Origin of the sequence: Anabaena azotica FACHB-119 (assembly GCF_014697625.1) — a bacterium.
In the GTDB taxonomy this organism is placed as follows: domain Bacteria; phylum Cyanobacteriota; class Cyanobacteriia; order Cyanobacteriales; family Nostocaceae; genus Trichormus; species Trichormus azoticus_A.
The window spans coordinates 1-49,817 of record NZ_JACJSG010000054.1 but is presented as its reverse complement, the minus strand read 5'-3'; the positions used below and the strand labels follow the sequence as shown (position 1 = coordinate 49,817).

General features: G+C 40.1%; 36 protein-coding genes. 17 read left to right on the top strand and 19 right to left on the bottom strand.

The window, feature by feature from the left end:
• From H6G83_RS28865 to H6G83_RS28855, 3 genes are all read right to left on the bottom strand, one after another.
• The coding region (locus H6G83_RS28865; protein WP_190478499.1) for a hypothetical protein at positions 1-2,277 on the bottom strand (2,277 nt) is incomplete at its 3' end.
• Between the two features lie 24 nt (positions 2,278-2,301).
• Positions 2,302-2,814 (bottom strand): phage tail protein, encoded by a 513-nt coding sequence (locus tag H6G83_RS28860; RefSeq protein WP_190478497.1) that lies wholly within the window; start codon positions 2,812-2,814, stop codon positions 2,302-2,304.
• A 2-nt stretch (positions 2,815-2,816) separates the two neighbouring features.
• Entirely contained in the window at positions 2,817-3,050 is a 234-nt protein-coding gene (locus H6G83_RS28855; protein ID WP_190478495.1) for a hypothetical protein, read from the bottom strand.
• Positions 3,051-3,242: 192 nt separating this feature from the next.
• Here H6G83_RS28855 and H6G83_RS28850 point away from each other — a divergent pair, with 192 nt between their 5' ends.
• Positions 3,243-5,153 carry an eCIS core domain-containing protein gene (locus tag H6G83_RS28850; RefSeq protein ID WP_199328633.1) on the top strand — a complete coding sequence of 637 codons (1,911 nt, stop codon included), beginning with the start codon at positions 3,243-3,245 and terminating at the stop codon, positions 5,151-5,153.
• 119 nt (positions 5,154-5,272) lie between these two features.
• Here H6G83_RS28850 and H6G83_RS28845 read toward each other — a convergent pair whose 3' ends face one another.
• Complete coding sequence (locus H6G83_RS28845; protein WP_242044894.1) at positions 5,273-5,440, bottom strand: hypothetical protein; 168 nt, start codon at positions 5,438-5,440, stop codon at positions 5,273-5,275.
• Between the two features lie 158 nt (positions 5,441-5,598).
• A complete protein-coding gene (locus H6G83_RS28840) occupies positions 5,599-5,880 on the bottom strand; it encodes a hypothetical protein (RefSeq protein WP_190478494.1) in 282 nt (93 codons plus the stop codon).
• On the opposite strand from H6G83_RS28840, the gene H6G83_RS28835 reads away from it, so the two are divergent.
• The 14 genes from H6G83_RS28835 (at position 5,879) to H6G83_RS28770 (ending at position 21,234) form a co-directional block, all read left to right on the top strand.
• The gene (locus H6G83_RS28835; protein ID WP_199328632.1) at positions 5,879-10,615 is read left to right on the top strand and encodes an eCIS core domain-containing protein; all 4,737 of its coding nucleotides are present in this window, start codon (positions 5,879-5,881) and stop codon (positions 10,613-10,615) included. The genes H6G83_RS28840 and H6G83_RS28835 overlap by 2 nt on opposite strands.
• A 34-nt stretch (positions 10,616-10,649) precedes the next feature.
• The gene (locus H6G83_RS28830; protein ID WP_190478492.1) at positions 10,650-11,162 is read left to right on the top strand and encodes a hypothetical protein; all 513 of its coding nucleotides are present in this window, start codon (positions 10,650-10,652) and stop codon (positions 11,160-11,162) included.
• A gap of 246 nt (positions 11,163-11,408) precedes the next feature.
• Positions 11,409-11,756: a hypothetical protein gene (locus H6G83_RS28825; protein ID WP_190478490.1), complete on the top strand. Its 348-nt coding sequence runs from the start codon at positions 11,409-11,411 to the stop codon at positions 11,754-11,756.
• Positions 11,757-11,946: 190 nt separating this feature from the next.
• Positions 11,947-12,369, top strand: a complete 423-nt coding sequence (locus tag H6G83_RS28820) for a CDI toxin immunity protein (protein WP_190478488.1) — start codon at positions 11,947-11,949, stop codon at positions 12,367-12,369.
• A 137-nt stretch (positions 12,370-12,506) separates the two neighbouring features.
• Entirely contained in the window at positions 12,507-13,055 is a 549-nt protein-coding gene (locus H6G83_RS28815) for a hypothetical protein (RefSeq protein ID WP_190478487.1), read from the top strand.
• Between the two features lie 115 nt (positions 13,056-13,170).
• Positions 13,171-13,395, top strand: coding sequence for a hypothetical protein (locus H6G83_RS28810; RefSeq protein WP_190478485.1), 225 nt, complete (start codon positions 13,171-13,173; stop codon positions 13,393-13,395).
• Between the two features lie 50 nt (positions 13,396-13,445).
• Positions 13,446-14,408 (top strand): hypothetical protein, encoded by a 963-nt coding sequence (locus H6G83_RS28805; protein ID WP_190478483.1) that lies wholly within the window; start codon positions 13,446-13,448, stop codon positions 14,406-14,408.
• Between the two features lie 29 nt (positions 14,409-14,437).
• Positions 14,438-15,625 (top strand): type III secretion system chaperone family protein, encoded by a 1,188-nt coding sequence (locus tag H6G83_RS28800; RefSeq protein WP_190478481.1) that lies wholly within the window; start codon positions 14,438-14,440, stop codon positions 15,623-15,625.
• Between the two features lie 218 nt (positions 15,626-15,843).
• A complete protein-coding gene (locus H6G83_RS28795) occupies positions 15,844-17,982 on the top strand; it encodes an eCIS core domain-containing protein (RefSeq protein ID WP_190478479.1) in 2,139 nt (712 codons plus the stop codon).
• Positions 17,934-18,515: an ankyrin repeat domain-containing protein gene (locus H6G83_RS28790; RefSeq protein WP_190478501.1), complete on the top strand. Its 582-nt coding sequence runs from the start codon at positions 17,934-17,936 to the stop codon at positions 18,513-18,515. Before H6G83_RS28795 ends, H6G83_RS28790 begins: the two co-directional genes overlap by 49 nt.
• Before the next feature lie 36 nt (positions 18,516-18,551).
• Positions 18,552-18,692, top strand: coding sequence for a hypothetical protein (locus H6G83_RS28785; protein WP_190478477.1), 141 nt, complete (start codon positions 18,552-18,554; stop codon positions 18,690-18,692).
• Positions 18,673-19,737, top strand: coding sequence for a WG repeat-containing protein (locus tag H6G83_RS28780; protein ID WP_190478475.1), 1,065 nt, complete (start codon positions 18,673-18,675; stop codon positions 19,735-19,737). The genes H6G83_RS28785 and H6G83_RS28780 overlap by 20 nt, the downstream gene beginning before the upstream one ends.
• A gap of 92 nt (positions 19,738-19,829) precedes the next feature.
• Positions 19,830-20,102: a DUF6939 family protein gene (locus tag H6G83_RS28775; RefSeq protein ID WP_199328631.1), complete on the top strand. Its 273-nt coding sequence runs from the start codon at positions 19,830-19,832 to the stop codon at positions 20,100-20,102.
• Between the two features lie 13 nt (positions 20,103-20,115).
• Positions 20,116-21,234: a type III secretion system chaperone family protein gene (locus H6G83_RS28770; RefSeq protein WP_190478473.1), complete on the top strand. Its 1,119-nt coding sequence runs from the start codon at positions 20,116-20,118 to the stop codon at positions 21,232-21,234.
• A gap of 88 nt (positions 21,235-21,322) precedes the next feature.
• On the opposite strand, the gene H6G83_RS28765 is transcribed toward H6G83_RS28770, so the two are convergent.
• Positions 21,323-26,245: a CHAT domain-containing protein gene (locus H6G83_RS28765; RefSeq protein WP_190478471.1), complete on the bottom strand. Its 4,923-nt coding sequence runs from the start codon at positions 26,243-26,245 to the stop codon at positions 21,323-21,325.
• 151 nt (positions 26,246-26,396) lie between these two features.
• Here H6G83_RS28765 and H6G83_RS28760 point away from each other — a divergent pair, with 151 nt between their 5' ends.
• Positions 26,397-28,238 (top strand): ShlB/FhaC/HecB family hemolysin secretion/activation protein, encoded by a 1,842-nt coding sequence (locus tag H6G83_RS28760; protein WP_190478468.1) that lies wholly within the window; start codon positions 26,397-26,399, stop codon positions 28,236-28,238.
• 122 nt (positions 28,239-28,360) lie between these two features.
• Here the strand turns inward: H6G83_RS28760 and H6G83_RS28755 are convergent, their stop codons facing one another.
• The 9 genes from H6G83_RS28755 to H6G83_RS28715 form a co-directional block, all read right to left on the bottom strand.
• Entirely contained in the window at positions 28,361-29,776 is a 1,416-nt protein-coding gene (locus tag H6G83_RS28755; protein ID WP_190478466.1) for a 2-succinylbenzoate--CoA ligase, read from the bottom strand.
• Positions 29,777-30,151: 375 nt separating this feature from the next.
• Positions 30,152-30,757, bottom strand: coding sequence for a glutathione S-transferase family protein (locus tag H6G83_RS28750; protein ID WP_190478464.1), 606 nt, complete (start codon positions 30,755-30,757; stop codon positions 30,152-30,154).
• 55 nt (positions 30,758-30,812) lie between these two features.
• On the bottom strand, positions 30,813-31,826 hold the full coding sequence (locus H6G83_RS28745) for an amidohydrolase family protein (RefSeq protein ID WP_190478463.1): 1,014 nt from the start codon (positions 31,824-31,826) through the stop codon (positions 30,813-30,815).
• A gap of 205 nt (positions 31,827-32,031) precedes the next feature.
• Positions 32,032-32,832, bottom strand: a complete 801-nt coding sequence (locus tag H6G83_RS28740) for a class I SAM-dependent methyltransferase (protein ID WP_190478461.1) — start codon at positions 32,830-32,832, stop codon at positions 32,032-32,034.
• Positions 32,833-32,931: 99 nt separating this feature from the next.
• Positions 32,932-33,783, bottom strand: coding sequence for a 1,4-dihydroxy-2-naphthoyl-CoA synthase (gene menB, locus H6G83_RS28735; protein ID WP_190478459.1), 852 nt, complete (start codon positions 33,781-33,783; stop codon positions 32,932-32,934).
• A gap of 507 nt (positions 33,784-34,290) precedes the next feature.
• Positions 34,291-35,709: an isochorismate synthase gene (locus tag H6G83_RS28730; RefSeq protein ID WP_190478457.1), complete on the bottom strand. Its 1,419-nt coding sequence runs from the start codon at positions 35,707-35,709 to the stop codon at positions 34,291-34,293.
• 868 nt (positions 35,710-36,577) lie between these two features.
• Positions 36,578-37,615 (bottom strand): methyltransferase, encoded by a 1,038-nt coding sequence (locus tag H6G83_RS28725; protein WP_190478455.1) that lies wholly within the window; start codon positions 37,613-37,615, stop codon positions 36,578-36,580.
• Positions 37,616-37,919: 304 nt separating this feature from the next.
• On the bottom strand, positions 37,920-39,500 hold the full coding sequence (locus tag H6G83_RS28720) for an HlyD family efflux transporter periplasmic adaptor subunit (RefSeq protein ID WP_190478453.1): 1,581 nt from the start codon (positions 39,498-39,500) through the stop codon (positions 37,920-37,922).
• A 154-nt stretch (positions 39,501-39,654) separates the two neighbouring features.
• Entirely contained in the window at positions 39,655-42,666 is a 3,012-nt protein-coding gene (locus tag H6G83_RS28715) for a peptidase domain-containing ABC transporter (protein ID WP_190478451.1), read from the bottom strand.
• A gap of 814 nt (positions 42,667-43,480) precedes the next feature.
• On the opposite strand from H6G83_RS28715, the gene H6G83_RS28710 reads away from it, so the two are divergent.
• A complete protein-coding gene (locus H6G83_RS28710; RefSeq protein ID WP_190478448.1) occupies positions 43,481-43,975 on the top strand; it encodes a DUF427 domain-containing protein in 495 nt (164 codons plus the stop codon).
• Positions 43,976-44,015: 40 nt separating this feature from the next.
• Here H6G83_RS28710 and H6G83_RS28705 read toward each other — a convergent pair whose 3' ends face one another.
• The 4 genes from H6G83_RS28705 to csaB form a co-directional block, all read right to left on the bottom strand.
• Positions 44,016-45,485 (bottom strand): DUF1802 family protein, encoded by a 1,470-nt coding sequence (locus tag H6G83_RS28705; RefSeq protein WP_190478445.1) that lies wholly within the window; start codon positions 45,483-45,485, stop codon positions 44,016-44,018.
• A 10-nt stretch (positions 45,486-45,495) separates the two neighbouring features.
• Positions 45,496-47,358, bottom strand: a complete 1,863-nt coding sequence (locus H6G83_RS28700; protein ID WP_190478443.1) for a hypothetical protein — start codon at positions 47,356-47,358, stop codon at positions 45,496-45,498.
• Between the two features lie 44 nt (positions 47,359-47,402).
• The gene (locus tag H6G83_RS28695) at positions 47,403-48,062 is read right to left on the bottom strand and encodes a hypothetical protein (protein WP_190478441.1); all 660 of its coding nucleotides are present in this window, start codon (positions 48,060-48,062) and stop codon (positions 47,403-47,405) included.
• A gap of 432 nt (positions 48,063-48,494) precedes the next feature.
• Positions 48,495-49,535, bottom strand: coding sequence for a polysaccharide pyruvyl transferase CsaB (gene csaB / locus H6G83_RS28690; protein ID WP_190478439.1), 1,041 nt, complete (start codon positions 49,533-49,535; stop codon positions 48,495-48,497).
• Between the last annotated feature and the right edge of the window lie 282 nt (positions 49,536-49,817).

Genomic DNA, 49,817 nt, shown 5'->3' with positions numbered 1-49,817 from the left:
AATATTCGTTAACTCTGGTGTGAATGCTTCCTCAGATTGTGGTGATAAAGTTGATGTAGCCACAGGCGGAATTTCTGCCAATTCTGTTGGCTGAGTCTCTTCAATTTCTGGTGTTGTATTTGAGGTTATTTTAGGTTGAATATTGGTTAATTCTGATGTGGTGTCCTCCTCAGATTGTGGTGATAAGGTTGATGTAGTCACAGGCTGAATTTCTGCCAATTCTGTTGGCTGAGTTTCTTCAACTTCTGGTGCTGTATTTGATGTGCTGTCAGGTTGAATATTCGTTAAATCTGGTGTAGCTACTTCCTCAGATTGGGGTGATATAGGTGATGTAGTTATAGGTGTAATTGTTGCTAATTCTGTCGGCGGAATCTCTTCAATTTCTGGTGCTGTATTTGAGGTTATTTTAGGTTGAATATTGGTTAATTCTGATGTGGTGTCCTCCTCAGATTGTGGTGATAAGGTTGATGTAGCCACAGGCTGAATTTCTGCCAATTCTGTGGGCTGAGTCTCTTCAATTTCTGGTGCTGTATTTGAGGTTATTTTAGGTTGAATATTGATTAACTCTGGTGTAGCTACTTCCGCAGATTGTGGTGATGTATCCACAGGCGTAATTGCTGTTAAATCTGTTAGCTGAGTCTCTTCAATTTCTGATGCTGTGGTTGAGGTGCTGTCAGGTTGAATAGTTGCATCTTTAGCTATAGGATATTTCTGATTTACTGCTGAATTTATTGATGTGATATCAGAGGTGTTTATTCCTTGCTTTGATTCAGTGACTTCTTCAGGCGTTCCAAATAAATTGGTTTGACTATCAATAATAGGAGATGTTGAAGTTAATTCAACAGCTTCAGTATTTACAGGTTCTGTAGTTAGGTTATCTAGATCAAATCTTTGTGGCTTGTTAATAGTATTTTCTGTATCTTCTCTAGCTATAACTTCGTTTACGGCTTCAGTCTCTGTTGCAAAAAAACTGTCATCAGCAACTATCGGCTGATCTTGATTACTAGCTAATTGAATAAATGAATCTGTTTTATTTTCCAACTTGGGTGATATAGTTTCTCCGCTATTACTGGCGTTCACATCACTTAACGATGAAGCATTTTGAGTTGTTTCCAATACTGTGTTTGATGGTTCTTCAATAATCTCATCTGGAATATTCTGATGATGTAATAGGCTTTCTGCTATTTTGGGAGAAACTGACGCTGGTAGAACCTCATTGATTTTTATTCCAGTATTCGGTTGTAGAATATTTGGAGAGTCTGTTTCTGTTGATGAATAATTTGGAGAGTCGGAAATATCTAAACTGTCAATGTTCGGTGCTGTTTCATTAGCTAAATGTGGTAGCTGATTAGTAAATGTGTTTGCTTTATTAATATTAGCAATACTATTAGTTGATTCAGCTTCTACTGTTGAATCTCCTATTAAGTTACTAGTATCAATATCAATTTCACTATTTTGGTTTAATAGTTCCTCATTTTCACCATTCGCAGCAGCAGAAAACACATCAGTTGAATTAGATGGTTCAGGAATTACTTGTGATTCATTGTTAGTATGTTTTATTGACAAAATTAAGTCATCTTCCAAACTTACATTTGCAATCTCAGTTTCACCAAGATTTATTGCAGGATTGCGGAGATTTATATGTTGTATTGCTGAATTATTATCTGTTACGGCTGGTAAGTTATCTGTAGTTAATAAAGTTTCTGTAGTTTTAGGAATAGTGGAAGCTTGATCAATAATCGGTGTTTTCCGTTTGGGAGTATATGACTTGCTTGATTTTTGGGCTTTGGATTTATTAGCCGATTTTGATTGTAGTGTTTTTTTAGTTTGTGCTTTCGGTGTTTTATTTGTTGGTGCTTTCTGTTGAATGGATGTTTCTGTTAATATTTCGTTGCTTATATCATCAGCAATTTGAGTTTGTAAACTAGTCGAAACTTTACTGATATCAAACATATCTATTAATTTATCCGAGGTGTTTACTTCAGAATTAAAATTTTCTAATTCTATTCCTGAAGAATCGGTATCCATATCTAGAATATCTAAGTCATATCCATCTGCAATTAATGTATCTATGAATGGTTGACGTTTACGTGCTAATAAAAATTTAGATGGTGTAAATATTGGTTTTGATAGGACTAGAGGTTTAATAAAATTGTTATTACGGTAACGTGGAACATTGTTATTCTCTTGTGAAGATATCTTGTGCAGATATCCAAGGTAGGATTTTTGCCCAAGAGGATTAACTTGACTTCCCAATAATGATTGAATAATTTGCATATTTATATATCAACTAGGTTGAACCTAATGCGAAGAGAAAAATCCTGTTTGCATACGTGATGTAGGATTACCGCCACCCTTATCTTTGCCTACTTTTAAACCTTCATACGCCAAAGTTAATTCTTCAATAGCAACTGCATTACCATCAGCTTGCAGTCCAGGGGTTTTCCAGGCTATGGGAACAGCACCAATTAAAGTCCAACTCATCATGGTTTCCCCGGCTTGATTGAATACTAAAATATTCACATTACGCCGAGTAGATTTTTCCGTAAAAACTGAACTAATCCATTTCCAAAAACCTTGGTTATCGGTAATTCCTCGTTTAAGAGTTACGTCGGCAAATTCTGTTTGACCTAAATAAATTCTCTGCTGGTCATTGACTCCGCCTTCGTAAAATACATTTTTCTTGACTTGTACACTTAAGCCAGAACATTCACTAAAAGATGCAGCGATCGATTTGTCAATTTCTACATAAAAACGATTGCTGGTGACATAGTTTAGTTCATGAGTGACGTTACTGTTGTTATTTCCAGCCATAGCTACCACCTGGGATGACCATAATTGTTAACTCTTTCGCGTTGGAGGCGCATATCTTCCAGTAAAAGTTGATATACACGTTCAGTTAGCTGGTTTAATAGCAGCGAGTCATTAAGATATTTCTCGGCTGCTTTTTCAACTCCTTTGGTATGGGATGCGATCGCAGAACCAGCATATCCAGCCGTACCGCCAATATCACCACTAGGTGTGAAATGTTGCTTTTCGGTTGAGTCCATAAACTAAAACTCAAAATCAGTCCTCTGATCAAGGCTAAACTTACTCCATGAGAATCAAAATTAGCCAAAAGTCGAACTTAATTTTTGCTGTTGCTAAATTTTAAGCGAATAGTCTTGTAGGTGGTGATTGCTGTATTCTGGTCTATATACTGGTAAAATACCTATCCACTGCTGGAGTATCAGGAGCATAATATGAGGGAACGTATACACAAAGGTGAAAAAACCACCTCCTCTGTCTCCATACCGAGTCTCAAACACCCAACACGCGGCTTTGGGTTAGAGTCGTTAAACGCTTCACCGCCAGCAGTGACAGAGGTACAACCGATGAATAAGCCTCCCAGTCACGATATTAGCCGCATTGCATTCCATCGTCCCCAAGCAAAACTGACAATTAGCCAGCCTGGAGATGTTTACGAACAACAAGCTGATACTGTAGCGCAGCAGGTAATCCAAAGAATAGCGCAATCAGGAAATCGCCAATCTATTCAACGTCAGCAAGCACCCCAAGAAGAAGAACAATTGCAGATGAAGCCTCTGGACATTAGCGTCCTGCAACGTCAGCAAGCGCCCCAAGAAGAGGAACAATTGCAAATGAAGCCTCTGGACATTAGCATCCTGCAACGTCAGCAAGCACCAGAGGAAGAAGAACAATTGCAAATGAAGCCTCTGGACATTAGCGTCCTGCAACGCCAGCAAGCACCCCAAGAAGAGGAACAATTGCAGATGAAGCCTCTGGACATTAGCGTCCTGCAACGTCAGCAAGCACCAGAGGAAGAAGAACAATTGCAAATGAAGCCTCTGGACATTAGCGTCCTGCAACGTCAGCAAGCGCCCCAAGAAGAAGAACAATTGCAAATGAAGCCTCTGGACATTAGCAGCCTGCAACGTCAGCAAGCGCCCCAAGAAGAAGAACAATTGCAGATGAAGCCTTTGGACATTAGCAGCCTGCAACGCCAGCAAGCGCCCCAAGAAGAAGAACAATTGCAAATGAAGCCGATGATCGCACAGCGTCAAGGTGGAGGTGGGATGGCGGCTACATCTGATTTGGAAACCTCCATCAATCAAGCCAGGGGTGGTGGACAGCCATTAGGTGACGATATCAGAGAACCGATGGAACAAGCATTTGGTGCTGATTTTAGTGGTGTAAAGATTCATACCGATACTCAATCCGACCAGTTAAATCGTTCAATTCAGGCGCGGGCTTTCACGACGGGACAGGATGTGTTCTTTCGGCAGGGGGAATATAGTCCTGGGAGTCGGGGGGGTCAGGAGTTGTTAGCACATGAGTTGACCCATGTTGTGCAGCAGAGTGGGGGGATGGTGCAGCGATCATCTCAGTTACAAGTACAGTTGGGGCAGCATATAGCAACAGAAACCCCATCTGCATCAATGAGTGATTATATAATTCAAAAAAAATTTGAGGGAGCGCTTGAAGGAATCACGATAGCAAAACTGAAGGAAATTTTACCAAGCTACGGGATTACAGATGAACATGATGTCCAAGAAATAGAGAAGAATTTTGAGGTTTTAAAAAACCATCCTCTTCCCATAGTGTCAGTTCCTCAATTAGTAGGACGTGTATTAAAGCATAAGAAAAATTTGACAAAAGAGATAGCGACCCAAGTAAAAGAAGAACTAATTACTAATGCTGGTAAGGGGCTAGGGGAGGAGGCAGAAACTGTTACATTGTACAGGGGGGACACAAGAAACCTTGAACAGATAAAACAGGCAGGTGGTTTTTTTGGAAGAGATCATGCGCCTATTACGATTGAACATGCCAGGCAGATTTTGCAGGATTGGCAGTCTTTTACACCCAAACAAAAGCTCGATCAGGCTCAAGCATGGAAGGCACAAACCAAAGGTAAGACCGATATCGTACCTTATGTAGCTACAGGGGAAGAGTCACAGAAAGGTGGGAATGATTACAAAATTCAAGTACCAATGACGTTTAGAGGTAATGAAGGTGATAGTGAGTTTACCCCAAAACTTGGATGTGACCAATGGCCTATACAATCAGCTACTATTCTGGCAATCAAAATGCACGGAGGGGAAGTTATATTTTTGACAGGTATTCCCTTTAAATTTATTAAACATGCTAGCTAGTGGTATGGCCAGACTAACTGTAGTATGATCGCCTGCTTTCGTCAGGTGCATTAACGAAGTATAGACTTTAGGAGAATTGTTTGGTGGGAGCGCTCGCCTGCTCTTTGTATTAGCCACCCTTAAAAATCGATGCGACGATAGATTTCAGCCAGAGGAATTTCTACGTTTAAACTGTGCAGTGCGATCGCTTGCTGGATATCAGAATAAACTTGCCATAACCAGCGATCGTTAAGGTGACGAGCCTGGTTAGAAAATTGCTCAATGTCAGGTTCACAAAACTTACGCAACTGGCAAACTAAACAGGGGTAGGCGTTGCTGAATCAGAGTATGAAATATTAAATTAACTCTTATTTTTCTTTGTAACCTTGCGCCTTTGCGCCTTTGCGTGAGGTAAATTCATACTTTCAATCAGCAACGCCCAGGGGTAAGTAATGGCATGGCTACTTCAAATGGAAAATAGTTTAAAGGAATTAAGCCTAAAAATGGAACATTGATATTCAATGCGATCGCCTACCTTGTAGCCTAAGTTCACAAAGTATAGACGGAGAATTGTTTGGTGGGAGCGATCGCCATATCCTGGTTGATACTGGCAAGGTATTAGTTTAACTGTCGGTGGGAAAATATAGACTTTAGGAGAATTGTGTGGTGGGAGCGATCGCACTATCCTAGTCGTAATATACTGGCAAAATATTGAGTCTAACTGCTGCTTGGGTATCAGGAGAATCATGAAGAGAGAACAAGTAGGTCAGGGCAACAAAACCACCAATGTCTCAATACCCACACTCAAACAACCGACGCGGGGTTTCGGTATAGAGTCGCTTGAAGCTTCAAACCCAGCAGTTAGAGAAAGCGAACTCAAGGACAAGCCACCAAGTCACGACATCAGTAAAATTTCCCTACGCCCCCAAGCAAAACTCTCCATCAGTCAGCCTGGAGACTTTTACGAACAGCAAGCTGATGGTATAGCCCAGCAGGTGATGCGTAGAATGGCTCAACCTCAACGCCAATATGTGCAACCTCAGCCAATGCTAGAGGAAGAACAATTACAGACGAAACCTCCGGCTCATTTCATCTCACCTTTGCTGCAACGCCAAGCTGCATCCCAGGACGAGAAATTGCAGACGAAACCTCCGGCTCATTTCATCTCACCTTTACTGCAACGACAAGGAGCATCCCAGGACGGGGAATTGCAGACGAAACCTCCGGCTCATTTCATCTCACCTTTGCTGCAACGCCAAGGAGCATCCCAACAAGAGGAATTGCAGACGAAACCTCCGGCTCATTTCATCTCACCTTTGCTGCAACGCCAAGGAGCATCCCAACAAGAGGAATTGCCAATGAAGCCGATGGTGCAGCTTCGTTTAAGTGCCAGAGGAATAACTGCCACATCAGATTTAGAAACTTCTATTCAAAAGTCACGAGGTAGTGGACAACCGCTTGCAGATGAGATCAAGCAACCAATGGAGCAAGCATTTGGGGCTGATTTCAATGCAGTGCGTATTCATACTGATGCTAAATCAGATAAATTAAATAAATCTATACAAGCTCGTGCCTTTACCACAGGGCAGGATGTTTTCTTCCGTCAGGGAGAATATTCACCCGGAAGTAATTCAGGTAAGGAATTATTAGCCCATGAATTGACTCATGTTATTCAACAAAATGGCGGTGCTGTACAGCCTAAATCATTTCCTAACCAAGCGATTAAAAAAAACAAGATACAGGCTAAAGCCCTTGTGACCTCGCCTCCTAGCCAGCAGCCCCAGCAGCAAGATATTCCTCAACCGCAACCTGAGCAAGATAACCAAGGTGAGCCAGAACAAGCAGCCTTAAAACCTGATACACAAAACCAGCAAGAGCAGGGACAGGCTCAGGGGAACCAAAGCATAGCAGCTACACCTCCAGCAGATGAGGGTGGTTCAGTAAATCCGCCTCCAGCAGAGGGAGGTAGCCCTATTGCTGGTGAAAATCAAGGTGGGCAAGTGAACGCACCAGTTAATCAACAGGCTATTCCTATTAGTGCTGAAGACCCTGGACAGATTCTTGAACAGCTAAAAAATACACCGCCTACCCAAGCCTTTCCTACTTACACAGAAGCTGAAACCGCTTCAGCCCAAGCATTAGAAAATCAAAGGCAACAACTGCAAGCCAGCATACCAGAAATTCCAGCCCCCACAGGTTTATCACCTCAAACCAATGTAGATATTGCGAATAATTCAGCACAAGTAAGCGCACCATCGACAAAGCAACCCCAAGCACAAGGACAACCCAATCCTGTGGCTGATAGTGTAGGCGCACAGGTCAGTGGTTTTAGTGGCTTATTTTCTGCGATATCACAACCTCATCAAAACCAAGATAGCAATCAAGTTAACACCAGTGCCGGAGAGCGACCAAAATTAAATCTGACAGGAGAAGCCGACCCATCACAAATGAATGCAGAGCAGACAACATCTTCTGTACAAGTACAAGAGGCTAAGACTCAGGCGACTAGTAGCATTTCTCGTGATTTTGGTGAAAATAATATCTTTCCTCAAGCCAGCAATGAAACAATAAAGGCGAATAAAGAAATTTCTAAACTTGCTCCTCCTTCGAGCAAAGGTGGTGAAGTTCCTACAATCCCATCGGAAATTGTAGATGGTTTAAATCAAGGTTTAACTCCCTATTATCAGTCCAAAATTGCTCCAGAGCAAGAGAAATATATTGCAGGTAAACAGAAGTTTGATATAGATTCAACCGATGCCAAACAAAGTGCAAAAGACGAGATTAAAAATTTAAATCAAGAAACTACAAATAAACAAATAGACGCGAAAAAACTAGCTCAACAAGAAGTTACCCAAGCTAAACAAGATTGGAAAAAAGAATTAGATACTACTGAAAAAGACTATCAACAAAAAGCAGGTAAAGCCACTAAAGAACAGCGAAAAAAAGTAGAAGATGAAAAAGCCAAAGGAGAGGCACAAGCTGACCAGCACTTAAAACAGGCAGAGCAGAAAGCAGAAGCTGAGAAGAAAAAAGCTGAACAAGAAGAAGCTAAGAAAAAAGAAGAAGCAGAGAAAGAAAAAGAGAAAGAATCAAACAAGAGCGGTTGGGATAAATTTTGGGGAGGAGTTAAATCCTTCTTCAGTAGCATTGTTGAAGGACTCAAAAAAGCTATTAACTTTATCTATGACAATTTACGCAAAGCAGTAAAATTTATTTTTGAGGCAGCTAAAAAATTGGCAATGGCAGCCATTGATCTAGCTCGCAATGTCATTGTAGGTATAATTAAAGGCTTAGGAGAAATTCTCAAAGGACTAGTGCAGGTAGTCTTTGCCGCTTTCCCAGAAATATCTAAAAAATTCACCAATGCCATAGATAAGGCAGTTAACAAAGCTACAGAGGTAGTTAATGCTGCTGCTGACTTGTTGAAAAAAGCCGTTTCTGGCGTTCTGGATTTCTTAGCGAAAACTTTAGATACATTGCTAGGATTAGTTCAAAGCCTGTATAACGGCGCTCTCACCGTGATTGGTATGCTCATCCGGGGAGAATTTGCAGAATTAGCCAAACGCTTCGGTAACTTGATAGAAGGGGCTAAAGCAATGCCTCCTCAGTTTGAGATAGCAGGAATAGAAGAACTGATGGGAGGTGATGTTGACTTAGATAAGTCCTTAAAACCAGAAGAACTCGCCCAAGCCCAAGCCGCCGGAGTCAGTATCCCTGGTATGGCAGGTGAAAATACCCCACAGACTGGTGAAGCCTCAAAAATGCCCAGCGCACCTTGGACAGAGGAAAATGTGGGAGTTGATGCAGTTGAAGACAACATGGAGCTTTCGCCAGAACTAACTGAGGAACTAATGCAGCAAACCCAGGGTGAAGGGGAGATGATTCTGGCCGAGTCTCAAGACGAAAGTCGCTCAATGAATGCAATTATGTCTGAAGCGACTGGAGGACAGCAAGTAGGAGCAGAGCAAGAACCACAAGAAATTCCTGATGGGTTAACGCCAAAACAGCGAGCCAGTATTAAATGGGAATTGATGAAGCAAGGAATCAAGCAGTGGTTTGCTGATAACTGGCCGAAATTACTTGCTGGATTGATAGCGGCTGCTGCTGTCATCATCGCTGCGATCGTTGCTTCTGGTGGTGCAGTTTTGGCAGCACTACCAATAATTATGGAGATTTTGACTGTAGTATTTGCCGCAGAAGCCATAGCAAAAATTGGTGGATATGTGCGAGATTACCTCTCTAAATCTTGGGACGGCGACATCCCAGGCGGTGGTAAGAGTTTGGCGAAAGCACTAGCGGCTGGAGCCATTGAACTCATTATGTTGTTAACTTTCGAGGCTGGGAAACTAGCTGCTAAAGGAGCTAAAGCAGCAGCCAAGGGTGCTAAAGCGGCGGCTAAGGGTGCTGCTAATCTGGCGAGAAAAGCCTTTAGAGGGGTGATTAAGGGTATTAAATATGTTATCGAGAAGGGTAAGGTTCTCTTCAAAGGTATCGCTGGTTCAGGAGTTGGTAAACAATTCAAACGCCTTAAGGATTTGGGCAAGGGATTGTTGGAGCGGATGCGGTTTAAAGCATTCCGTATTCGAGTTGCAAATGGGCGCTTCCGCCTCGAAGGTTTAATTAATCCTTGGATACTTTTAGCCAGTGGAGAACTTAGACATATTGATCAGGCTGGTTTGCAGGCTTCTACAACAGGAAGCCGTAACCCAGGTGATGCAGTCACTACCCTAGCAGGCGACGCTGGAACTGTTGTTAGTAACGTGAATAACTTAACTCCTGCTGAAATCACAACATTGGTCAATCAAGGAGGGAATCAAGTTGCAACACTTTCTGGTCAACTAGCTGGTGATAACACGCTGCTTCTGGATCTTCTAAACAGAACAAGAAGTACCGGAGAACTATCGAATTTTTTAAATCTAGCAGGTGGTGCAGGTCAAGCAAACAGACTTCTTAATGTCCTAAACATTGTTACAAGCGGTGATCATACAAGGTTAAACCGATTACTTCAGCTTGCTAATGGGAGTCCTGTGGAGTTCCGAAGATTGGCAAATCGAACTCTTGCTCTTAATGGAAGGACACCCGCTCCAACTATACCCGCACCTCCAGCAGTAACCATACCAGGGGGTGGTAATGGGGCGAACATGATACACTTTATCGATGGACATACATTACAACACTTAAATATACCTGCTCGGATTCCAAAACCGTCAACTACTCTCTGGCCTAGGGGTACAACTCCTACGAATATCAGCAATTATTTGGATGAAGCAATACGGGAATTAGATAGAGTTGGGAGACTGCCGAGTCCAGGAACGCCAGAAGTTGTGAGGATTCCTTCTGGAGTAGAAGTTCAAGTTGGAGTAAGACTCGATCCCTCTGGTTCTGGAATCGTCTATGGTCAGTTTTTCCCAACAGCAAATAATGGTTTTGAAACAATTAGCAGACAGGAAATGCGTGCTATTTGGGATATTTTCAGACCTTAACCTTGAAGAAATTGTAATTAATAGAGTAATTATTATGGCAATCGAAGTAAAATTTTGGATTTATTTAGTTGATAATGATTTAATTGAGTTGAGCGAACAAGATATCGAATCTCATTTCGAGCAATATAGCTCATGCCTCCATGAAACAGAAACTATTGAGGGAGCAGTTGCAATAATATTACCGAACAATAAGGAAGTAATTATTAGAGATGAGCTATGGGTGATTGTCCAAAATTTTTGCTTCAATTCTATTCTGAGTTTGCTTAGAGAAAAAAAAGAATGCTTTATTTATCATTACTTTAGTAGCTATGGTCAGATTGTTTTGATTCCATCAACCGATTTTGTCCGCATAATGGGAGACGAAGTGCCGACAGAGAGTTTTACAACAAGTGAGCTTTTACCTGCTTTATATTATTGTGGAGAAAGGTTTATTAATTTACTACGTAAACTACAGGCAGCAGGACGTAATGATGCTGCTATTGAACACTTAGAATCTTTTGCCAAAGAAGCACTTCAAGTTTTGCAAGCAAATAATATGCTCTCATGAAGACTTTATCGGCGAACATAAAAAAATAAAGTCTTTGTTTGGCCGGGAACAGCACCAGTCAATAGAGGAATCAACCGTACTGCAACTACTATCGAGTGGGTAGCAGACGCAACCCACCCAAATGATGGTCGATGGAAAGTTGTACAGCACATTCCTTGGGTGAGAGATTTTAATTTTGTAAATAATACTTACACACAACCAGCAGACTATATTATTCCTTAAATCTAAATTTTGGTAAAAGTCTATATGGAAATAAGCGAGTACATGGTTCGTTCTTACCTATGGTATGTGACAGGTTTCTGGATTATCAAAAATGATTTGCCAGCAGATCACCTTTTTGAATATGATGAATACATCGAAAGTATGAAAAAAAATGCAATATATAATGATGACCTAGATACTCTAAAGTTAGCTTTTGAACACATTTTAGCCAATCCTGAAATTGACACAGCATCTCTGAGTGAGAGTGATTATCCTTGGGATGATGCAAAAGTGCGTGAAATTATACGTTACTCTTGGGAAAAAATCTGGCCTGATGCTCCTCCCATCCTACCAGGAGTCCCAACTGGGGTTAAGTTGGTGAAAAAACATTGAAAGAATAAAAGCAGAAAAGATGAGGTGCGCTCATATTGCATCAGTAATCGTTTCGTGTAATAAGTAATGCAATAATGAAGCTTGTGTCAACTACAATATGAGCGTCCAAACTGAATATTCTCAGTTGAATAGTGAACTAACATTACGCGAATCCTCAGAATCGCCGCTAACAATTTGCGGGTTTCCATTAATGTCTTTGCTTAATGAATGCTTAGAAGCACTAGGAGATAATATCGTAGTATTATCAATGTCAGAAACAGAAAATGTATTTTCAATTTTTGAGGATATGTTCCCTATTACTTCTTGGGCAAGAATTGATTGGGGAAAAATCCATAATAAAGTTAATATAGTTTCAAGTAAGGAACTAGTTTCATCTTTAAATAGTTTCTTTAATAAAGAAGAGTTAGAAAGCCATCCCTATATTCTCTGGAATGATGCTTCGCTTCCTGCGATTCAAGCTAAATTAGAACAGATTGTCAGGGTAATAGATGAGGTTACATCTGTTAGTTTTGATACTTGGATATTTTCACCTAAACTTGGATATGTAATTGAGTTTTATCATGAAGGTGAAATTACTTTAGGAGTCATATCTCAAGCAAGTATTGAAAACTGACATACAAAACTGGCAGGCTATATTTATATTATTCCTTCAGTTCAAATATATGTTTTTTAAAACCTTAGTTGCAGCTTTTTTTTATTGACCCTGAAAGTAATGATTGTTCATTAGAGCAATTGGCGAGGCTGGCTGGAATGAAAAATCTACAATACTTGAGTGAAGATGAAAAGCTCGGATTAGGTATCCATGATCCAAGCATAGAAGTGATTTATGGAGAATGGGACGCATTTGAAGATGCTTGGGCTAGGCTTGATAGGCTTGAGTATCACAACTGCTTACAGATTTATTTTTCTATGAATCATTTTCTTGACCTAATTCCAGAGCTACCAGATGATCAAAACCTACTTTTAGAAGAAGATCCATTATTGCCATTGGCATACACTTTCCGCGATGCTTGTGAAAAATTGCCAGCAGAAGTTGCTTTTGTAGATACCCATGCTCACTATGGCGATGAATCTTGGGAAAACAAGCAGGGTAATCGGGATTGGATTATTAACCACTACTGGATGCTGCTAGAATCAAACGTCAATGCGCTAGCTGATGAACGATTTGGACTTCTCTATTTGAATGAGTACATGAATCAACTCTGGGACTCAAATTCACTACGTGACGATCGCGACATTATACCCCTGTCTCAAGGACGTTTAGCGTTTGCTGGACGAGGAGTAGCACGGTGGTTGTAATTTTAGAGAAAAATATTTGCAGTTTTTTTTAAGAACAAAGTAATCATCAGGATTTATATAAAGAATAATTTGTCAAACAAGTTGTTTAATTATTACCTTATCAAGAACATAAGCAATGGCTGATAATATCACAGTGATCCTGAATAATTCATCACTTTCGGTTGACGAAAAAGTAGAGAAGACAGCCGAATTATTGAGCGCTTTACCTGGACAAGGAGTAGCAAAAGCTACGGAATTAATTCTCAATACAGATAATTCATCTATAGCTACATATCCTGCGAACTATTTAGCTATATTACCGAATCATAAACAAGAAAAAAACAAGTTGTTGAGCATATAATCAATCATAAAACAAATTTACTTATTGCAGCCACAAATTTGGTTAAAGATATGCCAAATTATGTGGTCGATAGATTAATCGACGAATATTTTCAAGATACGGAATCATCAGATTTATATAATATTATTTTTGAGGTTGCCCAGTATTTTCCTGAAAAATTGCATCCATTCGCATCACAAATTGATGATGAATATCTTCAAGAATTAATCCTGCCTGGAGGCCCTGATAGCTGGGTTGATGATTTAGTTAACAAATATCGTCAAGATGAAGATCCACAGCATTTAAAGGCTTTGTCCTGGTTCCGTACAGACAAGGCATTAGATGCACTAATAACTTTGTCCAAAGCAATTCCAGAGGAAGATTTAGAAGCTGTTTATGCTTATATTGAAAATTCGGGGGTATTTCCAGATTCACGTTTAGCTTCAGTCTATTTTCAAAATTATCGTGGTTACGTGGTTGCACGAAATGAAAGCCCTCATCACATGGGAGGTAGTTTTCCTCATCCAGTGCCTAAATGTCCAATTACAGATACACCAGCTAATCGTATTCTAACTTTAGATAAATCTAACTTAAATTTAGATATTGAAAGTCAATATAATCCTTCTTTCTTTTGGTATGAAAGCGGTTATCCACCAAACTGTATTTACGTACAGTTCACGGAAAACGGGGTCAAAGGTTTAATGACTCCAATGACTGATGGAGAAGTAGGTACTGACCTGATTCCAGGGAAATTAGCATTAAAATTAGAAGAGTATCCTTTAAAATATGGTCGCGCAGGTACAGCAACTTCAGGATTTTCCAATCATCAAGTAGGAGGTTATCCAGTTTGGATGAGGTTTCAACGCTTTAAGCGTTGTCCAGTTTGTGGACAAGGAATGAAATTTTTAGTCACGATAGATAGTGGAATGACTCCTTTTGGAAAGCTGGGTTTCAATGGTATTCTTTATGGATTTTGGTGTGATCCATGTGCTGTTTCCTGCACTTATCAACAGAATGACGATGATTTTGAGTAAAATTTTAGCTTTTCTAAACTTCTAGCAAGATGAGTATTCAAACTAAATATTCTGACTTAAACACCGAACTAACACTGTGCGAATCCTCAGAATCGCCGCTAACAATTCGCGCAGTAACTCTCGCACTAAGCAAACAAGTCCACAAAATTACTGAGTGTCGTCTCAGCTTCCAAGTTAGCCCAGAACTTTACCAGCGCATCGACACCGAAGCTTTATTCAACCTCAAACCAGAAATCCGCACTCCCCTATCTGGTGGAAGCTTTCAACTCTCACGCGATATTCAAATTGAGGCTATTCTCGACTTTGATTTATTACCACAACTAGCAAAAAACGCGAAAACCTCTAACCAAGCAGCCGCCTATCTGCAAAAGTTAAGTAAAGAACAGCCCAATCATCCTTTGTTATCGCCCTACAGTTGGTATGGGCTGCAAGTTAAACAGCAACAGGAAAAAGGTGAAACAGGCTATTCTACTGTTTGGGCATATCTCAAACCTGCTGATATTAGGCAAGATGGTATTGATAGTAAAAAGCTCAATGATGCAATGTTTGATTTTGCTAAAGAATGGGCTAATCATCATCAATCAGCCAGTAATGAAGATGTCATATCTCAAACAGTCGAGATGATGACACAAAACTTTGAAGAAGTGATGAATAATGTTTCAGAAAATACGGAAAAACTGGTTTCTGAAACTCTGGAGGAAATACTTACTGCTTTTGAAGAAATGGCAGAAAGTCTTGCAGAAATAACTGATGAAGTTACTTCTGAAGCAAGTGTTTTTGCTCAGATAAGCCAGTTTTTTCAGCAAGAAGATTGGCAATATGAGCAAATTTCTCAAAAGTCAATTTTACGCTTGGCATTTCAAGGAAGAAATGGGAAATGGGACTGTTTCGCCAAAGCAAGAGAGGAACAACAACAATTTATCTTTTACTCGATTTGTCCAGTCAACGCACCCCAAGATAAACGACTGGCTGTAGCAGAGTTTATCACAAGAGCGAATTGTGGCATGATGATCGGCAACTTTGAGCTAGATTTTAATGATGGGGAGATTAGCTATAAAACCAGTATTGATGTAGAAGGTGACAGACTCAGCAATGCACTCATCCAAAGATTGGTTTACGCCAACGTCACGATGATGGATGAATACTTGCCAGGGATTTTGTCTGTTATCTATGGTAATGTATCGCCAGAGGACGCTATAGCCCAAATAGAGACTTAATTTACCAAGGATTACCTACTATCGTCAATGCTGCCCAATAATAAGGATGGCTCAGTTGTATGGTAGGACTGACGCATCGTAAATAAGTTTAGCCTTGCCACGCCACAAGGGAAAATATAGACTTTAGGAGAATTGTGTGGTGAGAGCGATCGCACTATCCTAGTCGTATATACTGGCAAAATATTGAGTCTAACTGCTGCTTGGGTATCAGGAGAATCATGAAGAGAGAACAAGTAGGTCAGGGCAACAAAACCACCAATGTCTCAATACCCACAATCAAACAACCGACGCGGGGTTTCGGTATAGAGTCGCTTGAAGCTTCAAACCCAGCAGTTAGAGAAAGCGAACTCAAGGACAAGCCACCAAGTCACGACATCAGTAAAATTTCCCTACGCCCCCAAGCAAAACTCTCCATCAGCCAGCCTGGAGACTTTTACGAACAGCAAGCCGATGGTATAGCCCAGCAGGTGATGCGTAGAATGGCTCAACCGCAACGCCAATATGTGCAACCTCAGCTAATGCCAGAGGAAGAACAATTGCAGACGAAACCTCTGGCTAATTTCATCTCGCCTTTGCTGCAACGCCAAGGAGCATCCCAACAAGAACAATTGCAGACGAAACCTCCGGCTCATTTCATCTCACCTTTGCTGCAACGCCAAGGAGCATCCCAAAAAGAACAATTGCAAATGAAGCCGATGGTGCAGCTTCGTTTAAGTGCGAGTGGAATAACTGCCACATCAGATTTAGAAACTTCTATTCAACAGTCACGAGGTAGTGGACAGCCGCTTGCAGATGAGATCAAGCAACCGATGGAGCAAGCATTTGGGGCTGATTTCAATGCAGTGCGTATTCATACTGATGCTAAATCAGATAAATTAAATAAATCTATACAAGCTCGTGCCTTTACCACAGGGCAGGATGTTTTCTTCCGTCAGGGAGAATATTCACCTGGAAGTAATTCAGGTAAGGAATTATTAGCCCATGAATTGACTCATGTTATTCAACAAAATGGCGGTGCTGTACAGCCTAAATCTCTTCATGTAGCACCAAAAGGCAACAAACTTCACACAAAATATACTGCGGAGTCTGTACAAGCTCTCCAAAGGCGGGAGAGTCCCGAAAAACCAACCCAGGGAGATACAGAAAACAAAACAGAGGCGCAAGAAGTCAAAACTGATACAGAAAACAGCGAACAACAAAATCAGGCTCCGACACAAAAGCAGCAAACTGTTGCCACACCACCAACAGACGCAGGGGATACAGCAACAGATCCACCCCCGACAAAAAAAGGTGATGCCAAAGTAGCATCGGCTGAAAATCCCTCAGTAACAGGGAAACAGGAACAGGGTAATCCACAAAACCAGCCAGAATCAAAAGATACCAAGGCTAATCCTCAAGAAATAAACTCTCAGGCGCAAGGTCAAGGTAAACCCGAATTATCAAAGTCTGCCGCAGGATTACCTAAAGTCAAAGCAAATCAGGCAGTAGGAAATTTACCTAAGTCAAATGTAGCTGGTAAGGCTGGTGCTATACCAGAGACAGAACAAGGTAATGAAGCAGTGGCTGGTGATGGAGAAAAGGCTCCGGCTTCCCCCGAAGAAGACCCAGGCTTTCAAGCAGTGGTCAATACAACTAAAGAAGTTGCACACCAAAAGAAAAAACACGCACCTGCTGAGAAGAAAGCAGGGGAAGCGCAAGCAGCAGCAGAACCTCCAGGTAATGAAGTAGATAGCAAGGCGCAAGCTAATCAAGTTGGTGAGATGGAAAAGGCGGAAACTCCAGCATTTGATGCAGCCGCTTTCAAAGCCAAATTGATGCAGCGCATTGCTGACATGGCTCCTAAAACATTAGAGGAGGCTGACAACTTTAAAAATAATAACCAACTTGATTCAGTCAAAGGTGAATTGAGTGGGCAAGTCAAAGAAGAGCAGAAAGCTACTCAAGAACCGCTAGAAGAGAAAACTAAAGAAAAACCAGATACTAGCGGTATTGAAGCCAAACAAGTAACGCCGTTGCCACAAGCTAACCCAGGGACACCGCCGTCAGGTGTGGGTGCAGAGCAAGCTGCACCTAAATCTAAAGGACAAGGGGAAGTGGAAGCACCTCTACCAGAAATTAGTAAAAATATTGTTCAGATAGCAGAAAATTATGATGAATTTATAGAACTTTTTGATCAAGAAGGAGATATAGATCAACTAGATGAAAATGGTATGTCTCCGTTACACAAGGCTTCTGGGACAGGAGATGTTGAAGAAATTGAAAATCTGCTCGCCTATGGAGCGAATATTGATATTGTCACAGAAGATGGATATACGCCGCTTTTTTTGCAGCATCTGAAGGGCAAGCCGATGCAGTAAAAGTTCTTTTAGAAGCAGGTGCGGATACAACAATCACTCCAACAACAAGTCAAGGAACGCCCTTTCAGGTCGCCTGTGTACAGGGTAATGAAGAAGTTGTTAAAGCCTTTCTTGAATATGACAAAACTCTGGCAAATAAGAGCATCAATAATGTTACACCATTATACATAGCTGCTGAATTAGGGCATAAAGAAGTAGTGAAAATCTTACTTCAATATAATGCTGACGTTAATTTGCAACCAACTGAAAAATCAGCTACTCCGTTGTACATAGCAACATCCAATGGAAATAAGGAAGTAGTAGAAATTTTGCTAAAAGCCAAAGCAGATACAGAGATAGGTTATAAAGAAGCTACTCCATTACATATTGCAGCATTCAATGGTGATGAAGAGATTGTAGAACTATTGCTTAGATATGGAGCAAATCCTCATAAAAAAGATCAACAGGGTCAAACCCCCTACAATTTGGCAGAAGCAAAAGGATATGAAAATGTAGCAAAACTTTTAGCCTTGAAGCCTAGAAAACAGACCTAGTTTTATTCACCCACAAGACCATATTGTGGATTGAGGGTGGAGTTACCAAAATATCCAAATGTTCCAGGTTATGGTGAGATTGATAAAACACTTAAGGAGCATTTAGAAAAATCTAATGTTTATGAAGATATAATTGCCCTTGCTAAAGAATCTACAAATGCTTTATCCTGTAGTTAAAAGTGATAAGTATGGTTTTATTAATTCCCAAGGTGAAGTAATTGTAGAACCTACTTACGACCTTGTAGGACGTTTTGCTGAGGATAGATGTATCGTAGAAAAGAATGATGTCCTTAATTTAGAACATGATAGGCTGCAAGTTTACATTAACTCCAGTGGGAAGGAAATTATTCCTTTGAAACCTTGCTGTTTTTGTACATCTTTCAGTCAAGGTTTGGCTCAATTTGAGGTTGTAAATGGTAAAGTTGGCTTTATTGATACAGAGGGAGAATTTAAGATTTCTCCTCAATTTGAAATCGACTATGAAGGAGAAGTCAGCTTAGGATTTAGCGACGGAGTAGCTGCTGTTGCCTTAGAAGAAGGATGGACTTATATTAATCAAGAAGGTGAAAAAATTCTTGATATTAAATTTGAAATAGCTAGGCGATTTCAGGATGGATACGCTCTTGTGAGTCCGTTTAAGCAACCTTATCAAACTGAAAAATTGTTTTTTATTGATAAAAAAGGTCAACGGCTAGAAACAATACCCTGTAAAATCAATATCCTTTGTCAAGGTTTTAGAAATGGGCTGTGTCAAGTGATACTTCCCCAACAAGAGCAAGAAACTGAGTTGAATAAGATAGGGTTTATCAATACGAGTGGAAATCTAGCATTTGAAGGGAAGTTTGCCCATTCCTCCGGTTTTAATGAAGGTTTGTGCATTGTCAAGAAATTCCCAGATAAATTTGGGGTGATCAATACATTAGGAGAATGGGTGATAGAACCGTTATACGAGGAGATTGGCTGGTTTAATCATGGTATTGCTCCGTTTCGGCAAAATCAGCAATGGGGCTTGCTCAATGCTTCAGGAGAAGTCATCCTTCCTCCCCAATTTTCATTTATTGATAGTTTTATTGGCTATCTTCCACCGCTAGATCCTTTTCATAATCAAGAATTTCGAGAACTGACTACCGCAACGATCGCACAACCAGTCAAGAAAAATCAACCAGGTAAACAAGTATACATTAATCGCACAGGAGCTATAGTGAGTTCATGGGAAATTTGAAAGCGATCGCTCAGATATCTAATTTATAATTAACTCAAGTTTCTCACATCTCTTATTTACCAGCATCTTCAACAGCATTAATAGTTTCAATTATGCCATTAATCATCAAAAGCCGTCGAGCATCTGTTGATAATTTGTCTAAAGTTTATCCAGATGCAGTCATTATTGATGTTACCTCACGCGCTTCTGAGCCTTGGCTTCACTTTAGTCCTTTTTATCCTCATGGAAACATACCCGTTCCTTTCTCACCAGGAGAATTTAGCATGACGGTAGAAGGAATATGGCAAGGTTTAAAAGTTTTTGAAACCGCAGATGTAGACCCTAGTAAACTATGTTATATGTTTATTATTAGAGTTATGATATAAAACATTAAATAATATGAATAATAATTTAGAATATTGCCACTTAGCAGTAGATTTAATTCTACATAATTCTGCTCAATCATCTTTAACTGTTCGTGCGATCGCCCTCTCCTTAACCAAACAATACAACAAACTTATAGACTGTCACCTCGCATTCCGAGTAAACGCACAACTTTACAATCTTATTGAAACCGAAGGATTATTTAATCTCAAACCAGGCATCCACAACTTTAAGCCAGGAAAATTCCTCCCTGACACTGACATTACCATAGAAACTAGCCTAAAACCAGATTTACTACCACTGTTAGCAGAACAGGCTACCAACGCTGAAGAAGCTGCAAATTACATCCTCAAATTAAGCCAAGAACAACCAGAACATATACTACTATCTACTGAAAGTTGGTTAGCTTTATCTGTCAAACAGCAACAGGAATCAGGGGAAGTCGGCTATCGTACCCTTTGGTCTTATATTAGTCCAGCTAATCTTAGTCAAATAGAAAATTCGGGTGAAGAAATTGTCCAAGGAATTGTCAATTTTTTTCAAGATTGGACTGAGGCTAATTTATCAGCCAAAACGCAAGAAGCGGCTACTAAAATGTTAGAAGGAATTGATAAGTTTTTGACAGAGTTTAATAATATTGAGCCAAAGGAAAATCCGCCAACCTCTCCTACAGATGGGAAAATTTTTGAGGAAATGATTAATTTCTTCATAGCAGATGATTGGCCTTTTGTGCAACTTCCAGAACAGCCTGCTTTACAAATCAGTTTTCAAGGTGAAAATGGCAAATGGAATTGTTACGCTAGAGCCAGAGAGGAACAACAACAATTCCTCTTTTACTCGATTTGTCCAGTCAACGCACCGCAAGATAAACGACTAGCTGTAGCAGAGTTTATCACGAGAGCTAATTCTGGCATGATGCTCGGTAACTTTGAGCTAGACTTTAGCGATGGCGAAATTAGTTATAAAACCAGTATTGATGTAGAAGGTGACAGACTCAGCAATGCACTCATCCAAAGATTGGTTTATGCCAACGTGATGATGATGGATGAGTATTTGCCGGGGATAATGTCTGTCATCTATGGTAATGTGTCACCAGAAGAAGCTATAGCTCAAATTGAGACTTATAACAGGTGACAGGTAACAGGGGACAGGTGACAAAGCTTTTTCCTGTAAGGATTTTATGATTCATTAATGTCCTCACCTATGTGGCGATTGCTATAATTTACCAAGGATTACCCACCATCGTAAATGCTGCCCAATAATAAGGATGGCTCAGTTGTATAGTATCTTCATCTTCATCAACATTTTCCACACTTTGGGCAGGTAAAACCAAGCCACGAGCTGCGGCTAAACCTTCCACCCGACCATCTTTAATGTAAAGTTCTCCTTTAGCCATAGCTACCTGCGCCTGTCTGAGGGCTTCTGCACGGATCGGCGCAGTTTTAAGGGATTCATAAAACTTGGTCATTAAAGTTGCCGTACCCGCATCGTTGACAGCCCACATACTAGCGATGGAGGTTTTCACTCCGGCGAGTACAGCTAAACCGGCAAACCCAATTTCTACTTCTTCATCACCTAAAGCAGTCCTACAAGCACTCAGCACAATCATCTCAACTTGGGGTTCATTTAATCTTAATTGCCGTATTTGGTTTAGGCGCAATTTGTCTTCCCATAATTGAATATAGGAATTGCTTAAGGGGCCGGGTATAAAGTCGGCATGGGTGGCTAAATGAATAATACCGAAGGGTTGCTGGCGACGAATCATTTTCAGATTTCCTAATGTCGCTTGCTCATTTAACAGTAATTTACCCTGCCACAGTTGAGAAACGAGAGTTGATAACTCAACGGGAACGGCTGGTAGAGGTTGTTGTCCCTGGGTGCTTTGAGAAATTCCCAAAGCTAAAACTTGGGATTTTTTAATATCGGTATAAAGGGTGTTAGTTAAGCTGAGACTAGGCATTAAGCCGATACTATATTTCTCGACAATAAATTGTTTACCATCGTGGAGGGCTGCAAACGGTGTTGTACGTAAGCCAATATCTGGTAAAAAGACTAAATTACTGATGCCTCTTTCCTGTAAGTCTGCCTCTAATGGGGCGATGATCCACTTATATAATTGTTGGGATGGCTGTAAGTAACCCTGAGTGTCGCGGTTTTGGGGATTGACTATTTGATCGCGATATTCTTGCGCTACTTGCAATACTTTAGCTCTAGTTGTGCCATCGATGCGCTTGCGGATGGGGTTGCCTTTACCTGTGACTACGATTATTTCTAATTGATCGCGATCGCTCTCTCCTACCGTATTTAAAATTTTACTAGATTTATTACCAACAGGCTGGTTAGGGGCAATTTCTACAGGCACAAAACTCAGGTAAATTAACGCAGGTTTAACACCAGTGGCTTTTTCTATTTGGCGTAAAATTTCGCTGGCTTCATCTGCGGTTTTCGTTTCCGGTACGGCTACACCCAACTGTCTAGCTACGGTGTTTGTGAAGTTGCGTTCTGGATTGGTATCAGTTATTGATATATTATTATTGCCACCATTATCAGTATTACCACCGCCCCCATCTGTACGACAAGCAGAGGGCGAAAGCTCGCAACCTTGTACAATTGGTATATCTATTCCTACCGCTACAGGCACTCTGTCCGAAGATGAAACTTTATCACTGGCTCTGATGGTAAAAGCTTCAATGGTGCTAGTCTTAGTTATGTTATCTGGCGGAATATAAGTAAGTATATCCCCATTCCTTAACTCGTCTCCAACCTTTAAGACGACATCGCCTTTTTTCAGTGTTCCCGCCAAGATAGCATCAATCACGACAGTAGTATTATCCCCATTCACATCGTTAATGTTGGCTGTAAAGGTAAAGTCAAAAGCCACACCCGGTTGAGCCTTTAAGGAGATGGGTGAGGTTGTGGAGAGAGTCGGCGCTGTGTTAATTGACCTAATAGTGATATTACTGGGTGTGCCACTGGCTTTTTCCTCATTAGGTAAAACTGGGAAACTACCGGAAGCAAGGATGGAGTCAGTACCCGCATTAATTCCTCCTTTTGTACCGTTGACAGTGTTATCACCGATAATAAAGTCTGCATTGTCTGGCCCACCATCATGTTGAATTTCCACAGTACCATTCGTCAGCGATGGAGAAGAATAGTCATAGCCGTCATCAGAACCGCTAAATTCTGCATTGGTTTTGATAGTATACGTTGTTTCTCCTACGAATCCCTGTCCTTGTACTAATCCGTTGGTGATGATTTCTACCTTACCACCTTGAGCATTGCCACTAAAGCTGTCGGTGATGGCGCTGGTGTTAATGCTGTTAAAAGTAATTCTACTGCCAAACGGATTTGTGGTTTTTAAGGTAACATCGCCACCCTTAGCTTCCGAGTCTTCGGCAGTTGTTGTGATATCTTTTACATCAATATTTCCACTGGCTGTGATAGTAACTTTTCCGCCTGTACTTGGGGTAGGCTCTGGAGATGCTTGCACATTGGGTGTGTATGAGTATTCGCTATATGTGTCATCAGAGGATCTTGAGTTGTAGCCAAAACCGCTAGTGTTAATGTTACCTGCGGTAACATTGCTCGCAGCTTCCAACATCACTTCACCACCAATACCTGTTTGTGAGCAGCAGTCTCCTTGTCCAGTAGTCTTAATATCACCCACGGTAATATCGCCAATTGTAGACCGTAGCGTGACCTTGCCACCTTGATTTGATGATGTGTCCAGATTTCCTAATGATAAACTCGCCCCAGAAATGTTGATGGCTCCTCCATTAGTTTGAATGGTGTCATTACGATCAAGAAATCTGACAGCACCATTTGTAGAAGTTAAGCTAAAACTGCCACCATTACTCAAATCTAATGAAGCTAAGTTGTTGGAAGTTACCTTTGATGCACCTGTTATATCTTCAATAGTGATATCACCAGTTGCCTCTAAATTAATACTAGTATCACTGCTCAAAGCTGCAAGCGTACCCCAAGAAATGGTATTTGCTCCATTATCAGCATCATTGGCAAGAATAGTGCCTTTGGTGGTATCAAATGTACCCTTCCCGGCTGCGTCATCAATAATATTTAAGGTGCTGGGGTCTAGTAATAATGTACCTATTTGACCATTGGCTGCGCTAGTATCTGCTTGTCCGTTGAATGTCAAAGAATTTTTCCCGGATACTTCTACAAAACCACCATTTCCTGCATTTGCGCCACCACGGGCGGAAATGTTACCAAAAAATTGGGTGGAATTATCAGCCCAAATAATCACCCGTCCGCCGTTACCATTTTGATTACTATTGGCGTTGATGGTGGTCTGGGAATCGACGTATGTCTGTGTAGCATTGGGTACTGTACCACCGCCTTTATAATCGCCACCAATTAATACATTACCGCCGTTGTTATTGCCGGAAGCATTGATATTTGCACCAACTAAGCCTACTTTTGTACCCAGAACATGGACAGTCCCCCCTGTATTCCCGGAGACATTTACCTTGCCACTGACAATAGTTGTGCCTGGGGTGGTGGGGATGGTGACGTTAGAATTAGTCAATTTAACGCTACCATCGGTGTTGGTGGTTAAGCCTGTGTTAGTATTACCGACTGTGAGTAATTCTGGTAAAGAGGCGATCGCCACTGTCCAATTGTTGGGTTGGTCACTATTGGGCGTGAGGGGTTGAATTTCCAAGCTTAAGATATTTCCAGGCTGGCTGAGGCGCACCCAATTCTGCCCAGGTACGGATGTCAGGGAAATCTGTCCTTCTGGGGCTGTGAGTTGTCCAGTATTCACCACCGTCCCACCTAAGAGGCTCAAACTCTGTCCTGCACCCACTCGCAAATCACCAGCATTAATAATTGCCCCTGGCTGACTCATGGTAAAGGCAAAGCCTGTAGGATTACCTACCAAGGCGGCATAGTCATTATTACCGACAGCGTTGAACCAACCCCCGTCAAACTTGATACCGTTGGCGCTTGTGGCTGTAAACGCACCGGGAACATTTAAACTAGCGTTAGCACCAAAAATGAAGCCGGCGGGATTCATCAAGAATAAATTTGCATTCCCCCCCGTTACTTGAATTAAACCATTGATTACCGAAGCATTTCCGCCTGTGACTCGACCGAGAATATTTTGCAGGTTGGGGTTGGCTTGGAAGTTGGCAATTTGTTCTGCACTGACTCCAAACTTTTCAAAGCTATGAAACAGGTTCAGACCATTACTAGAAGTTGTGCCACCTGTGATGTCAATTATGTTACCATTGGGTGTAACAATGGTATTTGTGCCATCGGTGGCAGGGGTAATATTTTGAGCCATTGCTGGGGCGTTGATTCCCCATAGGGACAATAAGCAAGCTACACCCGCACAGGCTATATTCACTAGGGTAGTGCGTCTTGGCTTACGCCGCAGGATGAAGCGACCTGCGGGTAATTCCACATCTATACGCCATTTGTCAGCCAAACCCCTTCGTTGTAAAGCTTTAGCGACTGCTGTTTGTGACCAGAGAATTTGCTGCTGTCTGTGAGATGCAGAAAGGCTTTGCTGATGTATGCGGTAGAAATAAAGCGGTTTCTGCACAAGTCGCACTTGAGTTACTTCTGAGAGTCGCAAACACAGGTCGTAATCTTCAGTATAGTCAGAAGCAGATAGATGCAAGCCTCCCACTTGTTCATAAACAGAGCGCCGCAATAAGCGGAAGTGGAAGGTCATAAAGTCTACCAGTAGCCTTTGGGGGGAGTAAGGAATGCGACAACGATGACCATAACCCAGCACTTGACCATCGGCATTGATATCTAGGTAATCAGTATAAACTAAGCCGACTTCTGGGTAACGATTGAGGACGGCGACGGTTTCGGCTAAGGCGGTAGGGGCGAGGATATCATCACTATCTACCCAACCGAGATAAGTGCCTGTGGTTTGGGAAATTGCCGCTTTGCGGGCTTTGACTGTGCCTTGATGCGGTGCTGTGACTACCCGCACTCGGCTATCTTGCTGGGCATACCTTTGCGCGATCGCCACTGACCCATCTGTAGAGCCATCATCCCACACCAGTAGCTCAAAATCCTGCCATGTCTGTTGTAAGACGCTGGCGATCGCTTCTGCAAGATAACGCTCTCGATTGTAATTGGTGATGACAATGGAGATCAGTGGTGACATGGAATTACTCTCAGGTTTTTTGCTACTACCAGAATATAATGCTGTATTATCACTTGTACGGGAAATTACTGTAAATAACCTTTTTTAGTTACAAATCTTTTTAAGAACTTTTGTAAAAAATATGCTACTTCAATACTTGGTTAGTAACGCTATGGGTCAAAATCAACATCAGTCGATTTCGCCAATTAACCCGTCCTGCGGGGGTGACAGGAAACCTGCATCAGCAACTCAGCAAAAATCAGGCAGTTTTGCTGCTAATTGCCTTATTACAGGAAAGATGGAAAAATTTTATACCTATAAGTTAATACTATTAATTCTGTCAACCGCTTCTCTATTAGTCGCCAATGGACAGCGTAGCCTGGCTGGTGATATAATCTCGCAACCAGAGCAAACATCAATAATCGTACAGGCTCCAGAAACCAACCCCTCTCAACCAGAATCGAATCAGCCAGCACCAGCCACAGACACATCCACATTTCCCGATAAGTTGTATGTAAGGGAAATTCGGGTGATAGATAGCACAGTTTTTCCAGCAAGTGACTTTGCACCTGTGGTCAAGCCTTTTGAAGGGCGGGAGTTAACGGCGGAAGAGGCGAGAAAAGCGGCTGATGCTGTCACGCAACTTTACTTAAACCAGAATTATCTCAATTCCAGAGCCGTCCCCGTAACTCCACAGCCTGGAAGTACAGACGGCGTTTTGGAAATTCGTGTAATTGAAGGGCGTTTAGCAGACATTGATATTGAAGGAACACAGCGCGTCAACCCTGAATATATTAAGAGTCGCATTCGACTAGGTGCTGGTGTACCTCTCAATGCAGTAAAATTGGAGGAACAACTGCGATTACTGCGACTCGACCCCCTATTTACAAATGTAGAAGCGAGCCTCCGTCCTACAGGTCAGGTGGGACAAAGTTTGTTAATTGTCAGGGTACAAGAGGCGAAAGCATTTACAAGTAACTTCTTGATAGATAACTATTCCCCTCCTAGCATTGGTGGTGAAAGATTTGGGGTGGAACTGGGTTATCGCAACTTAACAGGATTTGGGGATTTACTCACGGGTGCTTATTACCGTACATTTACGGGTGGTTTCGAGGCGTTTGATTTTCGATATCAAATTCCCGTCAACGCCATGAATGGAACGGTGCAATTCAGGGTTTCTCCCAGTAGTAGTAAAGTTACTGAGTCACCGTTTAAGGAATTTGGGATTGAAGGTGAGCAAGATGTGTATGAAATTAACTATCGTCAACCGCTATGGCGATCGCCCAGAGAAGAATTTGCTTTATCATTAGGATTCACCTATCAGGATGGGCAAACTTTCTTATTTAATCAACTCCCTACCCCCTTTGGGATCGGCCCTGATGAGAATGGGGTGAGTCGTACCAGTGTGATTAAGTTTGCTCAAGATTATGTACGCCGCAGTCCTCAAGGTGTTTGGTTTTTGCGATCGCAATTTAACTTTGGTGTCGGCTTATTTAATGCGACAACAAACCCAGACCCCATCCCTGATAGTCGCTTTTTTAGCTGGTTGGGTCAAATACAGCGATCGCAACAATTAAACAATGATAATTTGTTAATCATCCAAGCAGATGTGCAACTCACCCCCAACAGCTTATTACCCTCCCAACAATTCGTCATCGGCGGTGGTCAGTCTGTACGCGGCTATCGGCAAAACATCCGCTTCGGCGATAATGGTGTGAGGTTAGCAATAGAAGACAGAATTGTCATCCAAAGGGATGTAGCGGGAATACCAACAATACAGCTAGCACCATTTTTTGATATGGGTGTTGTCTGGAATCAAGGTGATAATCCCAACAGATTACCACAGCAAACTTTCATCGCCGGTGCAGGCTTAGGAATGCTGTGGAACAATGCTTTAGGTATTGACCGTCTCTCTATGCGTTTAGATTATGCTGTCCCCTTTGTAGATTTGCGAGACAGAGGTAACAATATCCAAGATGAGGGTTTTTACTTTAGTTTGCGTTATCAACCTTAGTGGACTGGCAAAGTTTGGCGAAGGGTATAAGGGTATAGGGGTGTAGGGGTGTAAAAGCTTTAAACCTATACCCTTACACCCTTACACCCTTACACCCTTACACCCAGTCTAAACAGACAATCTTAGTGCGTAAGTCCTATTAATAATTCCTGAATTTGTTGACGATTAATCTTACCTTGCTCATTTCTAGGTATCTCAGGCAATGGTAGCCATAATTTAGGTATTTTAAAATTAGCTATTTTACCAATTAGTGCCTCTCGCAAATGTTCAGGGATAATATTTATATCTGTAGGCGTATAAACAGCGCTAATAATTTGTCCCCAATACTTGTCTTTTGTCCCGATTACAAATACATCTTTCACTAAGCCTGTCGCTCTCAGAGCAGTTTCGATTTCACCAGGAAAGACATTTTCTCCACCAGTAATGATTTTATCACTACTACGTCCAACTATATTTAGATGAGCTTTTTCATCCAAAAAACCTATATCGTCTGTGACAAAAACGCCTAATTCAAACAAGGACTCTGGGTAATAGCCTAATGCCAAAGATGGACTAGCAATAGAAATAACACCTATTTGTTGCAAGTCCAACAATTCACCCTTTTCACCACAAATTGTGAGATTGATATGCGGTAGAACTTGGTAACTACTATTATTACCCTGGAGAAAGTCTGTTGGCTTGATAGTGGCAATTTGCGAAGCTGTTTCTGTCATTCCATATGAAGGTGCAAGTCGGATATTATTAAATCTTGCTTTCTCCAATAGTTCAGAATCAGCAGGCGCACCACCAAGTAAAACTGTAAAACATTTAGATAACCAAGTTGTCAAATGAGGCTCGTTAAGTATAGCTTGTAATTGCGTAGGTACTAAAGAAATAAAAAATTTATGTGGGTCAAAATCAGTTAATTTACCTAATTTCAGTTCTTTAAATGGTAATATCAATAGCTGTCCACCAGAGATAAAAGAACGCATAAACTGCATCAAACCGCTAACGTGATACATTGGTAGTACACATATAGAGTTAACTTCCTCAAGTTGGAAATACTCTTGGAAGCCATGTACTGATGCCTTTAAACTCTGCCAAGTATGCGTAGCAAAGCGGATTTTTCCTGATGAACCACCAGTGGGAATCATAATTAAGCTATCGGCTCTACTGGTGATATGATTTACTGATTGGCTGGGATTACTTGGATGATGCGGATGATGCGGATGATGCGATCGCCAAGTCTCATAACAATGTTGAGCATATTCGCAATTACCCCATACTAGATCAGGCGCAACTAAATCGAACACTTGTTGCCATTCAGACAAACCCCAATTAGGATTAGCTAAGAAAATATCATGACCTTGGGAACAAGCAGCAATAAAATGAGCAAGAAAGAGAACTGGCTCTGGCTCTACCAATAATATTTTTTGCGGGGGATAACTAACTAAACTTTCGTATAAATCTTCAGTTAAAGAGAGAAATTCTAAAAAGTTATAACCTAACAGCAGATTATGTCGCTCACGGTTTCTTAATTCTTCTATCGGTATAAACATATATTTGCATTAAAATCAATCTTAAAATGTTGCATTCTTTTTTCAAATTGGTATAACCTCTGTAGTTAGCTAATACAACATTTTAGTCTAGACAAGCCACTACTGGCGTGTCTAGGCTAAAATGTTGCAAAAAATTTTCTTGTGGTGTAGGCATCTTGCCTGCACTGGACGGGCAAGATGCCCATCCCACAAGAGTTGGCTAATGCACAAATTTAGTCTAGACAGTCCACTACTAGCGTGTCCAGACTAAAATAGTGCAATACCAATCTATCATCTGCGTTTATCTGCGTTCGATTTTTCTCAAATCTAATGCACTACTTTAGCCTTGCCACGCTACTACTCAATATTTACTGCTGCATTTTTTATTATTAAACATTAAACTTGAGTAATATCTATATAGTGAGGTTGATTTTTCACCCTTTCTAACCATAATTGTATGCCAGGAAACTCTGTCAAAGAATAACCCCCTTCATCTGCTACATGAACATAAGCAAATAAGCCAATATCGGCAATAGTATACTGATTACCAACAAAAAATGAATGTGATTGTAAATGTTGTTCCATAACTGCCAAAGCAGCATAACCAGACTTTTGTTTCTCAATAATTATCTCAGAAAATTCATCCGCTTTATTCAGGATAGTCATCCAAAATCGGCAAGAGGCTAGATAAGGCATCAAACTATATTGCTCAAAAAATAACCATTGCATCACCTTTGATTGCTCCAGATGATCATCAGGTAAAAATTGAGTCCCCTTGCTCAGATAAAACATGATTGCGTTTGATTCTAACAGAAAATCTCCCGTTTCCAGTTCCAAAACTGGAACTTTTCCTTGAAGATTCTTATGCAAAAATTCGGGATGACGATGTTCCTGTTTAGTAAAATCAAGCTCTATCCTTTCAAAAGGAATTGCCAATTGTGTCATTAAGAGACGAGCCTTATAACAATTAGCGGATAGCAGAAATTCATATAAACGTAACATGGTTTTTTTGAAATCTCCTTAAAATAAACAGGGCAATTAACACTTCAGACAACTATCAATTATACCTTTTAATTAAATTAATAAAATTCAGTCCATATATTTTCTCCCGCTCATCTTCAGTAATATTTAAGTTGGCAATACTTCTGTCTGTTTCTGACGTGAGGATATCACCAGCTTTTGTATCCATTGGCGTATCACTACCAAACAGGATATGGTCTACACCAAAAAAATTGTATGCCATTTCCAGTAATAAAGGTTCATAACCCAAAGTAGCAGTGTCACAGTAGAAATTTTTAAAATGGTTAATATAAGGTTGACTAATATTGGCATTCAATTTGACATCGCTATTGCATTCAAAATAAGTATAAGACTCTTGCATCCGTTTAGCAAAAAGAGGTATTAATGCCCCGTGATGATGGGTAATAAATTTTATCTGCGGGTAACGCTGGAAAATACCACTGAATACTAACCTTACCATCACACTGCTAGTATCCATTAGCCAACCCAGAGTTTGCCATAACAAATATTCAGATTTATTTTCATCTATGTAATCTGGATAGTTGCCTGGACGGCAAGGATGAAGCCACAAGGGTACACCAAGTTCAGCCGCCCTTTGATATAAAGGTTCGTAAATTTGATCATCACCTCTCACCGCCGTAGGGCCAATAAATATTACAGCCCCGATAAATCCTAATTCATTAATTGCCCGTTCAAACTCAGCCATCAATATTTCAGAATTAGTTGTGGGCAGAATTGCCACTCCCAAAAATCGGTCAGGATGATGAGAAACTATCTGATAAAGCTCATCATTGCACAATTTAGCTGCTTGCGCTGCAACTATAGGATTTGTATAAATAGTAGGAGTAGCTTCAATCCAGGGAAGAGGAACCAAAACGTGCATATCGATACCATTTTTATCCATCAGCCGCAAGCGTAAATCTGGATCGGTTAAAGTAGGAGTTGCGGAAAAAAGCTTACGGAAAACATGAGGTTGCTTTTCTGTTGAAGATTCTAAAAACTCTATAAAAGTTAAAGGACAAAAATGAGTATAAGCATCTATTTTTTTCATTTTAAGTTCAAGTATAAATTGGAAATCAATTAATAATATTTTAGAAGCCAACTTAGCAAATTATCTGCTTTTTAATATGACGGTAGCTGTGTTTCTTATATTAAAGAAACACATTCAAGTTAAAAACCTCAAAATTTACTGCCAAATTGTTACAAGATATGTTTATTCAGATTATGTGCTTCACTGCGCCTATTTATGAAGCTATTCACTCAATATCTTCTTGTTGACATACCGCAATCACTCTACCTGCTGCCCCGCCAGTGTAAGTATTAGTTTGTAAAACCACAGCTTGATTAAGTTCCAGAAGTGTTTTAAAACCACTAATAGTTAAACCATTAATAATGCTCTCAGCCAGATAACGATAGGGAGTGACATCTTCCATAAAAGGTTTGACAATTTGTGGCACAACTCTCCGCATCCAAAAAGTATATACAGCACGCCAAAGAGGGTTTTGAGGATAAAAATGATCAAGTATTAGTAAGCGACCACCGGGACGTAATACTCGTAACATTTCGGCGATCGCCACATTGCGTTCAGGAAAATTGCGGAATGTGAAAGTTGTCAGGACAAAATCATAAGTAGCGTTAGGGCAAGGAATAGCAGACACATCACCTTCAAAGTAATTTACTTTAGGGCTGAGACGACGTGCTTCATTCAACATACCAGAGGAAATATCCATACCCTCCACATTTATACCTGGATAACGGTTAATCAAGTATCTTGTTGATTCTCCAGTTCCACAGCCTACATCTAATACCTTATCTCCTACTTTCAAATCTAAATCCGATAGTGACTGACGATACCATAAGCTAGTATGACCCAGAAAAACTATAGTTCTAATCAGATCGTAACGGTTAGAGATTTTATCAAATAGCGTGCGGACATAAGTGGTTTTGTCACCTCCAGTTAATTTTGCCGCTATTTCTGGAGACACTTCTTTATATGTTGTGATAAGAGAGGAAGTGTTAATAGATAAATTCATATCGTTCGCTTGCTTGTTGTGCATAATTGTTTCCTAGAAGCTCAATTGAGTTTTACTTTAATCAAATGACAATGAGTTTGTATGTCTAAAAATAGACATACAATGTTTCTATAATTTCCGGCTCTACGGCAACCAAGGGTAATTACGAAAATCAGGTTGACGTTTTTCTAAAAAAGCTTGTTTACCTTCAGAACCTTCTTCAGTCATGTAGTAAAGCAAGGTTGCATTACCAGCAAGTTCTTGAATCCCAGCTTGACCGTCACAGTCGGCATTAAAAGCCGCTTTTAAACAACGAATAGCTAACGGGCTTTTCGCTAATATTTCTTGCGCCCATTTAATCCCCTCTGCTTCTAGTTCTTCCACAGGTACAACACAGTTAACAAGCCCCATTTCTAGAGCTTCAGCACTATTATACTGACGACACAGATACCAAATCTCTCTAGCTTTTTTTTGTCCAACAATTCGGGCAAGATAGCTAGCACCAAATCCACCATCAAAACTACCTACTTTCGGGCCAGTCTGTCCAAAAATTGCATTATCTGCGGCCAGAGTTAAATCACATACAATATGCAGAACATGACCCCCACCAATAGCATAACCAGCAACTAAAGCAATGACTACTTTAGGCATTGAACGAATTAAGCGTTGCAGGTCAAGCACATTTAACCTGGGTATGCCATCATCACTAACATAGCCACCATGTCCACGAACGTCAATATCACCACCAGAACAAAAAGCATACTTGCCATCTGTATGAGGCCCAGCACCTGTTAATAGGACAACGCCAATCTTGCTATCTTCACGGGCATCAACAAAAGCATCATAAAGTTCAAATACTGTTTTGGGACGAAAGGCATTTCGTTTATGAGGTCGATTAATAGTAATCTTAGCTATACCATCAGTTTTATGATAAAGAATATCTTCATAGTTTTTAACTGATTTCCACTCAACTTGAGTTTCGTTTTCTGTAAACATTGTCATCTCCATTGAGAAATTAGAAGCAAAGACTGAGGATAATACTTAACGTATTCATATTTACACAATTTCTAAAATTGACATAATTAAATTTTGTAAATCCTCAATAACCTTTTGTTGTAGCTCTTGATGTAATTTATAATTCCCCCTGGTTAGTTTCTATTTCAATTACAACAGCACTTTAATTATTGAGTGCTGTTTGATCAGCAAGTCTAGAGTTAATGGTGTAAAACGGGAACATCATGAAATTAATTATTAGGACTTACGCAAGTGTCATAATCAAACTAACTGTAGGGTGCGTCAGCCCCAATAATTTCGTACAAATTCAAGGATTCTCCACATCTGACGCACCCTACCCCATGTGCCAGTTGCGTAAGTCCTGATTATATCTTGCACCATTACCTTACCCTGGAAAATTTCAGCTTGAAACCATTATTATTTTCTAGGGTAGGGAGTGCATTGCCACCTGCTTCCACTCAATGGTGCAAGATATCAGTTTATTAGTTTTTAGGCAGATAAAACTACATTATTAGGAATTGTTGAATGCCTAATAATTTCCATAAAACTACCAAGTTTATTTTCTATTTCTTGCCATTCATCTTCAGGTTTAGAACCTTGAACAATTCCTGCTCCCGAAAACAGAGAAAGCCGATTATTTTCTACTAAGCCAGAGCGAATAGCTACAGCGAATTCAGCCGAATTATGTCCTATCCATCCGACAGGTGCTGCATACCAACCTCTATCAAATGTCTCTAATTCATTTATTGCTATTAATGCCTGCTTTTTGGGATATCCGCCTACGGCTGGGGTGGGATGTAACTTGGGGAGAATGTCTGCATCAGAGAACTTATCTAATAAAACACCCTGACAAGATGTATATAAATGTTGAACTTTCTTTAGCTTTAAAATTACTGGCTCCTTCTCTGTTTCTAGAGAATGACACAAATGATTAAATACACCTCTTACAGTATCGACAACAAGCCGATGTTCTCGGATATCTTTTTCTGATGTGAGTAGTTCCTGACTTAAATATTTGTCTTTTGTTAACGAATTGCTGCGAGGACGAGTACCAGCCACTGCTTCAGTCAGCAATAATCTTTCTACTCGTTTATATAGACGCTCTGGGGAAGCACCAATAAAAGCATTACCGCAACTAGGTTGAAAACAAAAATGAAAAAGATTAGGATTAGATTTTTTAAGTAATAACAACAAACTAAGAGGTTCTATTTCTTCGCTGAATTCAAAGATAGATTTACGAGCAAGAACAATTTTTGTAGTTTTTCCCTGAGCGAAAGAAGTCAAGGCCGCATGAATATTTCGTTGCCATTCACTTGCATTGGGGAAATCTTTTCTACTAAGCAGCATTGGTAAAGATATAGGATGAAAAGCTTGATTGAAAACCAGGCTTTCCAGTTCAAACAAAAGCTGAGTTAGCTGTAAATGGTGGTCTAATGAGTCTTTAAGTAGAAAATTACAGGCTAAATAGGTTTCATTATTCTCGCTATAAACTTCAAATTTGGGCAGGACAAACCTATAATTACCAAAATTCTGCCAACTTGGTTCTTTTTTTGAGGTTTGATTAAAACTAATACCCCCGTAATATCGCAAATTTTTGTATGAGGAAGAAAGGCGACTATTTAATTTAGCAAATAATTGAGAATATTCAATTGTCTTGTGTCCGAATTCAACATCTGCCTCTCCCACTCCGGCTATTTCAAATTGATTCTCTCTATCTGACCAATAAATTTTACTAATGCTCTTCTGTTGGTGTAGCCATTGGAGAGGTTGGATATGATTATCTATTTTAACTTCAATACGAACAGCTTTATTATTTATAGATGACTGAGAATTTATAGAAAAAAATCTTTTAATCTTTTTTGCTAATTGAATTTGATATTTGCTGGTAGTTCTATTATAAATATACATATTTTCCACTCTCCTACTAAGGTGTTCAACAAAAAATCACATTTTTTGTGTTAACAAAGTTGATTTAATTCTCAATTAGGATTTTGCTATTAAATACATACCTCATTCATCCAATATTTAGATATGCTGCAAGGCCACTGCTTTTTTAATCCAATAAAATCACAATATATTTGGACAAAACATCTACCATAAAGACCTTTATCTTCATAAATTTGCTTCCTAAAAAGCTGAGGTTTACTGAAGAGATATTTTACTACTAAAGGCGATAAGTTATATGTTTCTTAAGACCAGATTGTTTCTCATCATAATTTCATTGCCGAAATTTATATTATCCTGAATGCCAGCTCCAACAAGAAATGCCTGCATCATCGCTTTGCAGGTAAATAAATCAATAATTCATTTGTTTTGGTAATTTGGCAATATCTTCTGCTATAAAAAAGCATCCAGAAATAGTGATATTTCTACCAATACTTTTTACATAAGAAGATGTCTGAAAAGTAAGATAGCTTAGATAAGCGTATTTTGACAGTAGAAAAAATACTTATGTGTGAAAACTTGATGGGAGCTTTGAAGCCATTGTACTTAAGTAATTTGCAAGGATGTTTAAAAAGTATTGTTATTAACATCAAAGTTGCTCCATCCTAAGCACTATAACCCTCTTGCCTACATTCTTGCTAGCGTTGCGTAGCAAGGAGACGAAATAGGGGTTTGAAAGCTTATCTCTTAGTAGCCAAGCAAAAAAATTATAACTGGACTTGACCGGGGGAGAGGGAAAGGAGAAAGGTATTGTGTTTTATCAAGCTCTTCCCTTTTACCTTTTTTCTTTCCCCAGCCTGTAGCTGTTTTCATTAATCAAGCAAATAGTCTATTAAACTTTTACACCTTCAATTACACTGACACCAGACTGAGTAGGAACAATTCTTTTTAACTGAAATCCGGCTTTTTCTATCAGGTGGCGATATTCTGTTTCTGTACGCTCATGCCCACCTTGGCACATAATCAACATATGTAGGTCTAGGAGTTTAGCAAAAGAAGGTTGATTACCGGGTGGCACAACTTGCTCAATTATCAATAGTTTGCCGTTTTCTGGCATTGCTTTGTGGCAGTTTTTGAGAATTGCGATCGCCCGCTCATCATCCCAATCATGTATAATCATTTTCAGAATATAAGCATCACCACCACTGGGTACAGATTCAAAAAAACTTCCCGTCAGCAATTGGCAACGATCTTGTACTCCCGCCGACTCAATTAATGAAAAAGCTCTAGCAATTACCGATGGTTGATCAAATAAAATTCCCTTCATCTTAGGGTTAGCGGCAAGAATATCTGTAAGTAATTTGCCGTTTCCTCCACCAACATCTACCAAAGTTTTAATCCCAGAAAAATCATAATCCTGCACTACCCCTAGATTCTGCACTACAGAATAACTCGTCATGGCTTGGTCAAAAATCCTTGCTGGCTCAAGATTTTGATTGTAATAATCAAAAACATTTGTCCCATATAAATGCTCAAAAGCATTTTTTCCCGTCTGCAAACTATAGATAATTTCTCCCCAAGCTCGATATTGCTCTTCACCATTCATAATTGCCATTGCTCGCAGAGAGTCAGGAATATCGCTGCGTAGATAATTTGCCAATGGTGTCAGAGTAAAGTTACCTGTTTGAGTTTCTGCAAAGACTCCCAAACTCGCCAAAAATCGTAATAGTCTGTACAAAGAACGAGCGTGAGTCCCTGTAGCTTGTGCTAATTCTTCATAATTCTTTTCCCCATCAATTAACAAATCCGCTATACCTAACTTCGCTGCTGCATACAATGACTGACAAAGCCAATTACTTGTAGCCATTTGCATAAAGACAACTTGTACAAACGCATCATTGTTTATTTGAGTCTCAGTTAATTGGGGCATTGATGATAAGTTATTTGAATAGGATTCTCGGTATTATATATAGCCTCTACAATATTTTTAACAGCAAATTTACTGGGGTTTAAGGAATACAGATAACAGGCAACAGGCTGTTGTATTTTTACTCTCAGACAAGTAGATTACGATATTTAAACGGTGGAAGCGAATAGAGCATAATTTGAAACCCGCTTAAATACTTATCATATCGCGCCCCTAAAGATAATCAATATGTTGCAAATATTTTTTGAATCGGTATAAGATAAAAATATTGTAGAGGTCGGTTAATTCCGCCTCTACAACTTATGAGTTAGCGGACTTCCTTCAAACTTTCAACTTGATTTGTAAACATTTCGGTAAACAAACTCATTACAGTCCGTTCTTCTCTAACTTTGATATTGGCACTAATTGACATCCCAGACTGTAAGGCAATTTTTCTACCTTTAATGTCCAAATATTGTTTATCTAGACTAATTCTGGCAGGAAAGCGGTAAAATTTATGTGTTTCGTCTGGTGGTAACGCATCTGAGCCGATGCTAATTAGTTCCCCTTTAATATCGCCGAATTCGCTAAACGGAAAGGAATCTATTCTCACATCTGCTTTCATATCCTTCCGCACAAAGCCTATATCTTTATTGGTAATGAAAACTTCAGCAATGTAATTTTCGTTGGGGACAATTTGTAATAGTTTTTGGGTAGGGTTAGCTACATAACCAGGACTTTTTGCCTGTAAATCAAAAACTGTACCTGAGACGGGGGCGCGGAGTTCTTGATATTTTAAATTCAACTGGGCTTGAGAAATTTTGCTGTTGATGTCTGCTAAATTCTGCTCATTTTCTAGCACAATTTTCATGAATTGGCTATCTATTTCAGCAATCTTTTGTTTATTGCTAGCTATTTTTTCTAAAATAGTTTTATCAGAAGCAGCTACAGTGTTAGTAAACTGTTGTTTACCTTTTTCAATATCATATTCTAAGCGTTTTTGTTCCTCTACTAATTGGGCGACTTCTGCTGTGAGATTTTGTACTTGCTGTTGTTGGTTAAGGTATTGTAACTGAGAAATACCGCCTTCTTCAGATAATATTTTGAGCCTATCTAATATCTGCTGTTGAATAACTAAACTTGCTTGTGTATCTTGGAGCTTGACTGTTGTCTGTGATAGTTGTTTGCGAGTTTTGGCTACTTCTAAACGAGCAGCAGCAGCACGAGATTCTAATTCTGTTTTGGAGATTTGTAGCTGTAGTTGTTCATCTTTATCTAAGCCTACACCTGTAGTAGAGTTTCTCAATTGAGTACGCAACAATTCATTTTCTGCAACTAGTGCTGCTCGACTTTTCAACAGAAATACGGCATCTTTCGGTAGTTGACTGCGTAAAAATTCCAGTTCAGATGTAATACCAGAAGTGGCTCCCATTAAGCGGCGATAAATTTGATTTTCCCGTATTACAGCCGAGCGAATCTTGTTTAATGACTCTAATTGAGCAACGGTAGCCACGGTTTCAAAGGTTAATAATAAATCTCCTTTATTAACTCTTTGTCCATCTTTGACAAAGACTTCTCTGACCACACCATTGACAGGTGCTTGTACATCTTTGACAGTTCCTTCTGGTTTTAATTGACCAGTTGCTGGTACTACCTGTTCGATTTTGGCAAAATATGTCCAACCAATACCTGCACAGGCTAATCCTATAAGGGTAAGCATGATGGTTCGTGACCAAATAGGAGATTGACGCAGAACAACTGACTGTTCAAATTCCTGATTATTAAAGTTAGCTAAAGATTGATTATTTACTTGAGTTTGTGGCACAAGTTGCGAGTCAAGCTTGACAACTTTATCTTGTTTGCCATTGCCATTATTACCATTGAGGCGATTACCATTGATTTGAGTCATAAAATTTTGGTGGTTGACTGTTGACTATTGACTATTGACTATTGACTGTTGACTATTGACTGTTGACTATTGACTATTGACTATTGACTATTGACTATTGACTATTGACTATTGACTATTGACTATTGACTATTGACTATTGACTGTTAACCAATTACAAATTGACTTCCTGTTGTTGATACAGGTAAAAATAATGACCTCTAGCCGCCATCAATTCTTGGTGACTTCCTTGTTCTATGACTTTCCCACTGTCCATGACGATGATGATATCTGCATGACTGACGGTGTTGAGGCGGTGGGTGATAAAGAAGACTGTGTTACCGCGAAAGGCTTGGGCTAAGTTTAAGCAAACTTGTCTTTCTGTGGGATAGTCTAAGGCACTGGTGGCTTCGTCTAATACTAGTAATTTTGGTCTTTGGAGAATAGAACGGGCGATCGCAATTCTTTGTCTTTGTCCCCCAGAAAGCCCAGCACCACGTTCGCCGACACGGGTATTATAACCGTTAGGTAAGCTCATAATAAACTCGTGGGCAGCAGCAATTCTCGCCGCTTCGATGATTTCTTCGGTGCTAGCATCGGGGTTTGTGAGAGCAATATTTTCTTGCACTGTCCCGTCAAATAACAGGGTTTCTTGCGGTACTACACCAATTTGTCGCCGCAATGAGTAGAGTTCGACTTTGGAAATGTCGTACCCATCAATCAAAATTCTCCCGGCTTCTACGTCATACAAGCGCAGCAGTAATTTCATCATCGTACTTTTACCGGAACCGCTTTGTCCGACTATACCGACAAATTTACCGACTGGTATTTCTACATTAACGTTGGATAGTTGCAAGGGGCCGCTTTGGGCAAATCTGAAGGAGATGTTCTCATATTTGACAGACCCTTGAATCTCTGGAAGGGGGATATTGTAGCGATCGATTTCGGCTTCTTGGGGTGTATCAACAATATCACTCAATCGTTCCAAGGATAAAGCTGTTTCTTGGAAACTTTGCCATAGTTGCGCTAAACGTAAAATTGGGCTGGTGACATAACCTGAAATAATTCTAAAGGCGATTAATTCCCCTAAAGTCAAGTCACCTTCCAATACCAGATAAGCACCCACCCACAACACGAGTAAGCTGCTGAGTTTGTTGAGGAATTGACTAGTGGAGTTAGCTAGGGTGGAGGTGACAACGGTTTTAAAACCAGATGCTACATATCGAGCATACCGCTCTTGCCAAGAAAAGCGCGATCGCAGTTCGATGTTCTGCGCTTTTACTGTCTGAATACCCGACATCACCTCAACTAAATATGATTGGGTTTCTGAGTTGCGTTCGGCTTTGGAACGTAACTGTCTACTCACAGTCGGCGATGCAATGAGGGTGATGATGACAAATATGGGTATCGTCCCTAAGCCGACTAAGGTGAGTTGCCAGCTATAAAATAGCATGACGACAATATACACTACCGAGAAGACGGCATCTAACCCTACTGTTAATGCTGTACCTGTGAGAAAGGAGCGAATATTTTCTAATTCGTTGATGCGGGTGGCGAGTTCACCCACGGGGCGCTTTTCAAAGTAGCGTAGGGGTAGCCTGAGTAAGTGGTCAATAATTTGTGACCCCAAACCCATATCAATGCGGTTGGTAGTATCAACAAATAAATAAGTTCTTAAGGTGGTGAGGACTGCTTCAAACACGCCGACAACTAACAGCAAAACCCCCAAAATATTCAGCGTACTGATACTATTTTGGACGATGACTTTATCAATAATTAGCTGAATGACTAAAGGATTGGCTAAGGCTGCTAGTTGGACAAAGAAGGAAGCAATAAAAACTTCTATGAGAACTCGCCGATAGCGCGATAGGTATGGGAGAAACCACCGCAAACCGAAGCGTTCTTGTGGTGTTTCTTTGGTGGAAGACAGCAGCAACACCCTAATTTGTGGGGGATAACTGTCTGGGACAACTTCTAAATGCTCGATAATTTGCGCGGGTTTGCAGCGTACTATGCCTTGGGATGGTACACCTAAAACTACCTTATTGGCATCGGCTGCATATAAAACAGCATAACCATCACCATAGCGGACTAATGCAGGGGTAGGTACACGGGTAATAGCCGCCGCAGGTAAATCTACTAGATTGGTTTTGAGTCCGATTAATTCTGAGAGGTAAGCGCAAGCTGGGAAGGAAATGCTACCTTGACGTTTAATTTGCTCGTTTAAAATGCGGCGCACCACTTCTTTACGGAACGGAATTTGTAGGTGCTTGGTCAGCATTTGGAAACAAGCAAATGTGGAATTTAATTCTCCCTTACCCCGGATAAAGGGGAATTTTTGCTTTTGTGTATTGTAGTTGGTGGAGGAAGTTGATGGGGGAATTTCTTCCTCGCTGGCGTAGGGAATATCAATAATTTCTGCAACCACTGACTGGCTATCACTAACAGCCAGTTCACCAAATTGGTGATCATCCCTATCTAGGAATGATAAATCTAAGGGTGATAAACCAATCAACCGCGCCGGACTGTTCCCTGTGACCTCAATTACTCGATTACCATCTTCACAGTCGAGGCGAGAACCAACTGGGTAATTTGTGACTGTACCGCCACTGACAAACCACACCTTTTCACTATCTAATTGATGGTAAAAATTTCGCCCAGGGGTGAGATAATCGACCTTAGCGTTTTGCAAAGCTTGTATAGCCATTTGGTCAAGATTAGTTACTACTTGAGCTTGCTCGGCTAACTGGGAACTCAAAACATCAAAAACCTCGATAATGTAGCTTCGGTTTTGTCGCCCATAAGCAAAGGCTGGATAAGACTTCAACAGATGTAGATAATCAGTGGCGTTTAAGGTTAAACCTACCACTTCATCGCTAGAAGCGATCGCTGTTTCACAAGCCACACCACGCAACAACCCAATTTCACCAATAATTTCCCCCTTTTTTAGCAACTGGAGGGTATTAGGAACTTGCGTTTGCGGGTCAAATCCCAACAACCGCACCTGTCCTTCATATATGATTGTGATCCGGTCTGGCGTTTTTTCTTTACTAATAATTTTCTGCCCGATCCGGTAGCGTAATGGCTGTATCTTTTCTAAAAGATGATTTAGTTCTGTCGCCGGGAGTTGGTCAAACCCCTCTAGGCTGACAAGAAACTCTTGAAAAGCGCTCTTGATATAAGTCATTTTTGATGCTGTTAAATATTTATCTCTATATTGAATAATTTAGAGGTTAGCAAACTAAAAACTTTCAGTGATTAATCTTTCGATGAAAGATAAAATATTTCATGTTTACTGTGTATTCACCGCCAAGTCAGCGCACCTGTAAACAGGTTTATATACAGCAGATTGCAGGTGAATGAGGGAGAAGTTTTCTGGAAAAACTCATATATAGTCTGACTTTCCACGGCATCTAGAAGACCTCTCTCCAAACCTCTCTCCTACAAGGAGAGAGGCTTTGATTTCTCCCCCTTCCCTACAAGGGAAGGGGGCTGGGGGGTTAGGTCTGACGTTGACTTTTCCACATAACGTGAAAAGTTAGATATATAGTAGGTGACAGGTGATAGGTGATAGGTGACAGCCTCACAAGCAGCTTGCTGGAAGGATTTGATGATTTATCTATGTCCTCACCTATCTGGCTACTGCTATAAAACAGAATTTCCACTCTGTTAAGAGTTACAAGTTACCTTTTTCCTGCTGTATGACGTTACACAAAGATAGTTTTCATAAATTTATTTAATGGTTAAGAAGATACACCCAGACTAAAAGTAGCATAATTCTACTGTTAGTCAATTTTATCGGTGTCTGTAACTTATTGGCGGCGATCGCTTTTTTCTCCCACAGCACTTGGGGTAGGGTGCGTCAGATGTGGAAAATCCTTGAATTTGTACGAAATTATTGAGGCTGACGCACCCTACAGTTAGTTTGATTATCACACTTACGTAAGTCCTACAATATTGTCAGCTACAGTTAATTGCAGAAACAAAGCGAGAAACTTCCTATGTATCCACAACGCATCGAACCTCAACCTGGACAAGAGTCTGTTTGGGACTATCCCCGTCCCCCGCGCTTGGAAAACACAAGCAAACACATCCAAATTATTTTTAACGGAGTCATCATAGCCGATACCCGCAACGCCAAAAGGGTTTTAGAAACTAGCCATCCTCCTTCCTATTATCTTCCCCCCGAAGATATCAAAATGGAATACCTTGTTTTCACACCACAATCGAGTTTTTGCGAGTGGAAAGGACGTGCTGGTTATTACACAATTCGGGTAGAAGATAAAGAAGTGCAAAATGCAGCTTGGTTTTACCCCAGTCCCACAGCAAACTTTGCCTTAATTAAAGATCATGTAGCATTTTATGCACATTTGATGGATGTTTGCTATGTAGATGGGGAAAAAGTGGAACCACAACCAGGAAACTTTTACGGTGGTTGGATAACTAGCGATGTTGTTGGGCCTTTTAAGGGTATTCCTGGTAGTTGGGGCTGGTGAGACAATAGCTATTGGGGATTGGGTAGAGAAATAGCTATCTTTAGTGTACTTGTAAGTCACGCAGAAAGTAAAAGCGATCGCTCTTCCAATCAGTCCCTTTTTCTCTACCTAAATAGCCTGTTAATGGTGAGGAGAGTTCAATCAGCAAGTCGTGAACTAATTCATCAGTGAGTTTAGGGTTACGTATAGCATTGTAATGAACACGAATTTCTGTCACAGTAAAGTTGTGATGTGTATTTGTTGAATTTTCATTATCTTGGTCAGATAGTTCTTTTACTGCTGCGATAATTTGCGATCGCAGGTGAATCTGTTTTTCAGTTTTATCAATATATTCTTCAATTTTATAATCTATTTGTCCTGGTGCTAAATATTTTTGTAATTCAACTAAGTTGATTGCGCCCGGATATTTGGCTTTTAACTCAACTAATTTTTGTAAAGTCATAGCATTAATAATACTCACTTCCCATTCTTTAGCAGATTTAATTGTATCTGATGAAGGATTACCAGGGCCAATTACTAATTTAGCTGAACTTAATACTTGAGTTTTCCCTAAGTGCATTCCACCTAACTTTAGTAATTCTTCAACAGTACGACTAGGAATAAGTTTACCCGCCTTACACTCACAAACTAGAGAATAAGGTTGCGAACAGTATAAATCTAAGCCTCCAGCCCCACCTTTATAAGCACTTTCAACCTTAAATCCTAAAAACTCTAGACTCTGACGGGCGATATTTTCAAAATCTGTACCAGCTTGGTAGTTGCTTTTTTTCTCATCTAGTTCTATACTGCGATCGCCTAATGCTGCAATATCCTTAATCCAAGCTAAATCAGGGTTAGGTGACTCAATCTTTTGGATACTAGTCCAACCTAAAAATACTTTTATATCATCATCTAACTTTTTAGCTGCTGGGTTATTGATGGCAATGGCAGCCAACGCACTCTGCAATTCTTGTAATTCAATATGCTGTGGTAGTTCTAGTTTCTCTAATTGGTTTTTGCGTTGGGCGAAGATGCGATCGCTTAATAGTGGTGATTCTTCAGTTACTCTTATAGATGTTGGTAAAGCAACAAATCTGCCTGTTTTATCCTGAACATTGGCATTAATTGTTAATTGTTGATGCTTATCTAAATTATAGACACGTAAGTAAGCAAGGAAAATATGCTGTTGTTGCTCAATTGTTTCTTTTAAAGCTTCTAAAGAAAATATTGTTAATTTAGATAAAATATCCAGTGATTTAGTTGCATCTAGGATTTGGCAAAGTTCACATTTAGCCCAAGCCTTGATAATAGATGATTTATTATCTAACTTTGCTATAGGTAAAACATTGGCATTGTAATACTTCTCAAATGGTAGTAAACTCTGTAGACTATCTGCTGGACACAAAGCAAATCTCTGCCCAGGACGAATAAACATTCTGGGCATAGCTGCAATTGTTAGCCCCTGTATTAAAGCTTCAATCTCAGGGGCAGGTAAATACAATGCTGTTGGAATTGAAAACAGCTGACTCATTTGTAATTAGCTATAGGGTTAGTTCAATTTTATCGAGGTTAGAATTGCTTTGAGGTATTCTCATAGGCAAATCGTCATCAGTCAAATTATCAGGTTCTTGTCCAGAAGGATCGCTGAGGATTTCCCGAATCAAAGGATTATTAATTGCTAGTTGTTGCTGCTCAATAAACTCAAATATCTGTTGCTCTGTGAGTTCATAAGTTTCACTATTATGCCAAACGAAATAGATAGCTAAAAGAGGTGTAATATCTTTAGCTTGCAAGCCAACCCATTCGCCACCCTTTTCTTGCAACAGTATTCTCAAACGTTCTCTAGCTAATGCTGCACCTGGATTAATACGTTTAGAACGGACTAAGCAACCACGAGTTATATCAAATCTTCTGTAATCAATTAGTCTATCTAATGCAGCCCCTATAAATCTACCATCTTTTTGAACTACACTTACACCAATCTTAACTCTTCTTCTGTTACTAACAATTCTGAAATCAATAAAACCTTGGTCTGCTGCGCTAGCTTCGATTTCTTCAATTTTTGCAATAGTTACTCCCTCTAAAGTTTTACCTATTAAACTGTTAAAAGCCAGCCAAAGAGCATCAGCAATAGTTCCGCTTTCCTCCATTAATGAATCAATGGAAGATTCTACATTGGCTAATTCATTATCGAAATATACTTTAACAGGATGTGGTGGTGGTATCACATCTGGAGGAAGTACAAAATTGTCTGCACACCATTTTATGACTGCTCTTAATGTCGGTCTTCCTTTCCCAAGCTCCTTAAGTTTACTTTCATCAAATGGGTAAAGAGGATGAGGTGGAATTTGCTGATTCTCTTCATAAAAATCTTTTAACCATGTTTGAACAAGAGCAAAAATATCATCAGAATTGAGATAATTCAACGTAATTGGTTGCCTATTAGCTTGTTCGCTTACTAATCTATCCATAACTGCTTCAGCTTGTGGTAATGACCTAATTTGCTCATTCCAAGTTTCAGGATACATTGCTAGTAGTAAAATACCACGTTGGAGGCTGTTGTATAAATCTTTTGCTAAGGTGGCAACAACTTGTGGTGCTGTAAAGCCTGTATCAGAAATATCGGCAAAATCTAATTCATCAAAGCAAATTACTGGAACTCTATAATGGCTAGTTATATCTAATATTTGGCGTACATAACTTAATGCCTCAGTCTCTTTATTTTCATTTTTAGAATTTGGTAAACCCAGTGCATCAGCTTGTGCTTGTGTTATTTCTAAACCTGATAGCCAGTGAGTTGCATAGAGAGCGTGTGTTGTAGAAAGTGTCCATAAAATCGCTCTAACTATATAAGGGTTAGTAATCTCAGGCTTAATTTTTAGGACGGCTTCAGTTAAGCTATCAATTGTTCTGGTTGAGTATTTTTTTAACCAATTTGGGTATAAAGTGGTAGTATATTGCTTTGGTGTATAGCTAAATTTTTTAGCATCATTTATTAAAGCTGCAGCTATTTCTTGCCACTGCATTACATCTTGACTTCCAAAAGCTCTCAGGCTAGAAACAACATTTTCTAGAAATTTGGACTTAATCTGATTTAGATCATCATACTTACCCATATAAATAAATAAAGTATGACCTTCTTTCTGTAAGCGATGACGAACACGGCTAATAACATGACTTTTACCTAACCCTTTTTCAGCAGTTATTGTAATGCCTACAGTCTCGCGTTTTCCTTGGCGAATTTGTTCAACTGCATGAAATACTGCATCAGAAGCATGAGCATTAATTGAGGGAACATCAGGATAACTTTTGCCCCATATTTGTTGCGGTCTGACAACAATATGCCCTGCAAATGGGTTTTTATTTCTAATTAGTTCATCAATGGTAGATGTGGTAGCAATCATGGTCTAGTAATAAAATGTTTATCTAGTGAGGAGTACAAAAGTATTTATGCTTTCAAAAGTCTTGCGTAGCAGCGTAAACCATCTAACACTGTGGTAATGGAATCTTCTATCTTGTCTGGTGCGCTATCTTCTACACTTCCGCCTTGTAGTTGCAAAATATCGTTAGCTTGCATTTCTAGCAGCCAATCATTAAAATTTGTACGACTTGTGCGATCGCCTACTTGTCTTCTAATCCGATAAATTGGTACTAAATCATTAAAATTGTATTCATAATTCAACTTGTCATACACTTCCAGCACTACTGACTCAAATTCCTCGTAGGAAGCGATCGCACTTTTACTAGCTTGAACTGGTGCAGATGTACTAACTATACTGCTAGTGATTCCATTAATCCACTTCAATAGTGCATTTGCAGTCCAAGTACCAACAATAGTTCCATCAAATCTAAACTCAGAACTTCTCAAACCCTCACCCAATACCTCTAAACCCTTGGGTGATGCTATGGAGTAACCAGTTTTGGAAATATTTATGGCTTGCTGTTGCTGCAATTCTTCAAAAACAGGTTGATAATCTGCTACCTTCTTACCCTTGGGGACAATACGCTTTATTACTTGGCTTCTCTTCACCTCCTGCTGCGTTCCTCCCAGATCCCACAAAGCTAAAAGGAAGCGAGTTTTAGTTTGAGATATATTTTTTATTGACATATTCAATATTTTTCTCAGCAAAAAACATCATAGTGACTGTATATTTTTAACTGATTCCCAGGTAAAAAATAACCGAGTAATTGCTGAATATCCCAACAGGATAATACTATCTCATGATGTTAAAGCGGATAATATCTTATGTCATTTATAGGATTTTTGACTTTTCACATCATGTGGAAAAGCACTCCGCCAGACCTAACCCCCCAGCCCCCTTCCCTACTAGGTAAGGGGGAGAAATCAAAGCCTCTCTCCTGGTAGGGGAGAGGTTTGGAGAGGGGTTTTCCAGATCCCGTGAAAAGTTAGATAGGATTTATAGTTGATTTTTGAAGGTATCGTGGTTGTGGCGCTGCACTGCCCAACCTAAAGATACTACAGATACTGAAACAAAATTAAACTTGGATTCCCACATCAGCTTTTGTGCAAAAATCAAGATTAATAACTCATTACTTCCTGCAACAATTGGCGGTGCATGAAAGCGCCATTAACCAAAGACTGTATTTTCTCAGATGATAAAGGTTGACCATGATTGTAATATTCCAGCCAAGTTTGCGTAATTAGATTTACATCATCTGGTATGTCTACTAAATCCCATCCTGGTATAGCCAAATCTTCCATTAAACGATTTATCTTGGGGTCATAACTCAGGGCAAAACAGCGACAACCTTCACTAGCTGCCATAATTAAACAGTGCAACCTCATACCGATCGCCATTTCCACACCAGTAAAAACGCCTTTTAAAATCTGCGGATCTTCTAGACACAAAATCTGACTCACATCCTTTAACTGCGGTTGTATCGCCTCCGCTATGGGTAAATCTTCACTTTTTTGAAATGGCAGTAATAAAATAAAGGCTTGGGTAGATTTTTGCAGAGATACCAAAGCTTGAGTCAAATTAGCCAATCTTGCTGGCGTTAATTGGGGATGGTTTCTTAAAGTTACAGCAATTCTCGGCGTAGGTAAATCAGCAAGTTCTGGTAACGGTTTAGCCTGTAGCGCCCACACAGGATCAGGTGCGAGGATGTGGGGAACTTGCCAATCAGATAATAACGCCGCACTAGCGCGATCGCGTACACTAACTTGAGTACAACCAGTAAAATTTTGCCTTGCTAACCAGCGAGTTTGAGGACGTACCAAAGGGCCGATACCTTGCGCCCAAGCCACAGTTTTTAAACCCATCCTCTGCGCCAACCCCATCAACCCCCCATAATATAAAGGGCTAATGGTGCTAGTAACATCCTGAATTAAACTTCCCCCGCCCCAAATAAAAACATCACAAGAACGCAAAGCTTGCAGCACAGGCAAAAAAGCCATACGATTATGGGATTCTACACCATAGCGATCGCTAGTTTCCCCTGGATTGCCAGACAGCACCACAGGCGTAACATGAGATGGTAACATTTGCAGAAGCGTTGCCAACAAAGCTTCGTCACCACCATTTCCTTTACCGTAATACCCAGATAATAACGCCCGCATTATTCTTATATAAAATTTAGATGCTGGATTTTAGATTATCAAGTTTTTCCCAACAGTTGACCAGATGTCAGTCAGATTGCAAAAAATATCAATTCACCTATGGGAAGATGAGTTGACAGTTGACAGTTTAATGCTGAGTCATGAGTACTGAGTCTAATGACTAATGACCAATGACCAAAAGAATGGGATACAAGCCCCGTCGTTCTACGACGGCTTTTGTTGATTTCTGATGTACTCCTTTAAGATATCTAAAGGCGCACCTCCTACGGACACGGCAAAATA

Bases quoted from the DNA above. Each gene is read 5' to 3' on its own strand.
- H6G83_RS28795 (WP_190478479.1), top strand. From the start codon at position 15,844: ATGAAGAGAGAACAAGTAGGTCAGGGCAACAAAACCACCAATGTCTCA.
- H6G83_RS28835 (WP_199328632.1), top strand. From the start codon at position 5,879: ATGAAGAGAGAACAAGTAGGTCAGGGCAACAAAACCACCAATGTCTCA.
- H6G83_RS28705 (WP_190478445.1), bottom strand. From the start codon at position 45,485: ATGAGTCAGCTGTTTTCAATTCCAACAGCATTGTATTTACCTGCCCCT.
- H6G83_RS28855 (WP_190478495.1), bottom strand. From the start codon at position 3,050: ATGGACTCAACCGAAAAGCAACATTTCACACCTAGTGGTGATATTGGC.
- menB (WP_190478459.1), bottom strand. From the start codon at position 33,783: ATGTTTACAGAAAACGAAACTCAAGTTGAGTGGAAATCAGTTAAAAAC.
- H6G83_RS28730 (WP_190478457.1), bottom strand. From the start codon at position 35,709: ATGTATATTTATAATAGAACTACCAGCAAATATCAAATTCAATTAGCA.
- H6G83_RS28830 (WP_190478492.1), top strand. From the start codon at position 10,650: ATGGCAATCGAAGTAAAATTTTGGATTTATTTAGTTGATAATGATTTA.
- H6G83_RS28695 (WP_190478441.1), bottom strand. From the start codon at position 48,062: ATGTCAATAAAAAATATATCTCAAACTAAAACTCGCTTCCTTTTAGCT.
- H6G83_RS28715 (WP_190478451.1), bottom strand. From the start codon at position 42,666: ATGACTTATATCAAGAGCGCTTTTCAAGAGTTTCTTGTCAGCCTAGAG.
- csaB (WP_190478439.1), bottom strand. From the start codon at position 49,535: ATGCGGGCGTTATTATCTGGGTATTACGGTAAAGGAAATGGTGGTGAC.
- H6G83_RS28710 (WP_190478448.1), top strand. From the start codon at position 43,481: ATGTATCCACAACGCATCGAACCTCAACCTGGACAAGAGTCTGTTTGG.
- H6G83_RS28700 (WP_190478443.1), bottom strand. From the start codon at position 47,358: ATGATTGCTACCACATCTACCATTGATGAACTAATTAGAAATAAAAAC.
- H6G83_RS28860 (WP_190478497.1), bottom strand. From the start codon at position 2,814: ATGGCTGGAAATAACAACAGTAACGTCACTCATGAACTAAACTATGTC.
- H6G83_RS28820 (WP_190478488.1), top strand. From the start codon at position 11,947: ATGTCTTTGCTTAATGAATGCTTAGAAGCACTAGGAGATAATATCGTA.
- H6G83_RS28720 (WP_190478453.1), bottom strand. From the start codon at position 39,500: ATGACTCAAATCAATGGTAATCGCCTCAATGGTAATAATGGCAATGGC.
- H6G83_RS28780 (WP_190478475.1), top strand. From the start codon at position 18,673: ATGCTTTATCCTGTAGTTAAAAGTGATAAGTATGGTTTTATTAATTCC.
- H6G83_RS28815 (WP_190478487.1), top strand. From the start codon at position 12,507: ATGAAAAATCTACAATACTTGAGTGAAGATGAAAAGCTCGGATTAGGT.
- H6G83_RS28760 (WP_190478468.1), top strand. From the start codon at position 26,397: ATGGGTCAAAATCAACATCAGTCGATTTCGCCAATTAACCCGTCCTGC.
- H6G83_RS28800 (WP_190478481.1), top strand. From the start codon at position 14,438: ATGAGTATTCAAACTAAATATTCTGACTTAAACACCGAACTAACACTG.
- H6G83_RS28825 (WP_190478490.1), top strand. From the start codon at position 11,409: ATGGAAATAAGCGAGTACATGGTTCGTTCTTACCTATGGTATGTGACA.
- H6G83_RS28740 (WP_190478461.1), bottom strand. From the start codon at position 32,832: ATGCACAACAAGCAAGCGAACGATATGAATTTATCTATTAACACTTCC.
- H6G83_RS28840 (WP_190478494.1), bottom strand. From the start codon at position 5,880: ATGATTCTCCTGATACCCAAGCAGCAGTTAGACTCAATATTTTGCCAG.
- H6G83_RS28805 (WP_190478483.1), top strand. From the start codon at position 13,446: ATGCCAAATTATGTGGTCGATAGATTAATCGACGAATATTTTCAAGAT.
- H6G83_RS28850 (WP_199328633.1), top strand. From the start codon at position 3,243: ATGAGGGAACGTATACACAAAGGTGAAAAAACCACCTCCTCTGTCTCC.
- H6G83_RS28775 (WP_199328631.1), top strand. From the start codon at position 19,830: ATGCCATTAATCATCAAAAGCCGTCGAGCATCTGTTGATAATTTGTCT.
- H6G83_RS28765 (WP_190478471.1), bottom strand. From the start codon at position 26,245: ATGTCACCACTGATCTCCATTGTCATCACCAATTACAATCGAGAGCGT.
- H6G83_RS28725 (WP_190478455.1), bottom strand. From the start codon at position 37,615: ATGCCCCAATTAACTGAGACTCAAATAAACAATGATGCGTTTGTACAA.
- H6G83_RS28755 (WP_190478466.1), bottom strand. From the start codon at position 29,776: ATGTTTATACCGATAGAAGAATTAAGAAACCGTGAGCGACATAATCTG.
- H6G83_RS28770 (WP_190478473.1), top strand. From the start codon at position 20,116: ATGAATAATAATTTAGAATATTGCCACTTAGCAGTAGATTTAATTCTA.
- H6G83_RS28745 (WP_190478463.1), bottom strand. From the start codon at position 31,826: ATGAAAAAAATAGATGCTTATACTCATTTTTGTCCTTTAACTTTTATA.
- H6G83_RS28810 (WP_190478485.1), top strand. From the start codon at position 13,171: ATGGCTGATAATATCACAGTGATCCTGAATAATTCATCACTTTCGGTT.
- H6G83_RS28750 (WP_190478464.1), bottom strand. From the start codon at position 30,757: ATGTTACGTTTATATGAATTTCTGCTATCCGCTAATTGTTATAAGGCT.